This is a genomic window from Kocuria sp. (assembly GCF_030530945.1).
Lineage (GTDB): Bacteria > Actinomycetota > Actinomycetes > Actinomycetales > Micrococcaceae > Kocuria.
The window spans coordinates 414,341-470,998 of record NZ_JAUMTZ010000001.1; the positions used below are offsets into that span (position 1 = coordinate 414,341).

The window sequence follows — 56,658 nt, forward strand, 5'->3', positions numbered from 1 at the left end:
GAACAGAGCCGCAGTGACCGGAGCCGCAGCGCCCGGGGTGCTGCTCGCACCACGGGGTGACGCCGGGGAAGCCGCCCCGGTGGGCGGCCACCCAGCGGTAGATCCCCTCCTGGACGCGTCCCACCAGCGGAAGGTCGTAGAGGGCGCCGAAGCATCGGGTGCCCAGGGCGGTGTCCAGGATCGCGGCGACCGCGCGGGCGCCGCTGTGAGCGGACCCACGTGCGGGAGCCTCCGCGCCACACCTGGCGGGGATGGCCCACACGGAGGTGTCGCCCTGCTCCGGGGTCAGCCCGAAGCGCTCCAGGACACCCGGTTCCTGCCACGCGTGCAGCTCGATCCGCCCGTGCCGGTCCAGGCGCCGGACCCACCCCACCGAGCGGGTGCAGAACCCGCAGCGGCCGTCGAAGACCACGTGCAGCCGGGGGCTCACAGGGTCACCTCGCCGAGGATGCACACGGTGCACCGCCCGCCCACGCGCACACCGTCCGTGTCCGAGTCCACGCGGACGACGCCGCACCGGCCCTTCCGCGTCCCCTGCCGGGCCTCGTAGCGGGCCGGGGCCCGGCCCGTGCGGATGAGCCACTGGGCCAGGCTCGCGTTGAGGCTGCCGGTCACGGGATCCTCGTACCCCTCCGGCCCGGGAACGAACGCGCGCACCTCGAACCGGTGGTCGCAGTCCTCGGCGGTGGGGCCCACCACGCCCACCTTGTGCTCACCGAGGGCGGTGTAGTCGGGCTCCAGCGCCAGCACGTCCTGCGCCGAGGGCAGCAGGACGGCCACCCACCCCGGGCCGTTGTCCACCCACTGGTGCGCCACCACCTGCTCGTCGCGCAGGCCCAGCCCGGTGGCCACGGCCCGCAGCACCTCCGGCTCCAGGTCCCCCGAGCGGACGGTGGGCGGGGCCTCGAAGGCGAGCTCGGCGGCGTCGTCCGAGACGTGGACACGGACCAGGCCCGCCGCGCACTCCTGGACCAGGCGGCCCGGGGTGCGCGGGGCGTTGCCGGCGGCGAGCCAGGCCCGGGCGGAGCCCAGCGTGGGGTGCCCCGCGAAGGGGAGCTCTCGGTCGGGTGTGAAGATGCGGAGCCGGTAGTCGGCCTCGGAAGAGGTGGCGGGCAGGACGAACGTGGTCTCGGACAGGTTGGTCCAGCGGGCGAAGCGGGCCATCTGCTCGTCCGTCAGGCCGGCGCCGTCCAGCACCACGGCCACGGGGTTGCCCAGGCAGGGCTCGGCGGAGAACACGTCCACCTGCGCGAAGGGGCGGGAACGGGGTGCGGGTGTCGTCATGCCCCGATTCCACCACGCGCGGCGGCGCGTGTGGTGGATCAGCCCCGCCGCAGCAGCACCCCGCGGTGCGGCGGGACCACCACGTGCCTGCCCACCGGGGCGCCCTGGGCGTCCACCATGCCGCGGGGCACGGGGAACCGCCGACGGCGCCGCCCGTCCGAGTGGAAGTTCACGGCCGCCCAGCCGTTCTCGAACTCCCGCGACCACGCCTGACCGCGGCGCCGGGGCTCCCCGCGTGCCGCCCCGAGGTCCCAGTCGAGCTGCGGGACGTGCTGGGTGCGGCTGTAGTCGTCGTGCGCCGTGGCCGTGTAGGCGCCGCGGCCCCCGCCGAAGATCCAGAACGCCGCGAGCCCGTAGAGCATGTTGGGGTGGTGGTCGTCCCCGTCCGTGGGAACCCGCACGATGGTGATCCCGGGGCCGTCCAGCTGGGGCAGCTGCGCCTGCGCGGTGACGGGGTCGAAGAGGTTCTGCGGGCCGTAGCCCAGCCAGACCTCCTCGAAACCTCCGCCGTACGCCGCGTGCGCCCGCCACCGCCCCGGCTCCCGGCGGGACTCCGCGATGTTCGGCACCAGCAGCTTGCCCTGCGCGTTCAGCGCCGCGCCCGCAGCCGCCACGAGCTCCCCGGCGGCCGCGCGGATCTCCGCCATCTCGGCGATTCCCTGCAGGGGCAGGTCCAGGCCGTAGTAGTCGTCGAAGACGTCGTTGTCCGCCATCACGCCGTCGAACGGCGAGTCCGCGAGCTCCGCCGTGACGTTCGCGACCCAGCGCTCGCGGTACGCGGGCTCCCACAGGGCCATCTGCCAGTGGCCGCCGTAGCCCCGCCACTGGATCCGCCCACCGTCCAGCCGGTGGGCGAACCACTGCTCGGGAGCCTCCGCGTGGGAGACCCCGGAGCTGTAGACCGGGCCCGGTTCGTAGCTGCGTGTGGAGGACAGGCACTTGTAGCACAGCACCGTCATCCCGGGGCTGCGGGCCTTCAGCTCCGCGGCCACCGCGGTCTCCCACGGCTGCAGGATCGCGGCGCGGTAGTGCTCCACCGCGAAGTCCACCTGGGACGGGGTGACCGGATCGCCGTAGCGGATCCAGGCGCCCACCCCGCTCACCGGCGGGACTCCGCCGAACTGGTGGACCCCGCGTACTCGTAGTTGCGCCCGTCCATCCCGCCCAGCATGCGGTAGATCCTGTTGTAGGACGCCATGACCTCGTGCAGCTGGAAGAAGTCCTCCACCCGGCCCCGCGCGTTCAGCGCGTAGGAGCGGTAGGTGTCCAGGTTCCCGATCACGGCCTGCACCTTGCGGGCCATGGCCTCCACGTCCCCGGGAGCCAGCAGCTCACCGCACGGGCCCCACTCCCGGCCGTCAGCGGTGCGCAGCTCGTCCCGGACCAGCTGGCCCATGCCGCCCACCTCGGAGCCCACCGTGGGGATGCCCGCGGCCATGGCCTCGAGCACCACGATCGGCTGGCCCTCGTTGTAGCTGGGCAGCACCAGCAGGTCGAAGCGCTCCAGGATGTCCCGCACGTTGACCGTGCCGTGGATGGTGACCATGTCCTGCAGCCCCAGGGACTCGATCTTCTCCAGGCACGCCTCGTAGTACTCCGGCACGTGCTCGGTGGGGCCCAGCACGTCCAGGTGCACGTTCGGGAAGCCCCACTGGCGCAGCAGGTCCAGGCTGGAGAGCAGGTCCATGAGGCCCTTGATGGGCACCACGCGGGCGATGTACACCAGCCGCCACGTGTGCGCGGCCGGGTCCCGGACGATCTCCTCCAGCACCGCCTGACGGGCGTGGTACTTCTGCTCGAACTCCTCGATGACCATGCCGTTGGGCAGCACCACCGAACGGTCGATGTCCGTGCCCAGGGAGGCCGCCTCCGTGATGGCGGTGGGGTACAGGTACGTGATGACCTCGGCGCTGGGGTAGCAGAAGTGGCCCATCTCGATCCACCACGCCATCCACGCCCGCTGCTCGGGAGGGACGTCGAAGGTGCGGTAGTCCTCGGAGGTGATGGACAGCGCCATGTTGCGCTCCAGCAGGGTGTTCACGGTGTCCCGCACGTACAGGTTGTGCTCCGTGAGCAGGAAGGACGTGCCGTGGTCGCGGGCGGCCGCCGCGCCCAGCAGGGACGCGTAGCCGGTGGTGTGCGCGTGGTAGACCTTCGCCCGCGGCATGGTCTCGGAGAGGATGGCGAAGGCCAGGGAGAAGAAGCCCCGCAGCAGCCAGAAGGAGTCGGACAGGGACAGGTTCAGCTGCGGCATGCGCTGGGTGAGGGCGGCCATGAACTCCTGCGAGCCCAGCACGGCCCACAGCGGGTACTCGCGCGTGCGCTCGTTGAACCCCTCGTCCACGAGGTCCCACAGGGGGGCGACCTCCCGCTCCTCCGACAGCGCGTACAGGGCGTCGAAGATCCGGTGGGACAGCTGCGTTCGCTCCTGGGAGGTCATGCCCAGGTCCGCGGGCCGTGCGGCCATGAAGTCGTGGCGGTGCTCCTGCATGCTCAGGAAGACCACCCGCACCCACTTCACGTTCTCGGGCATCCCGTAGAGGTCTTCGCGCGGCTGCTCGGAGTCCCACGCGATGTGGATGATTCCGTAGCTGAGGTCGGGGTTGCCGGTGACGATGTCGTGGACCACCGCGGAGACACCGCCCTTGAGGTACGGGTAGGTGGACTCCATGATGATGGCCACGTCCACGTCCTCGAACTGCCGGGAGTGCTCCACCTCGGCGGCCGGGACGGTGGGGGCGTCGCCGGCGGTCGTGAGCCGGTGCCGGGGGTCGTGGCGCAGGGGACGCTGGGAGAAAAGACGCATGACGAGGGACTCCTCGGGTGGGTGGAGGAAGGGCTGGGAAGAGGTGCGGCCCGGGCAGGAGCGGGGCGCTGCGGGACGACGCCCCTGGGGCGGCGTCGTGAGGGGCGGGCGTGCCGCCGAGGGATCACCAGGAGATGGCGTGACGCCAGAACAGGGTGTACTCGGGCTGGGTCCAGGTGCGCCGGTAGCGGCTCCAGGCCACGACGATCAGCACCACGTCCGCCAGCAGCAGCAGGCCGTACGCGGCGGCGGTGCCCGCGAGGGTGAAGGCGAGCACCGCCACGACCAGGTGGGCGGCACCCAGGACCTGGGCCGTGACGCGCTCGCCGATGTAGTCCAGCTCGTAGCTGAGCAGGGTCAGCACCATGAAGGCCCAGGAGCCCACCGAGACGGCCACGGCCAGCACGGCGTTCTGGGGCTGCAGACCGCCCAGCAGCAGCGTGGCGCCGAGGGTCAGGACCATGCCCACCGCGGCGGTGAGCAGCACGGAGCGGTCCACCACCCGGGTCAGGGAGGAGGAGCTGCGTGAGAGGGAGGTCAGGGGCTCGTGCTCGATGGCGCGGTGGAGCCCGGAAACGGCCCGGTCCACCCGGGGTGCGAGGTTCACGAAGTAGAAGTTGTACGCGAGCACGGCGGGGAGCATGGCCATGAACACCACGACCACCTCGAACACGCCGTCCGTGGCCAGGAAGAGCACGAACTTGTCCGCCCACAGCACCGCGCCGAGGAGCAGGCCGCGGACCATGTCCGCGGTGAAGTCGCGGGTGGCCAGGCGCTCGTAGTGGCGCAGATGGCCCAGCTGCCGGCCCAGGGCCGCGAGCTGGGTGGCCGCGGCGACGAGCGGGGGCAGGATCCAGAGGGTCGGTGCGACGGCCAGGGCCAGGGCGTAGGCACCCCATGCCGCAGCCCACAGGCCGCGCCGTTCACCGATGTTCGCCAGCACCAGGGACTGCACGAACAGCACGTGGGCGGCACACAGGGCGATGTACGCGCCCATGGCGCCCGCGGACCACCCGGTGGCGAGCCACAGGGCGGCGGCGAACACGAGGATCAAGGGCAGCGCCTGCACGAACATGGCGGGCCACACCTGGCAGAACCGGCGGGTGATCGCGGCCATGTTGCGCTCGGCCATGAGGGATCCCACGGCGCGGTAGGCGGGCATGCACGCCGCCTGCGCCAGCCAGGGCACGGTGATGGAAGAGGCGAGCACCACGTGGGTCATCTGCACCCCGCCCACCGTGGAACGGGCCATCGCCGGGCTGACCAGCGGGAACACGATGTTCAGGAAGATCACCGGGGACAGGTAGAGGAGCAGCTGCATCCCGCCGCGCTCGGTGGTCCCGGGCTGTGTGTCCGCTTCCCGCACGGGGTTCCGACGCCGCTGGAGCATGTAGGCGAGGGCCAGCAGGACCACCACTGCGCCCAGGATGCTGAGGAGGAGGTCTCCGCGGTCGGAGAGACCTCGCAGTACCGCCGGCACCAGGGCCGCGAGCACCGCCGCCACCGCCGTGGTGAGGGTGGCTACCCTGCTGAAGGTGTCGTGCACCAAGGACTGGACAGAGCTCATGTGTTCCCCCGTGGAAATCGGGCGCGTCCCTGACCCCCGTGGTGGGGAGGCGTCCGATGTGTGTGAAGGCGATCAAATGGTCACCTGACCACCTACGTTAGCAGTCGTAAATGGGGAGCGGTAATGCATGGAGGCGGATGTTGCCCACTGTTGCGCTTCCGACCGCGTGATGTTCATCGCACGTGCACGGTGGGCTCCGGGCACGAAAAAATCCCCTTGCTCCGGTTGCGGAGGAGCAAGGGGATTCGAGTCGGGATGACAGGATTTGAACCTGCGACCTCGTCGTCCCGAACGACGCGCGCTACCAAGCTGCGCCACATCCCGGCGTCGTGCGGGCAGGGCCCGCGAACAACTGCTCCAGCATAGCGGGCGGGCTCGGAGAATGTGAAATCCCCGGGTTTCGCAGTCAGGTGTCCCGCAACCCGGGCCCGTGCTCCCGGTGTCATGGTCTCCGCGGCGGGGCCGTCAGCGGCTGACCCGCTCCAGCACCTGCAGGACGTGCTCGTAGGGCTTCCCCGTGGCCTCCGTGAGGGCCTGCTCGCACGTGCGGTTCAGGGAGGCGTGGGCGGCGAAGTCGCGGGAGCGGACCTCGGCGGCCTCGGGCGCGGTGGCGGCCGCCGTGAGCTCCGGGTGCAGCATCCCCCGGTCCCCGGCGTAGCCGCAGCAGCCCCAGGACGTGGGCACCGTGACCTCCCGCGCGCACGCGTCCGCCACGCGCAGCAGGTCCTTGGTGATGCCCAGGTGCACCGCGGAGCACGTGGGGTGCAGCACCAGGGTCTCCAGCGGGGACGCCGGCTCCAGGCCGGGGAGCACGTGCTCGGCGGTGAACGTCACCGCGTCCACGAACGTGAGTGCCCCGTACCGGGGGTGGCCCTCGGCGAGGCCCCGCATGGTCTCCAGTCCCTCCGTGCAGGAGGAGGCGTCGCACACCACCGGCAGCCGTCCGCGCTCGGTGGCCTCCCACAGCAGCCCGAGGGTCCGCTCGGACATGGTGGCGTATCCGGTGGGCAGGCCCTTGGACTTCCACGGTGTGCCGCAGCACGCGCCGTCGATGCCCTCGGGGACGCGCACGGCCACGCCCGCGCGCCCGCACAGCCGCAGGAACGCCTCGGAGGTGCTCGGGCCGGACCCGGTGGCGGTTCCGAACATGGCGCCGATGCACGCGGGGAAGAACACGGCGCGCGGCGCTCTCGCCGCGTCCGTGCCCCGCGAGGGGTCCGCGGCGGACGACGCCGCCCGCTCGCCTCCCGCGCGCCCCGCCCCTTCCCTGACGGGAGGCGCGGCAGGGGAGGCTCCGTGCGGCGTCGTCAGCCGGGAGCGGGGGTGGCCGCCGGGCGGCAGGGCGGGGTTGTAGCGCGGGGCGGTGTCCGCCCCGAGCACGGCGCGGGCGGCACCCGTGGCGGACACGGGCAGCGCGGCGGGCATGCGCGAGGCCAGCGTGAGCGCGAAGGCCGCGCCCGCGGAGGTCGCGGCCCACGAGCGTGCCGCGGCTCCCCACACGAGGTCCGCGACCCGCGAGTGGTTCTCCGCGCGCAGCCGGCGCACCAGGTCACCGGTGTTGATGTGCACGGGGCACGCCGTGACGCACATGCCGTCCACGGCGCAGGTCTGCAGCCCGGCGTAGTCGAACTCGCGGCGCATCCGGGCGGCCAGCCCGGCCTCCCCGCGCTCCTCGGCCCGGGCGATCTCCCGGCGGCCCACGATGCGCTGGCGCGGTGTGAGCGTGAGGTCCTGGGAGGGGCACACCGGTTCGCAGTACCCGCACTCCACGCAGCGGTCCACCTCGGACTCCACGGGCGGGGCGGTCTTCAGGTCCCGCAGGTAGGCCCGAGGGTCCTCGGTGAGGATCACGCCCGGGTTGAAGCGGTGCTCGGGGTCGATGAGCGCCTTGAGCTCCACCATGACCGCGTGCAGCTCGTCCCCGTACTGCCGCCGCACGAACGGCGCCATGATCCGCCCCGTGCCGTGCTCGGCCTTCAGGGACCCGCCGCGGCCCAGGACCAGGTCCACCATCTCCTCGGTGAACCGCTCGTAGCGGGCGAGCTGGGCGGGGTCGTCGAACTGCTCGTTGAGCATGAAGTGGACGTTGCCGTCCTTGGCGTGGCCGAAGATCACGGAGTCCCGGTAGCCGTGCGCGGCGAAGAGCCCGGTGAGCTCCTGGCACGTGGCGCCCAGCTGCGCCACCGGCACCACCACGTCCTCGAGGAGCGCGTTCGTGCCCTGCGGCCGGTTGCCCGCCACGGTGGTGTAGAGCCCCTTGCGCACGGTCCACAGGCCGGCGCGCTCGCGGGGATCGGTGGTCAGGGAGACGGGACCCGTCAGGTCCAGGGACGCGAAGGTGCGCGACGCCGCGTCCGCCAGTTCCCGCGCGCCCTCCTGCGTGTCGTGCTGGTACTCCACGAGCAGTGCGGCCTGCTGGTCCACGGGGATGTCCATGATGGCGGGCGGGGCCAGTCCGGTGCGCTGGGAGACTGCCAGGGACGTGGCGTCCAGCAGCTCCAGGGTGGCGCACCGGGAGTCCACCAGCTCCGGCACGGCGTTCGTGGCGGCCACCACGGTGGGGAACACGAGCAGCCCCGTGGCCACGTGGGGGTGCACCGGCACGGTGCGCAGGGTGGCCGCGGCCACGAACCCCAGGGTGCCCTCCGAGCCGATCATCAGGTGCTCCAGGATCCGCACCGGGTCCTCGTGGTCCAGGAACGAGTTGAGGCCGTAGCCCATGGTGTTCTTCATGGCGAACAGCCGCCGGACGGTGCGCACCGAGTCAGGATTGCCCCGCACTCGGTCCCGCAGCCGGAGCAGACCCGCCACCAGGGCGGGTTCCCGTGCCCGCAGCAGCTCGGCGGCGTCAGGGGCGGCGGTGTCCAGCACCGTGCCCGAGGGCAGCACGAGCACCATGGACTCCAGGGTGCGGTAGGTGTTGAACTCGGTGCCGCACGCCATCCCGGAGGAGTTGTTCGCGATCACACCGCCCAGGGTGCACGCGGTCTCGCTCGCGGGGTCCGGGCCCAGTGCGCGCCCGTGCGGCGCCAGGCGGGCGTTGACGTGGCGGACGGTGACGCCGGGCTGCACGCGCACCCGGGTGCCGCCGTCCAGGACCTCCACGTCCTTGAAGTGCCGCCGCACGTCCACGAGGAGCTGGCCCGTGACCGACTGCCCCGACAGGGACGTGCCGCCCGAGCGCAGGGTGAGCCCCGCGCCGCTCGCCGCCGCGGCGGCGAAGACCGCCCCCACCTCGGCCTCGTTCCGCGGGCGCAGCACCGCGTGGGGCTGCAGGAGGTAGTGCGAGGCGTCGTGGGCCACCGCCCGCCGCTCCAGTTCCCCGCGGACCACGACGCCGCTGCCGCACCTCCGCTCGACCTCCCGCACCGCGCGCTCCAGGGGCGTCCCGGTGCCCTGCCCCGCGGGGTCGGGTGCGGCGTCGTCCGTGGTCTGCCGACCGAGTACGGACGACCCACCGGGTCCGCGCGGCGCACGGGGACGGGGGAACGGAAGGCGCGGCGGTGTCATGCGGAACCTCAGTCCGTGAGGGTGACCAGGACGGCCTGGGGCGGGCAGAACAGGCGCACAGGCGCGAAGCGGGACTCGCCCAGCCCCTGGGAGATGTTCACGGGCATGCCGTGGTGGTCGATGAGACCCTTGCAGATCGCGGGGTCCAGGTCGCAGTTGCTCACCAGGGCACGTCCACCCGGCAGGCAGACCTGGCCGCCGTGGGTGTGCCCCGCGAAGACCACGTCCGCGCGGTCCTCAGCGAAGCGGTCCAGGGTGCGCAGGTAGGGCGCGTGGGCCACACCGATCCGCACGTCCGCGGGGGAGCCCTGGCCCGCGGGGAAGCCGGGGTGGCGGTCGTAGTGCAGGTGCGGGTCGTCCACGCCCGAGAAGTCGACGACCGTGTCCCCCACCCGCAGCCGCGCGGAGCGGTTGATCAGCCCCGTCCAGCCGCGCGCGTCGAAGGCGCGGTGCATGTCCTCCGTGGGCAGGCGCGGGGCCTCGGCCCGGGTCTCGCCCGCCGTGCTGCGCCACAGGTAGCGCAGGGGGTTCTTGGGCTGCGGGGCGAAGTAGCAGTTGGAGCCCGGAACGTACACGCCGGGGAAGCGGAACAGGGGCTCCAGGATCTCCAGCAGGTACGGCAGGGCACGCAGGTGGGAGAGGTTGTCGCCGGTGTCCACCACCAGGTCCGGCTCGAGCGCCGCGAGGGAGTGGACGAAGCGCTTCTTCGCCTCCTGGCCCGGGACGGTGTGCAGGTCCGAGATGTGCAGGATCCGCAGCGGCCGTGAACCCGGAGGCAGCACGCGCACGGTCTCGCGGCGCAGCTGGAACCGCCGCCGCTCCACCAGGACGGCCCACCCGAGGGTGCCCGCACCGAGCGCGAAAAGGCCCGCCCCGGCCCCCGCGATGACGCGGGCGACCGGGGCTGGGGCAGGTGCAGTGGAGGAGTGCATCACTTGTTCGTGGACAGGACGCTGGCCGGCGGGGCCGAGAACGCGGAGGTGTCGTAGTTCGGGGCGACAGCCTTCATGTAGTTCTGCCACTGGCCACCGGCGTAGGTGGCGCCGTCCACCCACTCGGTGCCCGACCCGCCGGTCTTGCCGCCGATGCTGAGCCCGTTGAGCGAGCGTGAGCCGGACTGGTAGTTGCCCACCCACGAGGCGGTGGCGAGACCCTTGGTGTAGCCGAGCATCCAGGTCTGGGTGGAGTTGTCCGTGGTACCGGTCTTGGCCGCGGACGCGCCGGGCAGGCCGATGGAGCGCTGGTACCCGGAGCCCCGCACCAGCACCTGCTGCAGGACGTAGTTCACGCCCTGCGCCACTTCCTTCTTGATCACACGCTGGCACTTGTCACCGGGCACGTCGTAGGTCTTGCCGCTGAAGTCCTTCACGCCCGTGATCGCGCGGGGCTCGCACATCACGCCGTCGTTCGCGAAGGCGGAGAAGGCCCGGGCCATGGTCATGGGCGAGATGTCCACGGAACCACCCAGCAGCGAGGAGAGGACGGTGGTGTCCACGGGGTCCCCGGTCTTTCCGTCGTGGATGCCCAGTGCCTTGGTCATGTCCCCGATCTGGCACAGGTCCAGATCCGCTGCCATGGCGTACAGCGCCGAGTTGATGGAGTTGTAGATGCCGTAGTCCACGTCCATGACCTTGTTGTACCCCTCCTCGGCGTTCTGGAAGGTCAGGCCGCTGCCGTTCGTGCCGGGCTCGATCTTGTACCCGTTGGGCAGACAGGACGCCTTCCAGTGGTAGTCCGCCGGGTAGCTCAGCCGAGTGGCGTCGATGCTGGCCTTCACACCCTTGCCCGAGTTGATCCACTGGGCCAGGGTGAACGGCTTGAACGTGGAGCCCACCTGGAAGCCGCCGGCGCCGCCCGCGGAGCTGTCCACGTTGAAGTTGTAGGTGGTGTTCGCGTCACCCTCCGCGGCGGAGTAGTTGGTGTTCTGCGCCATAGAGACCACGTGGCCGTTGCTGGGCTCCAGGGAGATCAGAGCCGTGGAGACGCTGTCCGGGTTGTTGTCCTTGGGCTGGGTGGTGTTGACCTGGGTCTCCGCGGCCTCCTGGGCCTTGGGGTCCAGGGAGGTCCGGATGGTCAGCCCGCCGCGCTGCAGCGTGGCCAGGCGCTCCTCCGGCGTGGTGCCGAAGGCATCCGACTGCATCACCTGGTTCTCCACGTAGTCGCAGAAGTACGGCGCCGTCTTGGCCGCCGTGCACCCGGAACTGGTGGTGTGGATGCTCAGGTTCATGGGCTCCTTGGCCGCCGCGTCCGCCTGCTGCTGCGTGATGGCACCGGTCTGGACCATGGTGCCCAGCACCACGTTGCGCCGCTGCGTGGAGGCCTCGGGGTTCACCTGGGGGTTGTAGTAGTTGGGGGACTGCACCATCCCCGCCAGGGTGGCGGCCTGCGCCACGCTCAGCTGAGAGGCGTGGATGCCCCAGAAGTACTGGGAGGCGGCCTCCACGCCGTAGTTGGACCCGCCGAAGAGCACCACGTTGAGGTAGCCCTCCAGGATCTCGTCCTTGGACTTCTCCTGCTCCATGGACAGGGCGAGCTTCATCTCCTTGATCTTGTCCACCACGCCCTTGTCCGCACCGATGGTGCTGGCCTGCTCACCGTTGCGGACCTGCTGGTCGATGATCAGGTTGTTGACGTACTGCTGCGTGATGGTGGAAGCGCCCTGCCGGTTGCCGGGGCGCAGGAGGTTGTTGCCGATCGCGCGGACGATGCCCCACGGGTCCACGCCGCCGTGCTCGTAGAAGTCACGGTCCTCGATGGACAGCAGGGCCTTGCGCATGTTGGGGGAGATCTGGTCCAGCGGCACGGGGTCCCGGTTCTGCGCGAAGAACGTGGCGATCTCCGAGCCGTCCTTGGCCACCACGGTGGAGCTGCGGGAGAGCGGTCCCGCCTCCATGTCCGCGGGGAGGGACTTGAACCAGCCGATGGACGCGTTGGCGGCCGCACCTGCGGCCGCGGCGGGGGGAACCAGGAGCCCGGCCGCCACCACCCCGGCAACCACTGCCACGGCGATGAATGCCACGACGTTGCCCAGTACCGAGGTGGGCTGGGAGCCCGAATTGTTGCGAGATGCCATTGCGCCAGTGTACAAGCCGGGCCCGGCTGGGCCCGGCCGGGAGAGGGTGCGGTCACACTGTGTTCCCGGGGGATCCGCAGGGGGACCACGGCGTGGCGGAGCCAGTACTGTGGGGGCCATGACCACTTGGGAGTACGCAACCGTTCCGCTGATGATCCACGCCACCAAGCAGATCCTGGACAACTGGGGGGAGGACGGCTGGGAGCTCGTGACCGTCCTGCCCGGCACGCAGGCCGCGGACACCCCGGCGGGCAACATGACCGCCCCCACCCAGACCAACCCGATCGCCTACTTCAAGCGCCCCAAGAACTGACGGCGGGGAAGGAGAGCGGAATCGTGGGTGAGACGTACGAGGAGCGCCTGGCGCAGCTGGGACTCGAGCTGCCGGAGGTGGCCAAGCCGCTGGCGGCATACGCCCCCGCTGTGGTGAGCGGGTGCCACGTGTACACCGCCGGGCAGCTGCCGCTGGTGTCCGGTGCGCTGCCGGAGACCGGAGTGGTCAGTGACTCGGGTGCCGCGGGGACCGTGTCCCCGAAGCGGGCGGCTGAGCTCGCGCGGCAGTGCGCGCTGAACGGACTCGCCGCGGTGAAGTCGCAGATCGAGGACCTCCAGCGGATCCGCCGCGTGGTGAAGGTGACCGGCTTCGTGGCCTCGGCCCCGGACTTCCACGGCCAGCCCGCCGTGGTGGACGGCGCCTCCTCGCTGCTGGGGCAGGTCTTCGGGCCCGCCGGGGTGCACGCCCGCTCCGCCGTGGGTGTGAGCGTGCTGCCGCTGAACTCCCCGGTGGAGGTCGAGCTGCTCGTCGAGTTCCACTGAGCATGACGCCGCACGAACCGGGGGAGCGCATCTTCACGGTGCCCCGGGAGTACTCCAAGGCCGCCCGGGCGTGGCTCGAGCGCGGCCTGGGCCTGCACGGTTCCGCGCCGCGCCACGGAGCGGCCACGGTGTTCGTGCGCGACGGCGAGAACGGGGTGGAGACCCTCATGCTGCACCGCCCGCGGCACCGGTCCATGGGCACGCTGTCCTTCCCCGGAGGGATCACAGAGGTCTCCGACGACGAGCCTCTGGACTGGTGCGGCCCCTCCTCCGCGCAGTGGGCGCACCGGCTGCTGTCCGAGGACATCGGCCTGGCTCGGCGCAGCGTGGTGACGGCCGCCCGGAAGACCTTCGTGGAGTCCGGTGTCCTCTTCGCCGGGGCGCACGCGCACGGTGTGGCGGAGAGCGTGGAGGGCGCGGACTGGATGCGTTCGCGCGAGCAGCTGGCCGCGCAGGACGTCTCCTTCGCCGGGTTGCTGGCCCGGCGCCGCATGGTGTTCCACAGCGAGTGCCTGCGGCCGCTGTCCCACTGGGTGACCTCGGACTTCGTGCACCAGCGTGTGGACCTGCACTTCTTCGCCGCGGCGGTCCCCGTGGGGCAGCGCGTCTGCCCGCTGGCCACCCAGCGCAACCGGGCGTGGCTCGGCTGGGTGGACGCGCGGGCCCTGCTCACGGACCCGTGGTCCACGCCGGTCCCCGAGCTGTTCCGCCGCCAGGCCGAGGACTCGGCGGAGACCGACGACCCCCGGCACTTCGAGCTCAACGAGCTGACCACCCCGGGTGTGCAGTGCGCCGTGGAGGCCGTGGCGCAGGCGGGCTCCGCCGTGTCCTTCCTGGCCGCCCGCCGGGACCTGCGGGTGAGGAGCCCCCGGCTCGACCTGCGCGACGGCGAACCCGTCCTGGTGCTCGACGCCTGAGCCCCCGCGGATCGCCCGCACCTGCAGCCGCCCCGCACCGCCCGTCCTGTTCCGTCCGTCCCGGACATCCTGGGAGGCCACGCCTGGGACGCCACCCCTGGGAGGCCGCGCCTGGGGCGCCTCGCCTAAGACGATGCGCCGTGACCACGGCGCACGCACGACGACGCCCGCGGCACCTGCCGCGGGCGTCGTCGTGAGCGGGGGGATCAGCGGGAGCGCTGCTTGAGGCGCTGCAGGTCCAGGATGACCACGGCGCGGGCCTCCAGGCGGATCCAGCCGCGCTGCACGAACTCGGCGAGGGCCTTGTTCACGGTCTCGCGGGAGGCGCCCACCAGCTGGGCGAGCTCCTCCTGGGTGAGCTCGTGGGCCACCAGGATGCCGTCCGTGGCGGGACGCCCGAAGCGGTCCGCGAGGTCCAGCAGCGCCTTGGCCACGCGCCCGGGGACGTCCGAGAACACGAGGTCCGCGAGGTTCTCGTTGGTGCGGCGCAGGCGGCGGGCCAGTGCCTGCAGCAGCTGCGCGGAGACCTCCGGGGAGCGCTGGATGACCTTGCGCAGGTTCTCGTGCTTGAGCCCGGCCAGGCGGGTCTCGGAGACCGCGGTGGCGGAGGTGGATCGGGGGCTGGGGTCGAACAGGGCCATCTCGCCGAAGATCTCGCCCGGGCCCATGACGGCCACCAGGTTCTCGCGGCCGTCGCTGGCGGTGCGTCCGAGCTTCATCTTGCCGGAGACGATGAAGTAGAGCTGGTCGCCGGGATCGCCCTCGTAGAACAGGGTGGCGCCGCGGGAGAGGTCCACCTCGGTGATCTCCTCGGTCAGCGCGGCAAACGCCTCGTCATCCAGGGAAGCGAAGAGCGGAGCGCGGCGGAGGACGTCTGTATCCAAGGTGAAACTCCTCAGTAGATAGGGGTGGGCCCGAGACCGGGCCGCACGGGGTGATCACCACCCATCGTAACGAGTTTCACACCCGCCGTGGCTACTCCCGAGTTGTGCTATGTGAGAAAACCCGTCGGGCGGGGCGGATGGGGCCGGCCGAAGTGGACGCGGCGGGGATCGCGGACCTGGCGAGCGCGTGGGGACGCGCGGGGCACTGAGGCGGGCGGGCGGCGTCGTGGGCGGCATCGTGTGCGGACCCGGCCCACCGTTCGTCCAGGCGGCCCCCGTATGCTCGGTCGGACGCGCTCCCGATCCCCGTGCGACCCCCCCCACCCCTGAGGACCGTGATGACCCTGGCCCTGAACCTGCTCGACGTGCTGCTGATCCTGGCGCTGCTGGCGTACCTGGTGGCGGGTTTCCACCGGGGCTTCTTCCGCTCCTTCGCGGGGCTCCTGGGCCTGGTGCTGGGGGCGGTGCTGGCGTTCTGGGCGGGACCCGTGGTGGCCGCGTACGTCTCCGACGACTGGCGGGTCCCCACCGTGCTGCTCACGGTGCTGCTGGCGCTGGCGCTGGGCGAGTTCCTCGGCTCACGGCTGGGGGGCGTGCTGTCCCGGGCGCTGGAGCGCACCGGTGCGGGGATGCTGGACCGGCTGGGGGGTGCTGTGCTCAACGTGGTGGTGGCCGCCCTGATCATGTCCCTGCTGGGTTCCCTGGTGGGGCAGATGGGCATTCCCTCGCTCTCGCAGCAGGTGGCCTCCTCGCAGGTGCTGCGCGGCATCGAACGCCTCACGCCGGACCCGGTGCGCCACGCCATGACGGAGACCCGCAACGCCGTCAGCGGCGCCCAGGGCATCCGGCAGCTGGACGAGCTGCTCTTCCCGTCCCAGGCGGCTCCGGATCCGCAGCAGACCCCGGACTCGCAGACCGTGGCGGACGCCGGGCAGTCCGTGGTCCAGGTGTACGGCACGGCCGCGCAGTGCGCGCAGAACCAGACGGGCTCCGGGTTCGTGGCCCAGCCCGGCACGGTGGTGACCAACGCGCACGTGGTGGCGGGGGTGGACCAGCCCGTGGTCCAGACCCGTGACGGCCGCGTCTACTCCGCCCAGACCGTGCACTACGACGCCGCCTCCGACCTCGCTGTGCTGCGCGTCCCCGGTCTGTCGGAGGCGGCGCTGCCCCTGCGCAGCTCCGTGACACCGGGGGAGACCGTGTCCTTCGCGGGCTACCCACTGGGCGGGCCCTACACCCTGCGCCCGGCCACGGTGCAGGGTGAGGCGGTGGCACCCGTGCAGAACGTGACCACGGGGGAGACCCAGACCCGCAGCATCATCCAGATCGCCGGCAACGTGGAGCAGGGCAACTCCGGCGGCCCGCTGCTGGACGACTCCGGGCGGGTGCTCGGGGTGGTGTTCGCCAAGGCCGTGCAGGGCGAGGCGGGGTACGTGATCCCGGCGGACCGGGTGCAGGAGGCGCTCACCGCCACGGGGGAGGCCACCGCGGCCGCGAGCACCGGCCAGTGCGTGGCCTCCTGAGCCCTCCCGGGGCTCTCACGGGTCCCGCCCGGGCGGCACCCGGCCTCGGGCCCCCCTCGGAGCTGGCGGGCCAGCCCGCGGGACCGGGTCAGCGCAGCCCCAGGTGCCGGGCCACCACGTCCACGCCCAGCTCGTAGCCCAGCACACCGGCTCCCGCGATCACCGCGGTGGCCTGCGGGGACACGAACGAGGTGTGCCGGAAGGCCTCCCGTCGGTGCACGTTGGAGATGTGCACCTCCACCACGGGCATTTCGCACATCTCCAGCGCGTCGTGGACCGCCACGGAGTAGTGGGTCAGGGCGGCGGGGTTGATCACGATCCCGCAGGCCTCCGTCCGGGCCTGCTGGATCCAGTCCACGATCTGGCCCTCCCAGTTGGACTGCTCGAACACGACCTCCAGGCCGTAGGTCTGCGCGCGGGCGCGCACGTTCGCCTCCACGTCCGCGAGGGTGGTGTGCCCGTAGACCTCGGGCCTGCGGGTGCCCAGGGTGTTCAGGTTGGGGCCGTTGAGGACGAACAGCGGTGACTCGGTCATGCCCTCATTCAACACGAGTGCGCGCACGACGCCGCCGCGGTGCCCCTCGGGGGAGAGGCGCCGCGGCGGCGTCGTGACAGGGGTGGTGCGGGCGCGGCTACTTGCCGCCCAGGGAGTCCACGATCTGCTGCATGACCGTCTGGTCCGCCAGCGTGGAGACGTCCCCCACGGGGCGGTCCTCTGCGACGTCCTTGAGCAGGCGGCGCATGATCTTCCCGGAGCGGGTCTTGGGCAGCTCGGGGACGATCAGGACCTTCTTGGGCTTGGCGATCGGAGAGATCTCGGTGCCCACGTGCGCGCGGATCTCCTCCGCGAGCTCCGCGGCGTCCCGGCCCTCGGCGGTGGCCTGGTCCGAGAGGATCACGAACGCGAAGACGGCCTGGCCGGTGGTCTCGTCCTTGGCGCCCACCACGGCGGCCTCCGCCACGGAGGGGTGGGAGACCAGCGCGGACTCGATCTCCGGGGTGGAGAGCCGGTGGCCGGAGACGTTCATGACGTCGTCCACGCGGCCCAGGATCCACACGTCCCCGTCCGCGTCCCGCCGGGCGCCGTCCCCGGCGAAGTACTTGTCACCGAACTGGCCCCAGTAGGTGTTCACGAAGCGCTCGTCGTCACCCCAGATGGTGCGCAGCATGGAGGGCCACGGCTTGCGGACCACCAGGAAGCCGTCCGTCTCGTTCGGGAGTGAAGTGCCGGCGTCGTCCACCACGTCCACGGCGATGCCCGGCAGCGGAACCTGCGCGGAGCCCGGCTTGGTGGCTGTGACACCGGGCAGCGGGGAGATCATCATGGCGCCGGTCTCGGTCTGCCACCACGTGTCCACGATGGGGCACCGGCCGCCGCCGATCACCCGGTGGAACCAGGTCCAGGCCTCGGGGTTGATGGCCTCGCCCACGGTGCCCAGCAGGCGCAGGGAGCTGAGGTCCCACTCGGCGGGGATGTCCTCGCCCCACTTCATCATGGTGCGGATGGCGGTGGGGGAGGTGTAGAGGATGCTCACGCCGTACTTCTGCACGATCTCCCAGAACCGCCCGCGGTGCGGGGAGTCCGGGGTGCCCTCGTAGATCACCTGGGTGGCACCGTTCACCAGCGGGCCGTAGGTGATGTACGTGTGCCCGGTGACCCACCCGACGTCCGCGGTGCACCAGTAGACGTCCGTCTCGGGCTTGAGGTCGAACACGTTCTTGTGCGTGAACGCCGCCTGCGTGAGGTAGCCGCCGGTGGTGTGCAGGATGCCCTTGGGCTTCCCGGTGGTGCCGGAGGTGTACAGGATGAACAGGGGGTCCTCGGCGTTCTGCTCGGAGGGGGTGTGCTCGGTGGAGGCGTCCCCCACGACCTCGTGCCACCACACGTCCCGGCCGTCCTGGAAGGCCACGTCCTCGCCGTTGCGCTTCACGACCACCACGTGCTGGACGGACTCCCCGCCCTTGGCCAGCGCGGCGTCCACGGCGGGCTTCAGGGTGGTGGGCTTGCCGCGGCGGTAGGAACCGTCCGCGGTGACCACGAGCTTGGCCTGGCCGTCCTCGATGCGGGAGCGCAGGGCGTCCGCGGAGAAGCCGCCGAAGACCACGGAGTGGATCGCGCCGATGCGCGCGCACGCGAGCATGGTGATCACGGCCTCCGCGATCATGGGCAGGTACACCGCCACGCGGTCCCCCTTGGTGACGCCCAGGGACTCGAACGCGTTGGCCGCCTTCGAGACCTCGTCCTTCAGCTGCGCGTACGTGTAGGAGGCGCTGTCCCCGGGCTCACCCTCGAAGTGCAGGGCCACGCGGTCCCCGTGGCCTGCCGCCACGTGGCGGTCCACGGCGTTGTAGGCGGCGTTCAGCGTGCCGTCCTGGAACCACTTTGCGAACGGCGGGTTGGACCAGTCCAGCGTCTCCGTGAAGGGCGTGGACCACGTGAGCAGCTCGCGGGCCTGGTCCGCCCAGAACTCCTCGCCCTGCTCCTCCGCCCGCGCGTACAGCTCCGCGGTGGCGTTCGCCTGGGCGGCGAACTCCTCACTGGGGGCGAAGGTCTTCGGCTGGGATCCGGTGGGTTCGGGGGTCATGGTGCTCCTTCGCTGGGACCGCCGCGCTCCACTTCCGGTGGGTGCGTGGCGCAGTTCACATTCGCCCGCCAGCTTAGACGAGACCGGCCGGTGTGCTCCATCGCCGGGGCGCGTTCTCCGGCGGGCTCCCAGCGGTTCCGGGGTGGGCGCCACCGCACCCGCTCCCGGGTTTGACCCCCGCTCGGGCGGCCAGGATGATCGAGGGCATGAACTCCCCCGCTGCCGCCGCCCACGTGCGCTTCGTCCCGGCGCGGCACGCGGAGCAGGCGGCCGCGCGGCGTCGTCGTGCCAGGGCGGAGACGCCCCTGGCGCGGACCCGGCGGGCGCGGAAGATCCAGCGCATCCTCGCGCAGACGTACCCGTACGCCGTGGCGGAGCTGGACTTCGACGACGCCTGGCAGCTTCTCGTGGCCACCGTCCTGTCCGCGCAGACCACGGACGTCCGCGTCAACGCCGTGACCCCCGGGCTCTTCGCCGCGTACCCCGGGCCGCGTGAACTCGCCGAGGCGCCGGCCGACGACGTCCAGGAGATGGTGCGCCCCCTCGGCTTCTACCGTTCCAAGGCGCGCTCCGTCCAGGCGCTCGCCGCGCGCGTCGTGGACGAGTACGACGGCGCCGTGCCCGGCTCCCTCGCGGAGCTCGTGACCCTGCCCGGCGTGGGCCGCAAGACGGCGAACGTGGTGCTCGGCAACGCGTTCGGGGTGCCCGGGATCACCGTGGACACGCACTTCGGCAGGCTCGCCCGGCGGCTCGGCTGGACCGCGCAGGAGGACCCCGTGAAGGTGGAGGCGGACGTGGCCGCGCTGTTCCCGCCCGCGCTGTGGACCGAGTTGTCCCACGAGCTGATCTACCACGGGCGCCGAATCTGCCACGCCCGCAAACCCGCGTGCGGGGTGTGCCCCGTGGCGGACCTGTGCCCCTCGTACGGGGAGGGTCCCACGGATCCGGCGGCGGCGCGGGCGCTGCTCGGCTACGAACTGAAACCCGGCCGCGAGGAGTTGCTCGCCGGCTTCCTGGCGGGACGCACCCGGCGGCAGCTGCGCGCCGAGGGACACGCGCTCAGTGCGTGAGAGGACGGACGATGACCACTCCCCAGCCCCACACGGGCGGACCGCGCGAGCAGCTCGTGGAGCTCGCCCGCCACGGCGACACCGTGCTGGTGCAGGACCGCGAGCCGTGGCGGATCGGGCAGCTGGGCGAGAACTTCCGGCACTCCGCGGTGCTCATCCTCTTCGGCGCGCTGGACCGCGTGCCCTCCGCGTACGCCGAGCACTCCGAGGGGCCGGGGCGGGACCTGGACGTGCTGCTCGTGCAGCGCGCCTCCACCCTGCGGGCGCACCCCGGCCAGGTGGCGTTCCCGGGCGGACGCCTGGACCCGCCGGACGGGGAGCTGGGCACCACGCTGGAGTTTCCCGGTGGGACCGTCAGTGCACCGCACGTGCGCGCCGCCCTGCGGGAGGCCCACGAGGAGACCGGCCTGGACCCGAGCGGCGTGGAGGTGCTCGGCGCGCTGCACGAGGTGCCGCTGCCCGTGAGCAACCACATGGTCACCCCGGTGATCGGCTGGTGGTGCAGTCCCTCGCCCGTGGACGTGGTGGACCACGCGGAGTCCTCCCTGGTGTTCCGCGTGCCGGTGCTGGACCTCATCAACCCCGCCCACCGCTACTACGCCACGGTGACCCGGGGGAACCAGACCTACAAGTCCCCGGCGTTCGACCTCTCCGTGGCCGGGGTGGACGGGACCGTGACCGTGTGGGGCTTCACGGGAGTGGTCCTGGACCGCGTGCTCGACCGGCTGGGGTGGGCCGTGGAGTGGGACCGGTCCGTGAAGCGGCCGGCGCCGGGGATGGGTGGCGCGAAGTAGCATCCTGCGGGTTCGTCCGGTGCGCGCAGTGCTGGACTAGGGAGCCGGGTCACGGGCTCCCTTCGAGGCGCATGGTGCGCACGGCTCGGGAGGTCGCCAGCAGCAGGACGCCCAGGAGTCCCACGAGGCACACGCCAAGCCCCAGCACGGTGCTCAGTCCGGCGGACACGGCGGCCCCGGAGAGCACCGGGGCCACCACGGAGGCCAGCCCGCCCACGAGTCCGAAGGTGGCGAGCACGCGACCCTGCATGCCGGACGCGGTGCGGGCGAAGACGTAGCCGAACAGTCCGCCGTTGAGAGCGGGGGAGGGCAGCATGCACACCACCGCGATCACGAACATGAGCACAGGGCGGTGTGGCAGGGCGAAGAACGCCCCGAACGCCAGCACCATGAACCCCAGCCCCAGGATGGCGGTCCAGCCGGCGGGAAGATGGTCGGTGATGACCGGGGTGACGGTGCTGCCGAGGATCCCTCCTCCCGCGAACCCGGCCGTGACCAGGCCGATCTGGAACGCGGGCACCCCTTCGGCGCGCAGGGAGAACACGGTCCACGTGGTGGCGGTGAACACCATGAGGTTCACCAGCGGAGCGCTGATCAGCACCCGGAGCAGCGCGGCTTCACTGGCGAGGTGGCGCAGACTCTCGCGGTACCCGCTGAGAATCTGGCGGGGCAGTGCACGTCTCCGGGCGTCCGTACCGGGCGTCGACGGAGGGCCCAGGTCCGCAGTGATGGCACGCAGGGATACCAGGAATCCGGCATCGCACACGCAGCGCAGCACGAACGGCAGCGCCGGGAGAACGCCGTAGAGGGCTCCCGAGGCGGGGGACCCGATGATCGAGAGTGTCGCGCTTCGCGCGTGAGCCGCGCTCATGGCGCGCGGGTACTCCACGGGCGCGATCAGCGTCTTGAGGGATCCGTCCAGCGCAGGATCCGCCAGTCCAGAGGCCCCCGAGGCCACCGCGGTGAGAGTGACGAGCGTCACCGCGAGGCCCCAGGAAGGCCCTGCGCCCGCCAGGGTGACGGCCACGAGCAGGGCGGCCAGGGCGACGTCGGCGGCGCACAGCACCAGGACGGCCCGGTTCAGCAACGAACGACGCGATCTCAGGTCCGCGAGCCCGCCGCCCACGATCCCGGCCACGAGTTCGAGTGCCGTGAGGCACCCCGCTGCCACGCCGGCAACGGCCACGTCTCCGGTGGCGTCGATGACGGCCAGGGAGACCGCGAGGTTGGTGCTGGAGGAGACCGTCAGGAACGTGGTGGCCCCGAACCACCGTCGGTAGGACGGATGGCGGAACGGGCTGCGGGCGTTGACCACTGTGCGCTGCGGGTCCTTCACGCTGGGGGGCGGAACGCCTCATCCTAACCGCAGTGCTGTGGCCGATGTCACTTCGCGTCCGCGTAGGACGTCACCACGGTCGCGGCCACCGGGACCTCCACCGGCACCGCCCCGAACACCGTGCGCACCGCCTGCTCCGCGGCATCCGTGACCACCTGCCGCACCTGCTCCGCGTGCTCCTGCGCGCAGTGCACCATGACCTCGTCGTGCAGGAAGAACACGAGCTCCGCGTCCACCTCGGCCACGTGCAGGCCCTGGCGGATGTGCCCGAGCCATGCCAGCGCCCACTCCGCGGCCGAGCCCTGCACCACGAAGTTCCGGGAGAACCGGCCGTGGCTGCGGGACGCCTGCGCCGCGCGGCGCTCGCCGGCCTGCGTGTCCGTGGCGCGCTGCACCTCGAACCACTCCGGGCCCGGCGCGGGGGACCAGCGGCCCAGGTACGTGCACACCTGCTGCCCGAGCTCGCCCACCCGCGCGGCGTGCTCCACGTATCCCACCGCGCGCGGGAACATGCGGGTCAGCTGCGGCATGAACCGCCCGCCGGACCCGGACGTGGCGCCGTACATGGCCCCGAGCAGCGCCAGCTTCGCATGGGAGCGCTCCGTGAGCTCCGAGCCGCGGGCCTGGCCCTGCTGCGCAATGGACTCGTAGAGGTCACGGCCGCGCGAGGCCTCGGCCAGGGCGTCGTCGCGCGCCAGGATGGCCAGCACCCGCGGTTCCAGCTGGGCGGCGTCCGCCACGACGAGCGCGTGGCCGGGCTCCGCGCGCACGGCGTCCCGGATGTACTTGGGAATCTGCAGGGCGCCTCCGCCGCGTGCGGCCCACCGGCCGGTGACGACGCCGCCCACCACGTACTCGGCGTGGAACCGCCCGTCCTGCACCCAGGTGTCCAGCCAGTGCCAGCCGGTGTTCGAGAAGACGCGGGAGAGCTTCTTGTACTCCAGCACGGGCGCGACCGTGGCCACACGCTGCTCCTGCGGCCGGCCGTTGACAAGGGTCCACTCCTGGAGCTTGAACGCGCGGGTGGTGTCCACGTCCACCCCGGCGTTGCGCAGCGCCTTGAGCAGCTCCACTGGGGAGTCCGGGTTCAGCGTGGGCGCGGACAGGGCTGCGCGGACCTCCTCCGCCAGCTCCTGCATGCGCCGCGGGCGCTCCTCACCCGCCGGGCGGGGGCCGAGCAGCTCCTCCAGGATCTCCTGGTGGACCACTGGGTTCCAGGGGATGCCGCGGTGGCGCATGTCCGCGGCGACGAGTGCGCCCTGGGACTCCAGGCCCAGCAGCCGTTCCAGGCGGTGCGGGTTCCGGGCGGTGGCGCACGCGCTGGTCTGGGCCGCGAGTTCGGCACTCAGCTCCGCGACGCCCGGGCCGCGTTCCTCCGCCACGGCGAACAGCGAGCCCTGGTTACTCGCGGCTGCCAGAGACCGAGGTCCAGGAACGTGGCGTGGGTCTGACGGTTCGAGCACGGGGTGGTAGTCGAGCAGGCGTGGTTCGCCGGCGTCGTCGGGCACGCCCGAGCCCGGTGCGGTGGAGGCGGTCGCCAGGATGGTGGCGCACAGCCCCAGGTCCCGGCACCGCGTGACCCACACCCCGGCGGCGCACAGCAGCGCGGCGGGCACGGACGTGTCCTGCCAGGTCCACACGGGCGGCTGCGTCCCGGCGCGGGCGGCGGCCTCCTCCCGCTGGGCGACGACGCCGGGCAGCTCCGCGTCCGTGACGGTCACCTCCCGCCCGGCGCGCTCGCCGCGGGCGGAGACCCCCTGCAGGACCCAGGTCCCGGGCTCGGCGGCGGCCACCACGATGTGCATGGGCCTCATTATGCGGCGGGGCTCCGACAGCGGCCGCGGCGAGCTCCGCGGGTGGGATTCCCGGCTCCCGGGCGGGGTCGACCCCGATCCCGGTGCCTGTCCCGCCCACGGACCCGGTGCTGCGTGGGGTCGGGACGTGGGCACGCAGCTGCGCCCGTGGGTGCCCACCGCGGTGCCAGCGGGGTCACCCCGCGGCGAGCACCTCCCGGGCGTGGGCGTACTTCCGCTCCAGCCGGGCACGGGTGTCCGCGTCCAGGAGCGCGGTGCGGGCGGGATCGGTGTTGTCGTCAAGGTCCGCCTGCTTCACCACCCGCGCCAGGGGATCGGCGAGCACCCTGCGGTAGTAGGCGTCCTGGTCCTCGTCCGCCTGCCTGGTCATGGCGTCCACCCCGGAGACCACCTCTGCGGGAAACTCCGCTCGGAGGTCGTCGAGGGTGACGGGGGTGTCCTCCACGACGTCGTGCAGCCACGCCACCGTCTGGGCGGCCTCCAAGTGGTCCGCGGGAGCATGGTGGCGCACCCGGTCCGCAACGCGGCGGGGGTGGTCGATGTAGTCGGCACCGGTCTTGTCCGTCTGTCCGTGGTGCGCGCGGGTGGCGATCTCCCGGGCGCGGTCCGTGAGCGTGCTCATGGGTTCTCCTCGACGGTGGCGGGCCGGTGATCCCGGAAACGCGGACGGGGAACCGCCCGCGCAAGGTGTCCGGGTGCCGGGCTCCGTGCGTGCCTCCAGATCTACCCGGGTGCGGTGACACGCACAAGCGACTGGTGGCGTCGGAAACCGGTGCGCCTCCGGGCGCGGGAAGCGGCAGTTCCCCACCCGCCGATCATCGGGGCGGGGGCAACGCCCGCTGCGCCCAGCCGGTGTGGGGCCCGCGGCGGCGGTGGGAGACTCGGGTCCATGACGAACGAGGCGGAGACCGAGCAGGACGTCCCCTGGGCCATGCAGCTCGCGGTGCACCGGGACCGGGGCAACCCCGCGCGGGAGGTGGACGTGGCGGAGGTGGCGGCGAGCGCCGTCGTGACGCTGCTGGACGACCCGCGCAGCGCCCCCGGCGGCCCGTGGCACGACGCCGTGCGGACGTGGCGATCCGCAAGCTCGTGCGGCGGGCGGACGGCAAACGGTGGGAGGACGTCCAGGAGCTGCCCGGCGTGACGGTGAGCCGTGAGGGCACGGAGGGCAACGGTGTGGCGGCCGTGCGCGCGTTCGTGCCCGCGCCCGTGCGGCCGTTGCCCAAGGCACTGCACAAGCTGCAGGTCTCCGGAACGCAGTTCCCAGAGGGCGGGACCTCGGGAACCACCGACGCGGTGGTGACCGTGGAGGTCGCCCCCGGCCTCGGGATCTCTAGCGGCAAGCTCGCCGCCCAGTGCGGGCACGCGGCGCAGCTCGCGTATGAGGAGATGCCCGCTGACGTGCGCGAACGTTGGCGCGCGGACGGGTTCCGGGTGCGGGTGGTGTTCCCCTCGGCGAGTGAGTGGGAGGAAGCACAGCGGCCGGTGACCGTGACCGACGCGGGTCTCACCGAGCTGGACGGGCCCACGGAGACCACGCGGGCGTGGTGGGGGTGAGGTCGGGTCAGCGCGGGGACGCGGGGTCGTCCACGGCGGTCTCGGCCGCCACGCGCTGGATCTCCCCGAAGAACTCGCGCATGGTCCGGTCAGCGCGCCCCCAGTCGGTCACTGCGAGGACGAACACGGGCCGACACGTCGCGGTGATGGTCGCCCCACCGTGTGGTCCCGGCGCGATGGCGAATCGGATGCGTTGACCCCACGAGCCGAACGAGGGACCGGTGGAGATTTTTCCTCCCGCCGGTGACCGCTGGGTGAGATCCAGTTCCGCGGTGCGCTGACACGCCGTTTCCAGGAGCCTCGCAGCCTCCCTGACCGACCGGTCAACGGTCGTCGACCCCTGACTGCGAGCCCCGTACGTGGTGATCTTGGTGTGCGCGTCGTGGTGGATCCGTGGATGGAACGCCCTGAGCTCCGCAGCGATGGCCAGAAGCAGCATGGCTGTGAGCGACCACAGCAGCGTGCGGACCAAAGTTGCGGAGATCCACCAGATGTAGCCCATCACGGCGGCACAGTATGCGGCCAACAGCAACAGGGCCCACGCGACGGATCTCCGGGTGACGGGCCTGATGTCCATCACCTCACGCTGGCATGCACGCGGTGGCGGTGCAATGGCCCTCCGGCCAGACGTGCGGGCGGCTGCCGGGTCATGGGCTCGGTCCTCTGTGGCCTCTTCGGCGCTTTCAGTTTCTCGGGCACCCTGAGTCCGCACGGCGTGCGCACTGCACAGTCCCGTGACCACCGCGGCGAGGACCGCGACCCTGCACAGTTCACCGGAAGATCGGGGCGAGGGCCTCCGCCTCCGGGGACCGTGGGGCCATGACAACCGCGCCTCCCGCCGCTGAGATCCTCACCACGGACCACCCCCGCCGCACTCTGCGGGCAGCCGTCCGCGCCGGCGCGGCCCCGGACCCGTCCGCTGAGGCGCCGCCCGCAAGCCCCTCGGGGTCATCGTCCCTGCCGGTCCCGTCCCCGGTGGCCCCGCGCCAGCCCCCGCCGCACCTGCCGGATCCGTTCCATGCGGGGGCCCCGGCCACATCATCCGGTCCGTTCACCGGCGGCTCCCGCGCCCACGGGGTGCGGCTGCTCACCACCTCCCCCGAACTGGCCGAGGCGGTGGAGGCCGTGTGCATCGGGGCCGGGGCGCAGCTCACGGTGACGGGCGAGAGCGCGGGTGCGGCGGCGTCGTCGGCCGTGGTGCTCGTGGACGCCGGATGGCCCGGGGACGGGGTGCCGCCGGGGTGCGTGGTCGTGGCGCTCGCCGGAGCCGGAGACGCCTGGGAGGTGGCCGCCCGCTTCCGGGCCGCCGCGGTGGTGGTCCTTCCACACGCGGCCGCGTGGCTGGCGGAGCTGATCTCCCACTCCGGCGAGGCCCGCACGGCGGGTGCCACGGGGCGGGTGTACGGCGTGGTGGGAGCCACCGGGGGAGTGGGCGCGTCCACCGTGGCGTGCTGGCTGGCCGGGCATCTCGCGGCCGGCGGCGCGGACACCGCCCTGGTGGACGGGGACCCCCTAGGCGCGGGGCTGGACCTGGCCCTCGGCGAGGAGACGGAGGACGGCCTGCGCTGGCCCGAGCTCAACCAGTTCTCCGGCGCGGTGGCCGCGGACCAGCTCTGGGCCGCCATGCCCCGGGTGGACGCGCTGCGGTACCTGTCCTGGGACCGGCGCGCCACCCACGCGGACACCGTTCCCGCCGCCGCCGTGATCTCCGCGCTGCGCTCCGCCGCCGCGGTGCAGGTGGTGGACCTCTCCCGCTGGGGGCTTGCGCGGCAGGCACGCTGGTGCGACGCCGTGGTGGTCCTCGCGCCCCGCACGGTGCGCGGTGTCCTCGCCGCCGAGCGGGCCGTGACGGCGTGCGGTCCCGTCCCGGCCGTCACCGCGCTCGCGGGGCTCAACGTGGCGGACGTGGAACCGCACGTCCTCGCCGAGGCCACGGGGGTTCCGTGCGCGGCCGCGGTGGCGTTCGACCCGCGGGTGCCGCAGCACCTCGACGACGGCTCCGTGCTGCGCCGCGGCCGGATCCCCCGTCACGCCAAGGCCGTCGCGCGCATCGCGGAAGCCTTGGAGACCGTCTCATGAGCGCCGCGACCGGTACCCGGGAGCCCGCCACCGACAGCCCGCTCGACGACGCCTTCGTGGAGCAGGTGCGCGAGCGCCTGCTCGCCGAGGGCGGGGCGATCACCGACACCCGCATCGCCCGCGCCGTGCGGGAGACCGGGCGGGTGCTGGGAGCGGTGGGCGCCGTCCGGGCGGCCCAGCACGTGAAGGCGCAGCTGACCGGACTGGGCCCGCTGGAACCTCTGCTGCCCGCCACCGGCCTCAGCGACGTGTACGTCAACGGGCACGAGAACGTGTTCGTGGAGACCGCCGAGGGCATTCGACGCGTGGACTCCCCGTTCAGCACCGAGGCCCAGGTGCGGGCGCTCGCGGTGCGTCTGGTCACCGCCGCCGGACGGCGCCTGGACGGCGGCCACCCGTGCGTGGACGTGCAGACCGCCTCCGGGCTGCGGGTGCACGCCGTGATCCCTCCCGTCTCCACGGGCGGGACCCTGCTCTCCATCCGGTTCCGCGCACCCCGGCGGCTGTCGCTCTCGGACCTGGTGGACTCCGGCACGGTGCACCCGTTCGTCGCGGACGTCCTGCGGGACGCCGTCGCGGCGCGGGTGAACCTCATGATCAGCGGTGCCACGGGCTCCGGGAAGACCACCGTGCTCTCCGCGCTGCTCTCCGAGTGCCCGCCGCGGCAGCGTCTCGTGCTGGTGGAGGACGCCGCCGAGCTGGACCCGCGGCACCCGCACGTGGTGGGGCTGCAGTCCCGCCAGGAGAACGTGGAGGGTGCCGGGTCCGTGGACCTCGCGGACCTCGTGCGCCAGGCCCTGCGCATGCGTCCCGACTGGCTCGTGGTGGGGGAGTGCCGCGGCGCGGAGGTGCGGGAGCTGCTCACCGCGCTGAACACCGGCCACTCGGGCGCGGGCACCGTGCACGCCAACTCGGCCCGGGCGGTGCCGGCGCGCCTGGCGGCCCTGGGCTCGCTCGCGGGACTCGACCGCGCGGCCGTGGATCTGCAGGCCGCCAGCGCCCTGGACGTGGTGGCCCACGTGAGCCGCACGCCCGCCGGACGCAGGCTTGAGTCGGTGTGCACCCTGCACCTGGACGACGGTGTGCTCACCACCCTGCCCGCCCTCACCACCACCTCCGGGCACCCCGAGCGGGGACCCGGCTGGCCGCGCCTGGCGGCTCTGCTCGCGCGGGGTCGTGATGTCCCGTGCTGAGCGCGGTGCTCACGGGTGCGCTCGTGCTGACCGCGCTGCTGGTGTGGAGCGGCGCCGCCGGCTCCGGGTCCCGCACGCGGGCGCTCTTCGCCACCGGATCCGACGGGGACCGCTCCGAACGTGAGCCGCACAAGGTCCCGTCGGTGCTGTCCCGATGGCGCCGCGACCGCGCCGCCGAGGCCATGCAGTGGGTCACCGTGGTGCGCCGACTGGCCGCGCTGCTGCACGCCGGGCGCGCTCCGGCCACCGTGTTCGGGGAGGCGGCCGCGAGCACCGGCAGCTCGGACCCCACCGGTCGCTGGCTGGCCCGCGTGTGCCGCGAGGTCCACGCCGCCGCCCAGGTGGGGATTCCCGTCTCCGTGGCCCTCGCCCAGTTCGCGCGCCACCCCGCCGCCGTGGGGGACCGCATGCTCTCGGACACCGCCCGCTCCGTGTGCGCCCAGCTCGCGGCGTGCTGGGAGATCTCCGAGCGCTCCGGCGCCTCCCTCGCCCAGACGCTGACCGGCGTGGCCCGCTCCGTGGAGTCCCAGCTGGACGCCCAGGCCGCCCGGGACAGCGCCCTGGCCGGGCCGCGCGTCACCGTCCGGACCCTCTCCTGGCTGCCCGTCCTGGCTCTCGGTCTCGGGATGCTCATGGGCACCGACCCCGTGACCACGCTGCTCACCACCGCGTGGGGCCGTGTGGCGCTCGCCGCGGGTGCCGCACTCAGCATCGCCGGGCGGCTCTGGACGCGCACCCTGATGCACCGGGCCGAGGCGGTGACCGGGTCGTGACCGCAGCACTCCTCACAGGGCTCCTCACCGCCGGTGGCCTCGCGCTCTGGCTCTCCCCGGGCTCCCGCCTGCCTGCCCGACGCCGACGCCGCCGCGCCTCCGGTCCCGCCCGTTCCCTTCCCCGCGGGGCGGCGCTGTCCCCGGCGGGAGGGTCCTCGGTGGTCCCTCACCCGGGTTGGGGGCGTCCGGTGTCTTCGGCCCCGGCATCCCTGCACCTGAGGTGTCCGGACCCGGGGGCGAGCGCGGACCCGCGGGTGGGGGCGCGCTGGGCGGCGTCGTCCGAGGGGTTCCCGCCGCTGCCCGCGGCCGCGCTCGTGGAACTGGTCGCGTGCCAGCTGGACGCGGGACTGCCGCTCTCCGAGGCCGTGGGGGTGCTCGCCGCGAGCTGTGCGGGTGCCGCCCACCCGGAACTGGAACGGGTTGCGGGAGCGCTGCGGCTCGGACTGCCATGGGAATCTGCGTGGCCCGGGGAGCAGGAGCTGACCCGGGAGCTGCGCGACGTGCGGGACGCCCTGGACTTCACGGCCACATCCGCGACGGCCTCGGCCTCCGTGCTGCGGGGTCAGGCGGAGCTGGTGCGGCGAGCCCAGTACCGACGCGCGGAACGGGCGGCCGAGGCGCTGGCCGTGAAACTCGTGCTGCCCCTGGGGCTGTGCTTCCTGCCCGCGTTCATGTGCTGGGGCGTGGTCCCCGTGCTCATGAGCCTCCTGCCCCGGGTGTTCGGCTCGTGAGCCGCCGCCCGATCCCGCGGGGGAGGCGCACGAGAGGTCCGCCGGGTCCCGCGCTACCCCGGTCCCGCCCGACGCCCCGTGCGGGACGGAGCGGCCCGGCTCCGACGACACCGAGACGCCCACCCCAACACCATCCACGCACCACGCAGTTCCCACCGAACAGGAGAACCACCATGTCCACCACCACCCTCACCGCCGCTCCCGACGAGACCCCCTCGCACCGCGATCCCGCGATCGACGCCGCCGCCACGGACGAGCTGGCACCCCTGTCCTGGGAGGACCCGGACCTGGGGGCCTCCACCGCGGAGTACGCGGTCATCGTCCTGGCCGCCGCCGCGTTCGGTGGCGTGATGGCCGCGGTGCTGTCCTCGGACTCCGTCTCCGGGATGCTGCTCGGGATCATCCAGAAGGCGCTGTCCATCTGAGTGGCTCGGCCGGCCACGGGCTCCAGGGCCGAGGGCCACAGGACCGCGAGGCGCGCCGGCCGGGAACACGACGAACCGGGGGCGCGGGGTGCACGGCTGCGTGCCGAGCACCCCGCACCCTGCGCCTGGCCCGGAGCTCCGCCCGGTGTTTCAGCCCTGCGCCCGGTCCCAGCACCCCGTCGGGCCCCGGCCTAGGCGCCCGGCTCGGCGTCCCGCCGAGTGCCTCGACCCCGCGCGCAGCCGATGCGCTGTGCGATGTACCGGTTTCGCGCCCGCTCTGGTGTCCCGTGGGGCGCCCCGAATCCGAGCCCAGAACTCACGAAAGGTGCCTGCCATGAGAGGACCAGGACCCACCCGGCCGGTAGAAACCGCCCGGCCGCACACTCCCGGGCGGCCGCACGGACCCACCTGGCCACCGGACCCGGACAGCGGCGCCGTGACCGTGGAGACCGCCGTGATCATGCCCGCACTCGTGCTGCTGCTTGCGGTGCTGCTGGCCGCTGCCGCGGCCGGGATGACCACCGTGCGCTTCGAGGAGGCGGCGCGCGCCTCGGCCCGCGCCGCCGCCCGGGGTGAGGACACCGCCGTGGTGGAGCAGACCGCCCGTGGCGTGGCCGGGACCAGTGCGGCCGTGCAGGTCGCGGCGGACGCGAACCGGGTGACGGTGACCGTCAGCGGACCCGCCCCCGGTGTCCTGGGGCAGTGGAGCTCGTGGCGCCTCGACGCCCACGCGAGCGCTGCGGTGGAGAGCGCCTCGGGGTCCGCCGTGGGCGGCGGCCAGGCCACCGCAGGCGGCGGGGACGTCGGACCACCCAGCACCCGTGTCGGAGCGGGCACCGGGTCGGCGGGGAAGGGGACCGACGGTGCAGGACCGTGACGAGGGCTCGGGGACGGTGCACGGGCTCATCCTCGCCGCGGTCCTGTGCACGCTGCTGATCGCGCTGCTCCTCGTGGTGCAGGCCGCGATCACCACCCACCGCGCGGCCAAGGCGGCGGATCTCGCGGCGCTGGCGGCCGCGGACGTCGCCCGCGGCCTGCAGCCGGGCGTCCCGTGCGAGGTGGCCGCCCGCGTGGCCTCTGAGAACGGTGCGGAGCTGGGCCGGTGCGCGGTGGTGGAGCCGCAGAACACCGCGGTGGACGTCACCGCGGCCATCGAGTTGCCGCCCCCGCTGACCCCCCTGGGCCCCGCCCGCGGGGTCTCCCGGGCCGGTCCGCCGCCGGGGGAGCCGTGATGCCCGCGCGTGGCCGGTCGCACGGCGCCGCGCGGCTCACGGTCCGTCCCCGTGCGATCCGCAGGTTGGACCCCGTGGCGTCCCCCGAGAGCGCGCCCACGGCACAGTGCGAGTACCGCCTACCGGGCTCAGGGCGCGAAGCGCAGCACCCCGTTGAGCAGCTTCAGTGCACCGGCCTTGTCCAGGGGGTTGTTGCGGTTGCCGCACTTGGGCGACTGCACGCACGAGGGGCAGCCGGACTCGCACTCGCACTGGGCGATGGCGTCACGGGTGGCCGTGATCCAGCGCCGGAACATCTCGTAGCCCCGCTCGGCGAAGCCGGCACCGCCGGGATGGCCGTCGTGCACGAAGATGGTGGGCAGCTCGGTGTCCACGTGCAGGGCGGTGGACAGCCCGCCCACGTCCCACCGGTCACAGGAGGCCAGCAGAGGCAGCAGCCCGATCATCGCGTGCTCCGCGGCGTGCAGGGCTCCGGGGATGTCCGGCTCCTCGATGCCCATGGCGGCCAGCTGCGGCCCGGACACCGTGAACCACGTGGCCGCGGTGGACAGCTGCCGCGGCGGCAGCTCCAGCGGTTCCTCCCCGGCCACCTCGTTGGAGGCCACGAGCTTGCGCTGGTAGCTGACCACCTGCGTGGTCACGTCCACGGCCCCGCGGTGGATGCTCACCGGGCCCCACTGCGCGGACTCGGCCTCAGAGACCACCCGCACCTCGGTGACGTCCCGGGCCACGGTGTAGAAGTCCGGGAACGCCCGGTGCACCGCGGCCACGTGCAGCTCCTCGTCCAGCTCGTCCACCAGGTAGGTCCTGCCCTGGTGGACGTACACCGCTCCGGGGTGCGCCTGGTGGTGGGACTGCGGGGCACCCATGGTGCCCAGCACCGTCCCGGTCTCGGAGTCGATGATTTGTACCGGACCCCCGTCCCCGGAACGGATGGACACCATGGCCGCGGGCTGCTCGGCGCGGGTCCAGAACCACCCGGTGGGGCGGCGGCGCAGGTGGCCGGCGGCGGTGAGGGAGTCCACCACGTCGCGCGCGGTGGGCCCGAACAGCTCCAGCTCCTCCGGGCGCAGTGGCAGCTCGGCGGCCGCCGCGCACAGGTGGGGTGCCAGCACGTACGGGTTGGAGGCCTCGAAGACCGTGGCCTCCACGGGGACGTCAAAGATCGCCTCGGGGTGGTTCACCAGGTAGCCGTCCAGGGGGTCGTCCCCGGCGATCAGCGCGGCCAGCGCGTGCTGACCCGCGCGGCCGGCCCGTCCGATCTGCTGCAGGAAGGAGGCACGGGTCCCGGGCCACCCGGCGACCAGCACGGCGTCCAGCCCGGCGATGTCGATGCCCAGCTCCAGCGCGGACGTGCTCGCGACCCCCAGCAGGCGACCGTCCCGCAGCTGCTGCTCCAGCTCGCGCCGCTCCTCCGGCAGGAACCCCGAGCGGTAGGCCGCCACCCTGTGCCCCAGCGCCGGATCAACCTCCTCCAGCTGCCGGTGGGCGTTCTGGGCAATGGTCTCCGCACCGCGGCGGGAGCGGATGAACGCGATGGTGCGGATCTGGCGCAGCACCAGGTCCGTGAGCATGTCGGAGGCCTCTGCGGTGACCGTGCGGCGTCGCGGGGCGCCGTTGTCGGAACCGCCGGGGGACTGCTCCGGCTCCCAGAGCACCACCGTGCGGGAGCCGTGGGGGGAGGTGTCCCGCGTGATGGCTGTTACGTCCTCGGGGTCGGCACCGATGAGCTTGGCGAAGGATTCCTGCGGTGCCGCGCTCGTGGCGGACGCGCCGATGAACCGCGGGCTCGCCCCGTAGTGCGCGGCGATTCGCGAGAGCCGCCGCAGCAGCACCGCCACGTGGGAGCCGAAGACCCCGCGGTAGGAGTGCGCCTCGTCCACGATCACGTGCCGCAGCCGCCGGAAGAACCGGGACCAGCCCGCGTGGTGGGGCAGGATCGCGTGGTGGAGCATGTCCGGGTTGCACAGGATCACGTCCGCGTGCTCGCGGATCCAGCGCCGCTCGGAGGGGTCCGTGTCCCCGTCGTAGGTGGCGGCCCGGACGTCGTCGAAGCCCAGGGAGCGCAGGGAGGAGAGCTGGTCCGCCGCGAGCGCCTTGGTGGGGGAGATGTAGAGGGCGGTGGCCTCGTCCGGGTGGTGCAGCATCCCGGGGCGCTGCGCCACCGCGAGCTTGCCCCGGTGCACCGCGTCCAGCACGAGGGACTGGTACACGAGCGACTTGCCCGAGGCGGTGCCCGTGGCCACGATCGTGTGCCGCGGGGCGGTGAGCGCGGCCACCTGGTGGGCGTAGGGCTCGTGGATGCCCAGCCGCTCGTACGCCGCGGTGACGTCCGGGTGCAGCCACTGTGGCCACGGGGCGTGCTCGGGGGCGCGTTCCGGGATCTCGCGCACGTGGCGCACCTGCTCGGGGCGGGGGCCGCGGCCGAGCAGGTCCACCATCTCCTGGGACGTCGTCACCCCGACATTGTCCTCCACCGTGCGCTCCCACCCCTCACCCGTCCGGCCCGTGCGTGGAATCATGGAGGGCATGAGCAACGACGCCGAGCACCCACACCCCATGAACATCGCCCGCGGGCACCAGGACGCCGCACAGAACCCGCCCGTGACCGAGCTGAGCGAGGAGCAGAGCTGGGAGCTGCTGAAGCAGGCCCGGTTCGCCCGCCTGGCCACCCGCGACGGGGACGAGATCGACATCACCCCGCTGAACATCGTGGCCGACGGCGAGCGCATCTACTTCCGCTCCGCCAAGGGCACCAAGGTGCTGCACCTGCAGCTGAACCCGCACGTGGCGGTGGAGATCGACCGCACCTCCGGTGCCGAGGCGCACTCGGTGGTGGTCCGCGGCACGGCGGCCATGGTCACGGACCCGGACCTGATCGCGCACGTGGAGGAGCTGGGGCTGCGGCCGTGGCTGGACACGGAGAAGATCGAGGTCGTGGAGATCACCCCCACCCGCATCACCGGCCGCGCGTTCCGACTGGGTCGCTGAGCCGTGGTCTCCCCGCACGCCCAGGACACCGCAGACCGCCCGGCGCCGTTCAGCGCGGTGCCGGACGCACCCCGCTCGGACGATTCCGCCCTGCTCGCCGCCCTGCACGCGGACCTCACCGCCGCTGGCTTCACGGTGGACCGCGTGAGCGGGCTTCTGGGGGCGGAGGCCATGTCCGCGTGGTCCCGGGACCAGGCCGTCCCGGCGCGCCGCGCCCTGGCACGCCACGGTGACCAGGACCCCGCCCTCGCCGCCCTCGTCGCGTTCTTCCTGCTGGGGGACCCGGTGCAGACCGCGGCTCTCGACGCCGCCGTGCCCGCCGTGGGTGCCCGGGGTCTCGCGCGCCTCGGCCTGGTGGAGACGGCCGCGGCCGGTGCGGACGACGGACGGGAGCAGGACGGACCGGAGCAGCGGGACGGGTGGCTGCGCGCCGCCATGGACCTGCGCCCGTACGCCACGGACTCCTCCGCGGAGCTGTACGTCGCGAGCGACCTGGGCGCGTTCCAGCGCCCGGGGGTGCTGCGTCGGGACCACGTGCTGGGCATCGGGGGAGCCTCCACCACACTCGTGCAGTCCACGCCGCGGCGGCCGGTGGAGCGCGCCCTGGACCTGGGCACCGGGTGCGGCATCCAGACCTTCCACCTGCTGGCCCACGCCGACCACGTCACCGCCACGGACATCTCCGACCGGGCGCTGGCCACCACCCGCTTCAACCTGGTCCTCAACGCCGCCGCGCTCGCGGTGGACCCGCGGCACCTGGAGCGGCGCGTGCGCCTGGTGAAAGGGAGCCTGCTGGAGCCCGTGGCGGGGGAGCGCTTCGACATGGTGGTCTCGAACCCGCCGTTCGTCATCACGCCGCGCTCCGCCGCCGAGCGGGAGGAGGAACGCTTCACGTACCGGGACGGCGGGCTGCCCGGGGACCGGATCGTCCGTGACCTGCTGGGCGGACTGCCCGCCGTGCTGAACCCCGGTGGCACCGCGCACCTGCTGGCCAACTGGGAGATCCCCCGCGACCCGGAGGCGGAGCCCTCCGCCACGTGGTCCCGCGGACCCGACTCCTGGATCCCGCGCGGCACCGGCGCCTGGATCGTCCAGCGCGAGCTGCAGGACCCGTGCGAGTACGCGGAGACCTGGCTGCAGGACGCCTCCCAGCAGCGCGACCCGCAGGCCTTCGACCGCGCCTACGCCGCGTACCTGGACGACTTCGCCTCCCGCGACGTCGCCGCCGTGGGCTTCGGCATGGTGTGGCTCCAGCGCCCCGCGGACGACGCCCCGGCCGAGACCTCGGCGGGCGACGCCGCCGTGTCACCGCTCCGCCCGGAAGCCACGGGCGGGGCGCACGCACCCACCCCCGGAACCGGAGAGGAGGCAGGGACGGGTGCCGCGGCGTCGTCGTCCGTGCCGCGGATCTTCGAGACGGTCCCGCACCCGATCCAGCAGCCGATCGCCCCGGCGCTGGCCGCGGAGTGGGAGCGGACCGTGCGGATGGCCCGGGAGACGGCCGCCACGCAGCTCGGCGAGAACGCGGGGACGACGGCCGCCGGGCACCCGTGGCTGGGGCGGACCTACACCGTGGCGCCGGACGTGACGGAGGAGCGCCACGGCGCACCGGGTGCCGAGGACCCTTCGCTGATCCTGCTGCGCCAGGGTGCCGGGCTGCGGCGCTCCGTGATCCTCTCCAGTGAGGCCGCGGGGTTCGTGGGCGTGTGCGACGGCGAGCTCGCCGCCGGGCAGATCCTCACCGCGCTGGGGGCCCTGCTGGGCTGGGAGGACGGCCCCGCGGAGCAGCTGCTGCGGGAGGTCGAGGGGCTGATCGTCCACGGCTTCCTGCTGGAGGTGCAAGACTGAAGCAGAGGGCGGAGCCGGGGACCGTGATCCTGGTCCCCGTGTCCCGCCCCGGACCGCGGTGCACGGTCGGGTCCACCAGGCAGGACCTACCGTGCCGTGATCCCCGTACCGTACGCTGACGTCCCGGAAGCGGGCGCAGCACCTGGATCCACGAGCACCACACCGGTCGCCGCTCCCGCAAGGTACGGCGACCACCAGCAACAGACCCGCCCCGAACCACGGGTCACGACGAGGAGCACCTTTGGCACCGAAGGCCACCAAGAACGCCGGCACGGGCAAGAGCCTGCTGATCGTGGAGTCACCGTCCAAGGTGAAGACGATCGCGGGCTACCTGGGGGACGCCTACGAGGTGGAGTCCTCCATGGGCCACATCCGGGACCTGCCCCAGCCCTCCGAGCTGCCCACGGACATGAAGAAGGGCCCGTACGGCAAGTTCGCGGTGGACGTGGAGCACGACTTCGACCCGTACTACGTGGTGAACCCGGACAAGAAGAAGAAGGTCACCGAGCTCAAGCGCAAGCTCAAGGACGCCGACGCCCTCTACCTCGCCACGGACGGGGACCGCGAGGGAGAGGCCATCGCGTGGCACCTGATGCAGGTGCTCAAGCCCAAGGTGCCGGTGTACCGGCTCACGTTCCCGGAGATCACCCGGGAGGCCATCGAGCGCGGCTTCGGCCAGCTGCGGGACATCGACCAGGACCTCGTGGACGCCCAGGAGACCCGCCGGATCCTGGACCGCCTCTACGGCTACGAGATCTCCCCGGTGCTGTGGCGCAAGGTCTCCTCGGGGCTGTCCGCCGGCCGCGTGCAGTCCGTGGCCACCCGCCTGGTGGTCCAGCGGGAGCGCGAGCGGATCGCGTTCGTGCCCGCCGACTACTGGGACCTCACGGGTCAGTTCTCCCGCCCCGAGGGCCAGGACGCCGGGCGCCCGTTCAGTGCGCGGCTCAGCTCGGTGGACGGCCGCCGCGTGGCCACGGGCAAGGACTTCACGGACCGCGGCGAGCTGAAGGCCTCCGGGCAGAACGCCCCCGCCGCCCTGGACGAGACCGTGGCCACCGCGCTCGCGGCCGGGCTGCAGGACGCCGAGTTCTCCGTGCGCTCCCTGGAGACCAAGCCCTACACGCGCCGCCCCGCCGCCCCGTTCACCACCTCCACGCTGCAGCAGGAGGCCGCGCGCAAGCTGCGCTTCACCTCCCGCACCACCATGCGCGTGGCCCAGCGGCTCTACGAGAACGGCTACATCACCTACATGCGCACGGACTCCGTGGCGCTGTCCGACCAGGCGGTCAACGCCGCGCGCTCGCAGGCCAAGGAGCTCTACGGCCCGGAGTTCGTGCCCGCCTCCAAGCGCGTGTACGCCTCCAAGTCCAAGAACGCCCAGGAGGCCCACGAGGCCGTGCGCCCCGCCGGGGACACCTTCCGCACACCCTCCCAGGTGCGCTCGCAGCTGTCCGTGGACGAGTACAAGCTCTACGAGCTGATCTGGAAGCGCACCGTGGCCTCCCAGATGCAGGACGCCAAGGGGGACACCGCCACCGTCCGCCTGGGCGCCACGGCCACCTCCGCCGCCGGTGAGCACGCCGGGGCCGACGCCGAGTTCTCCGCCTCCGGAACGGTCATCACCTTCCGGGGGTTCCTGGCCGCGTACGAGGAGGGCCGGGACGTGAACCCCGAGCTGTCCCAGGACACGGGGAAGAAGGCTCCGAAGGACGAGGACAAGCGGCTGCCGGTGATGTCCGAGGGGGACGCCCTGGACGCCGCGGAGGTCACCGCGGACGGGCACACCACCACGCCCCCGGCCCGCTACACCGAGGCCTCGCTGGTGAAGACCCTGGACGAGCTGGGCATCGGGCGCCCCTCCACGTACGCCGCCACGATCTCCACGATCATGGACCGCGGCTACGTGCAGGTGCGCGGCTCCGCGCTGATCCCCTCGTGGCTCGCGTTCTCCGTGGTGCGTCTGCTGGAGGAGCACTTCTCCGACTACGTGGACTACGACTTCACGGCGGAGCTCGAGGAGGACCTGGACCGGATCTCCCGCGGCGAGGCCGAGCGGGTCAAGTGGCTGGAGGGCTTCTACTTCGGGGAGAACCCCTCGGAGCCCGGGCTGAAGCCGCTCGTGGACGACCTCGGGGAGATCGACGCCCGCGCCGTGAACTCCATCCCCATCACGGACGAGATCACGCTGCGCGTGGGCAAGTTCGGCCCCTACCTGGAGTCCGGCGGCACCGTGGACCCGGAGACCGGTGAGATCACGGACCCGGTGCGCGCGAACGTACCCCTGGACCTCGCACCGGACGAGCTCACCCCTGACAAGGCGCGGGAGCTCATGGAGATCGGCAAGGCGGACGGCCGGGAGCTGGGCGTGAACCCCCAGACCGGTCGGACGGTCGTGGCCAAGGACGGCCGCTACGGGCCCTACGTGACCGAGATCGTTCCGGAGCCCACCCAGGAGGAGCTGGACGCGATCCCCACCGAGTACTACAAGAACGGCAAGCCCAAGCCCAAGAAGGTGGAGAAGCCCAAGCCGAGCACGGCCTCCCTGTTCTCCTCCATGAACCTGCAGGACATCACCCTGGAGGACGCCCTCAAGCTGCTCTCGCTGCCGCGGGAGCTGGGCGAGGACACGGACGGGGAGACCATCACGGTGCAGAACGGCCGCTACGGCCCGTACCTGAAGAAGGGCTCGGACTCCCGCTCCATCTCCTCCGAGGAGCAGATCTTCACCATCACCCTGGAGGAGGCGAAGACCATCTACGCCCAGCCCAAGCAGCGCGGGCGCGCCGCGGCCAAGCCCCCGCTCGCGGACCTGGGTGCGGATCCCCTCACGGAGAAGCGGATGGTCATCAAGGAGGGCCGCTTCGGCGCGTACATCACGGACGGCGAGACCAACGTGACCGTGCCGCGGGCCGAGGCGATCGAGCAGATCACCGCCGCGCGCGCCTCCCAGCTGCTCGCGGAGAAGCGCGCCAAGGGCCCCGCGCCGGCCAAGTCCCCGGCACGCGGCAAGGCCCGCAGCACCTCCAAGGCCTCGACGTCCAAGGCGTCCGCGTCCAAGACCTCCACGAGCACCACCAAGAGCGCGGGCACGAAGGGCAGGACCACGACGGCGAAGCGCACCGCCACGGCCAAGGGCACCTCCTCCTCGGGCACCTCCCGGACGGGCACCCGGAAGGCCCCCGCGAAGAAGACGAGCTGAACGCGGACGGCGCGAGCGGCGTCGTCCGCCCCGGCAATCCCCGGGGCGGTCCGTGGGGGACCGCTCCGCCCGCGAGCGAAGGAACACACATGCGCCTCTCCGTCCTGGACGTCGGGTCCAACACGGTGCACCTGCTCCTGCTGGACGTCTACCCCGGGTCCCGCCCCGAGCCGTACGCGTCCCACAAGGTGGGGCTGCGGCTGGTGGACCACCAGGACGACGCGGGGCGGATCACGGACGAGGGCCGGGACCTGCTCACGGCGTTCGTGGTGGAGGCCCGGGACTTCGCGGTGGAGCACCGCGCGGAGGACCTGCTGGCGTTCGCCACCTCCGCGATCCGCGAGGCGGCGAACGGTGCGCAGGTGCTGGAGCACGTGCAGTCCGTCTCCGGGGTCACGCTCACCGAGCTGTCCGGGGACCAGGAGGCGGCCATCACGTTCTCCGCGGTGCGCCGCTGGTTCGGGTGGAGCGCAGGGCGGATCCTGGACCTGGACATCGGCGGCGGGTCCTTCGAGATGGCGATCGGCACCGACGCCCTGCCCGCGGTGGCCACCTCCGTGCCGCTGGGCGCAGGAAGGCTGTACCGCGGGTACCTGGCGGGCTCGGAGGTCGCCTCCCCTGCGGGGGTCAAGGCCCTGCGCAAGCACGTGCGCACCACGCTGCGCCCCGCGGTGGACCGGATCGTGGCGGGCGGGCACCCGCACCTCGTGGTGGGTACCTCCAAGACGTTCCGCTCGCTCGCCCGGATCTGCGGCGCCGCACCCTCCGCCCAAGGACCGTACGTGCCGCGGGTGATGCACCTGGAGGACCTGCGGCTGTGGACCCGGCGCATGGAGGCCATGAGCGTGGCCGAGCGCGCGGACCTGCCCGGTGTCTCCGCCCAGCGCGCCGCGCAGGTGGTGGCCGGTGCGGTCGTGGCGCAGACCGCCATGGACATGCTCGGCGTGGACACCCTCCAGATCTCCCCGTGGGCCCTGCGCGAGGGCCTCATCCTGCGCCGCATGGACCGGCTGGTGCGCGATGCCACGAGTTCCACCGTCAACCCGAAGGACCTGGTGAGCACCCCGTGACGGAGTCACCCGAGACCTACCGACCCCACGTGGCCCTGTCCACGAGCTCCCTGTACCCGCAGGGCGTGCCGGAGACGTTCGAGACCGCCCGGCGCCTGGGCTACGACAGTGTGGAGGTGCTGGTCACCCACGAGCGGATGAGCCAGCTGACCCACCAGCTGCTGGACAACGTGCAGAAGCACCAGATCCCCATCTCCGCGATCCACGCGCCCACCCTGCTGTTCACCCAGCAGGTGTGGGGCAAGTCCTGGACCAAGATCCAGATGGCCGCCAAGCTCACCCACCAGCTGGGCGCGGAGGTGGTGGTGGCGCACCCGCCGTTCCGGTGGCAGCGCAAGTACGCCCGCAACTTCGTGGCCGGGGTCCGGGAGATCTCCCGGATGACCGGCACCAAGATCTCCGTGGAGAACATGTACCCGTGGCGCGTGGCCGGGCGGGAGGCCGTGGTCTACTCCCCGCACTACAGCCCGCTGGGCCAGGACTACGAGTGGGTCACGTGGGACTTCTCCCACGCCGCCACCGCCAGGATGGACTCGCTCGCCGCGGTGAAGGAGCTCGGCACGCGGCTGGGCCACGTGCACCTCACGGATGGCTCGGGGGAGACCCTCGCGGACGAGCACCTGCTCCCGGGCCAGGGTGTCCAGCCCGTCGCGGAGACCCTCGAGTACCTGCGCGACCAGCGCTGGCAGGGCGTGGTGGGCGTGGAGGTCTCCACCCGCAAGTCCGAGAGCCCGGAGCAGCGCGACGAGTGGCTCGCGCAGTCCCTGGAGTTCGCGCGCCGGCACATGACCGTCTGAACGGCGGGTCCCGGACGACGCCGCCCGCGCCCCCTCCGGTGCGCGGGTGCCCGAACCGCCGCCCGTGCCTTCCGCCCGCGGTCCCCGGCTGCGCGGCAACGGGCCTGCACCGGTGCCCGCCGTGCTCGCGGCGGGTGGTCGGGGCACGGTACCGTCGGAGAGGGCCGCGCCCGGCACCCGTCCGGACCGCCCTCGGCCAGGCGCACCAGCGAGTGGCGGTACCACGTTCCTCCGGCGTCCACCCGGCGCCGGGCCGCCCCGTCATCCCAGTTCCCCACCCCGGTCCCGCAACGCGCGGGTGCTGCGGGCCCGAAAGGACCGATCCGATGAGCGACTCCACCCTCACCTTCCTGGGTGCCGGTTCCATGAACGGCTCCATCCTGCGCGGTGTCCTGGAGAGCGGCAGGGAACCGGGGACCATGCGCGCGACGACCCGTTCGGCGTCGTCCGCGCAGCGCCTGCGCGAGTCCACCGGCGTGACGGTGCTCTCCGGCGAGGAGTCCCAGGACGCGAACCGCGAGGCCGTGGACGGCGCTGGGATCGTGCTGCTGGGCGTGAAGCCGTACGCGGTCCTGGACCTGGCACGGGAGGTCGCCCCGGCACTCGACCCCGCCACGGTGGTGGTCTCCGTGGCCGCCGGTGTCACCCTGGAGGCACTGCAGCGGGCGCTGCCGGAGGGGCAGCCGGTGGTGCGGTGCATGCCGAACACCCCCTCGAGCGTGGGCCGCGGAGTGCTGTCCGTGACCCCTGGAGAGCACACCACGGCCGAGCAGCTGGAGGCCGTGAAGGCCGTGCTGTCCGCCGTGGGCACCGTGGTGGAGGTGCCCGAGCACCTGATCCGCGCCGTCACGGGCGTCTCCGGCTCCGGTCCCGCCTACGTGTTCTACCTGGCCGAGGCCATGCAGCACGCGGGCGAGCAGCTGGGTCTGGACGCGGAGACCGCGCGCGTGCTCGCCAAGGAGACGGTCTCCGGGGCGGGCGTGCTGCTCAGTCCCGAGGACGCCGATCCCGCGGCACTGCGCAAGGCGGTCACCAGCCCCGGCGGGACCACGGAGCAGGCCATCGCCACGTTCGACGAGAAGGGCCTGCGGGAGATCGTCGCCGCGGGCGCCGAGGCCTCCGCACGCAAGGGGGACCAGATGGAGCAGGAGCACGGCGGAGCGTGAGCCCGCCACCCCACGATCACCCCACAGGACCAGGCAAGGCGGCAGCACCATGAGCACATTCGGCATCGAGGAAGAGTTCCTCCTGATCGACCGCGGGGACAGGCTCCCGGCGCGTCCCACCGCGGAGCAGTCCGCCCAGCTGGTTTCCCTGGAGGCGGGCGGCGGGGCCGCCACCCCGGAGTGGCTCGCGTGCCAGGTCGAGGAGACCTCCCCGGTCTTCCACGACGCCGCCGGGGCCGTGGACTCGCTCGTGGGCTTCCGCACCGCACTGCACGAGGCCACGGACGCCCTGGGCATGGACGTGGTGGGCCTCGCGGCCGCGCCGGACATCCGCCCCGAACCCGCGGACGTGACCGCGAACGAGCGCTACCAGCGCCTCGCCGGGTACACCCCGGCGGTCGCCGCGGACCAGTACATCAGCGGCATGCACGTGCACCTGGGCTTCCCGGACATGGAGGACGCCGTGCGCGCGCTCAACGGGCTGCGCGCCTGGCTGCCCGCCCTCGTGGCGCTGGGCGCCAACTCGCCCCTGTGGCGGGGTGCCGAGTCCGGGTACGAGAGCTGGCGCTCCATCCACTACCGCCGGTGGATCGCCAACGACATCCCGCCGCACTTCCGGGACCTCGCGGACCACGACGCGCGCGTGGCCGTGCTCAGCGCGTTCGACATCATGGAGAGCGCCTCCACCCTCAGCTGGCTGGCCCGGCTGTCCCACAAGCACGGGACCCTGGAGATCCGCGCGTGCGACGTGCAGCTCGAGGCGCAGGACTCCGTGGCCATCGCGGTGCTGATCAGGGCGCTCGCGGACCACGTGATGGACGCCCCGCCCGCGGAGGCCCTCAGCCAGGAGTACCTGGACATCGCCCTGTGGCAGGCCGCGCGCTGGGGGCTGAGCGGCCGGGTCCTGGACCCGGCGACCACCGAGCTGGTCCCCGGCGAGAGGCTCGTGGACTCGCTGCTGCACCGCGTGCGGGACTACTACCCGTCGGCCGCGGACCGGGACTTCGCGGAGGCCGGGGTGCGGCGCATCGTCCGCAACGGCAACGGGGCCCTGCGCCAGCGCCGCGCCTTCGCCCGGGCCGGGCTGCCCGGAGTCATGGCCATGGCCACGCGGGCCATGACCGCGGACCCCCGCCGCTGAGGCACGCGGGACGCGCGGTCGGGGGTGGCCCGGCGGCGTCGTCCCCGGGGGCGGAGGCGTGGTCCCCCGCTACGGCCGGGCCGCGAAGCGCTCGATGAGGTCCACGTGGCCGGAGACGATCAGCAGGTCCCGGGAGCTCACGGTGGTGTCCGGGCGGGCATAGGTGAAGTCCTCGCCGGGGGACTTCACGCCCACCACTGTCACCCCGTACTTGGAGCGGATGTCGGACTCCCCGAGCGTGAAGCCCTGGGTCTCGCGGGGAGGGTACATCTTGACGATCGCGAAGTCGTCGTCGAACTCGATGTAGTCCAGCAGCCGGCCCGAGACCAGGTGCGCGGTGCGGCGCCCGGCGTCCGCCTCCGGGAAGATCACGTGGTGCGCGCCGATGCGCGAGAGGATCTTGCCGTGCGCGGGGGAGATGGCCTTCGCCCAGATCCGGTCGATCCCCAGGTCCACCAGGTTCGCGGTGATCAGCACCGAGGACTCGATGGACGTGCCCACCCCCACCACGGCGGAGGAGAACTCGGCGGCGCCGATCTGCCGCAGGGCGTCCATGTCCGTGGCCTCGGCCTCCACCACGTGGGTGAGCTGGCCGGACATCTTCTGCACGAGACTCGCGTCCCGCTCCACGCCCAGCACCTCGCGGCCCTGCTGGATGAGCTGCAGCGCGGTGGCCGCGCCGAACCGGCCCAGGCCCACCACCAGGACGGGGGCGGCGTGTGAGGAGTTCTTAGCCAATGATCGGTCTCTCTTCCGGGTAGGAGTACAGGCGCCGCCTGGAGCGCAGCGCGAGCGCGGTGGCCACGGTGTTGGTGCCGATGCGGCCCACGAGCATGATCACGGACAGCGCGAGCTTGCCGGCGTCCGGGGAGGCCGCGGAGACACCCGTGCTCAGTCCGCACGTGGCGTAGGCGGAGATGACCTCGAACAGCACGTGGTCCAGCGGCAGGTGCGTCACGGCCACCATCACGCTCGAGCCCAGCAGCACCACGGACGCGCCCATCATGATCACCGAGATGGCGATGCGCAGCACGGAGTCCGGAATGGTGCGGAAGAACGCGATCACGGACTGGTCGCCCCGTGCCTCGGCGAGAATCGCCAGGAAGACGACGGCGAGCGTGGTCACCTTGATGCCCCCGGCGGTGGACGCGGAGCCACCTCCGGCAAACATCATGGCGTCCGTGAGCAGGAGGGTGACCTGGGAGGTGTCCGGCATCTCCACCAGGTTGAACCCGCCGGAGCGCATCATCACGGATGCGAAGAAGCCCTGGAAGATCCGCTCCGGCACGGACTTGGTGCCCAGCGTGGCCGGGTTGGTCCACTCCAGGGCCAGGAACAGCACCCACGCGAGCAGCAGCAGGGCGGCGGTGGTGACCACGGTGAGCTTGGCGTTGAGGTTCCAGCGGTTGAAGTGGAACCCCACCTGGCGCAGCACCAGCACCACGGGGAAGCCCAGGGATCCCACGATCACGCCCACGCACACGGGCAGCAGGATGAGCCAGGCGGTGGGCCCGGCGTGGTCGTACGGCACCAGACCGTCCGTGTGCGGGGTGAAGCCGGCGTTGTTGAAGCTCGAGACCGCGTAGAACACCCCGTGCCACAGGGCGGTTCCGAGTGGTTCCCCCTCCGCGAGGAAGCCCACGGAGAGCACCACGGCCAGGGCCACCTCGATGCTCACGGAGGTGATCACGATGATCTGCAGCAGCGAGCCGACCTCGCCCAGCCGCCCGATGTTCAGGGCGTCCTGCGTGATCAGCCGGGACTTCAGCCCCAGCTTCCGCCCGATCGCGAGCGCCAGGATGGAGGTGAGGGTCAGGGTGCCCAGACCGCCCACCTGGATGGCCACCAGGATGACCACCTGCCCGAACACGGACCACTGGGCGGCGGTGGAGACGGTGGTGAGACCGGTGACGGTCACCGCGGAGGTGGCCGTGAACACGGCGTCCACGAAGTGCGTGCTCTGCCCGGGCTTGGCGGCCACGGGCAGCCACAGCAGCAGGGCGAAGCCCAGGTCCACGATCACGAAGACGATCACGGCCAGGCGGGCGGGGGAGGAGCTCGCGATCCTGTCCACGAAGTCCCGGACCCCACGGACGGCCCGGGTGGCCAGGGGTTCCCTGCTGGCCGCCTCCGGGGAGTGCTCCTCCGCGGCGTCCGGCATCTCCAGTTCGCTCACTGCACCTCCTCGCAGGCTCCCACGGCTGGTGGTCGGCGTCCGGCCGGTCCCGGGACCCGGGGTGCGGCACGACGAGCACCAGTATCCCCCGCCGCGGTGCGCTGCCACCACAGCTCCCCCACCGAGTGGTCTAATGGTCGTGTGACCTCTGCAACAGCGGGCGACGGCGCTCCGTACCCCACCAGCGTCTACTGGGATCCCCAGCTGCTCCGGTACGACTTCGGGGACTACCACCCCATGAGCCCCACACGTCTGGACGCCACCATGCGCCTGGTGCGGGAGCTGGAGCTGGACACCGCGGAGAACGTGCGGGTCACGGTGCCGGAGGTCCCGGAGGACGGCGTGCTGGAGCTCGTGCACACCCCGGAGTACGTGGCTTCCGTGCGAGCCGTCTCGGAGGATCCCGCGCGGGAGATCCCGGAGTGCGGCCTGGGCACGGAGGACACCCCCGGCTACGTGGGCATCCACGAGTCCAGTGCCCGCCTGGTGGGCGGCAGCTACCAGGGGGCCGCGGACCTGCTCGCCGGCAGGGCGGTCCACGCGGTGAACTTCAGCGGGGGCATGCACCACGCGGCCGCGGACAGGGCCTCGGGCTTCTGCGTCTACAACGACTGCGCCGTGGCCGTGCAGCACCTGCTGGACAACGGCGTCCAGCGGGTGCTCTACCTGGACGTGGACGGCCACCACGGGGACGGCACCCAGTCGATCTTCTACGACGAGCCGCGCGTGATGACCATCTCCCTGCACGAGACCGGCCTGTCCCTGTTCCCGGGCACGGGCTTCGCGAACGAGATCGGCGAGGGGGAGGCCGCGGGCACCTCCATCAACGTGGCCATGCCCACGCGCGCGGACGACTCCCAGTGGCTGCGCGCGTTCGACGCCGTGGTGCCCCCGATCGCGCGCGAGTTCCGCCCCGAGGTGATCGTCTCCCAGCACGGCTGCGACTCGCACTTCCGGGACGAGCTCACCCACCTGCGCGTCAGCGTGGACGGCCAGCGCCAGATCGCCCTGGCCGTGGCGGACCTCGCGGCTGAGCTGTGCGAGGGCCGCTGGCTCGCCACGGGAGGCGGCGGCTACGACTGCCACGACGCGGTGCCCCGCTCCTGGGCCCACCTGGTGGGGGTGGCCTCCGGGCACCCCGTGGAGCTGAGCACGCCCGTGCCACAGCCGTGGCGTGCGTACATGAGCGAGACCTACGGCGGCCACCCCCCGGAGTTCATGGGCGACGACATCGACCTGTGGTGGCGCTCGTGGGAGATCGGCTACGACCCGAACGACGAGACCGACCGCAGCATCATGGCCACCCGCAAGGAGGTCTTCCCCCACTGGGGGCTGGATCCCTGGTACGACTGAGCTGCCGCGCGGTGCTGGGCGGGCCTGGCGATTGGGGCGGGCGCGGCCCGTCCGTCTAAGGTGTTTCCCATGTCCCACGATGCATATTCCGCGCTGTCCGACCCCACACGTCGCCGCATCCTGGCGGTCCTGCACGGCGGTGCCAGGCCTGTGGGGGACCTGGTCACGGAGCTCGGGGTCTCCCAGCCCACGGTGTCCAAGCACCTGAAGGTGCTGCGCGACGCCGGGATGGTCACCACCCGCGCGGAGGGGCAGAAGCGTTTCTACAGCATCGTGGCGGAGCCGTTCATCCCCGTGGTGCAGTGGCTCACCGACCTCGTGGCCACCGCGCAGGCGCAGGACGGGACGACGACGGCGGACGCGCCCGTCTCCGAGCGGGAGCCGGGTGCCGAGACCCCGGACCTCTCCCGCCCGCCCGAGGCGCAGGAGCCGAACCCGAGCCGTGTGCCCGCGGCGGATCCCGAGGGCCTCGGGGAAGCCACGCCGCTCGACACCGGGGCGGACCCGGATCCGGAGACCGTGCCCGAGGGCACCACCGGGCCGGAAGCGACCCCCGAGCCGCAGCCCCGGTCCGTGCCGTGGTTCACGGCCGAGACGGCCGAGGTCGTGGACGCGGCAACCCCGGCGGGGGAGCAGGACACGGGGGAGGCGGACGCCGGAGGGGCGGCCGCCGGCGAGGCCGGCGCCGTGGAGGTGGAGCTCACGGAGATCGAGATCACCGAGACCTCCGGGGCCGAGCTCGACGACGACACCGGCGCCGCGGACCTGGACCTCACCGACGCATCGGCCTCCGACGCCCCCGCCGCAGAGGCGCCCACGGCCGAGGCCTCCACCGCGGAGGTGGGCGGCGCGGACGAGGTGCGCGGCGGCGTCGTCGAACCGGCCGCGGCGGGCGGGGCCGAAACCGGCCCCGAGAGCGCAGCCGCTAGTGTGGGTGACGATGTCCACGCCGAATCGGCCGCGCAGCGCCCCGCTGAGCGGCAGGACGAGCCCCGCGACATCCACACCCGTGACGCCCTCGAGGAGATCGAGGCGCCCGGGAACGAGGAGATGATGCGCCCCCGCGGTGGGGCGCACCGCCGTCAGAGCGGTCTGCTGTCCACTCTGACGGGATTCCGGCGCAGGGGTCGCGGTTCGCGCCGCGACTGAGGGCCATCCACCGACACCCGAAGACGGCAGGAGAGACATGCACGAGAAACTGATCCCCATCCGGCAGGCAGTCACGGCACGGAACCCGGGGGAGTCCGAGTTCCACCAGGCCGTGGACGAGGTCTTCGAGTCGCTGGGCCCCGTGGTGGCCCGCTACCCGGAGCTGCTGGACTCCGCGATCGTGGAGCGCATCTGCGAGCCGGAGCGTCAGATCATCTTCCGGGTCCCCTGGACGGACGACCACGGCACGGTGCACATCAACCGCGGCTTCCGGGTGGAGTTCAACTCCGCGCTCGGGCCCTACAAGGGCGGTCTGCGCTTCCACCCCTCGGTGTACCTGGGGATCGTGAAGTTCCTGGGCTTCGAGCAGATCTTCAAGAACGCCCTGACCGGCATGCCGATCGGCGGCGGCAAGGGTGGATCGGACTTCGATCCCAGCGGGCGCAGCGACGCGGAGATCATGCGGTTCTGCCAGTCCTTCATGACCGAGCTGTACCGCCACATCGGGGAGTACACGGACGTTCCCGCCGGTGATATCGGCGTGGGCGGGCGCGAGATCGGCTACCTGTTCGGCCAGTACAAGCGCATCACCAACCGCTACGAGTCCGGTGTGCTCACCGGCAAGGGCCTGTCCTGGGGCGGGTCCCTGGTGCGCACCGAGGCCACCGGCTACGGCGCGGTGATGTTCGCGGAGGAGATGCTCAGGACCAGGGGCCTGGACTTCGAGGGCCGGGACGTGGTCGTCTCCGGCTCCGGCAACGTGGCGATCTACGCGATCGAGCGCGCCCAGTCGCTGGGCGCCAGGGCGCTGACCGCCTCGGACTCCAGCGGCTACGTGGTGGACACCGACGGCATCGACCTGGAGCTGCTCAAGCAGATCAAGGAGGTGGAGCGCGGCCGGATCGGCGAGTACGCCGAGCGCCGCGGCGCCAGTGCCCGCTTCGTGGCGGACGGCTCCGTGTGGGACGTCCCCGGTTCCGTGGCCCTGCCGTGCGCCACCCAGAACGAGCTCAACGGACGCCAGGCCAAGACCCTGCTGGAGAACGGCGTGGTGGCGGTGGCCGAGGGTGCGAACATGCCCTGCACCGCGGACGCCGTGCACCTGTTCCAGGAGTCCGAGGTGCTGTTCGCGCCGGGCAAGGCGGCGAACGCCGGCGGTGTGGCCACCTCCGCGCTGGAGATGCAGCAGAACGCCTCCCGCGACTCGTGGGGTTTCGACTACACCCAGGACCGGCTGCAGGAGATCATGCGCGGCATCCACGAGAGCTGCGCGGCCACCGCGGACGAGTTCGGGATGCCCGGCAACTACGTGGCCGGGGCGAACATCTCCGGGTTCATCAAGGTGGCCCGGGCCATGGTGGCGCAGGGAATCATCTGAGGGATCGCGGTCCCGTGACTCGACCCGGAGGGTGTGCCGAGCGCCACATGTGCGCCTCGGCCACCCTTCGAGTCTAGGGTGGTGTTCATGGCAACGCATCGAGAGGTTCTGCAGTGGCTCGAGAACGAGCTGTTCGACGGAAACCTGGTGCTGGGACAGCGGCTCCCGTCCGACAAGGACCTCGCCGCGATCTTTCGCGTGTCCCGGAACTCCATGCGCGAGGCCCTGAAGATCCTCGAGGCGCAGGGCATCGTGAAGCTCTTCGAGGGGCAGCACCGCGGCATCCTGCCCATCCTGGTGCGTGAGCCCGCGGCCTCCGCCGGACCGGCGCTGCAGCTGCACATGGCCACGTCCGAGCACCCGCTGCGGGACATCGTGGACTCCCGGGTGCAGCTGGAGACCACGGCCCTGCGGCGGGCGGAGCAGCGCCTGGTTCCGCGCGCGGAGCTGCAGGCCGTGATGGCGGAGATGGACCGGGAGGACCTGGGCCTCAAGCGCTTCCACGACCTCTACGTGAGCTTCCACATCGCCCTGGTGAAGTCCGGTGGCAACGCCGTGGACACCGCGCTGTTCACCGCGCTGCGGGACTCGATCTACGAGTACACCATGGCCCTGGTGGGCCACGTGCCCCTGTGGAGCAGCACCTCCAGTCGCATCCGCGCGGAGCACCGCGCGATCGTGGGCGCTCTGGAGGCCGGGGACCGCACGCTGGCCGCCCGCCTCGTGCGGGAGCACATCGAGTACCAGTACGAGGAGGCCGGGGTGGACCCGGACCGGGTCCGCGCCACCCCGCACGAGCCCCGGGGAGCCGGCACCGCGGCGTCGTCGCCCCACGGTGCGCAGGAGCCCGCGCGGAGCGCTGGGACGGACCAGGCTGCGGGAGCAGGACGGGACGAGCTGGAGGACGCGCGCCGGGCCAGCGCCTGAGCCACCCGCGGTGCCCCCCGTTTTCGGGCCGAACGGGGTCAGGCGGTATGGTAGGGCGTGGTTTGCCGTTAATCGGATGTTGCCCCTGAATTCCCGGGGGCGGGGTGGTGCTGAGCCGCGGCCCCAGCAAACACACTGTCCAGAGAACTGTGAGGGATCCCATGGGTTCGGTCATCAAGAAGCGCCGCAAGCGCATGTCCAAGAAGAAGCACCGCAAGCTGCTTCGCAAGACGCGTCACCAGCGCCGCAACAAGAAGTAGGCGCCGCACCGAAGGCCCCGTTCCCCTCCCGGGAACGGGGCCTTCGCCGTGTGCGTAGCATGGGCGCCATGACCCACCGGACCGACCCCCACGCCTCCGCCGCGCCCCAGGGCCAGGCCCGGGACGCCGCCGCCCCGGGGATGACGGGTGCCGCACCGGCCCGCCGCACGGGCGGGCTGCTCTCCGGCGTGGACTGGACGCGCCCCCGCCCGCGGCACGAGGTCACCCTGCTCACGAAGCCCGGGTGCCACCTGTGCGACGACGCCCGCGGCGTGGTCGCGGCGGTCTGCCAGGAGACGGGCAGCGCGATGCGGGAGCGGGACATCACCGGGGACCCCGCGCTCACCAGGGACTACGCGGAGTTCGTGCCCGTGGTCTTCGTGGACGGAGCGCCCTGGGACCGCTGGCGGATCGACGCCGCCCGGTTGCGCTCCGTGCTCGACTGAACCGGGCGGGCGCCGGACCCCGACAAGCCGGGGCGTGGGGCGGGGCACCCCGACCGGGCGCGGCAGAACCTGCGCGGGCAGGGTGGCCCGGCGCCTCCCGAATTGGGGGCTCCCGCCGGGTTTGAGACACTGGGGTCATGGTCTCAGCAACCGTTCACCTCCTGCGCCACGGCGAGGTCCACAATCCCGAGCACGTGGTCTACGGCCGCCTGCCGGACTACCACCTCTCCGAGAAGGGCGCCCGCATGGCGGAGGCCGCCGCGGCGGACCTCGCACGGCGGGTGCAGGGCGGGGACCGCATCGTGGCCCTGGCATCCTCCCCCCTGACCCGCACCCGGGAGACCGCCGCACCCGTGGCCCGTGAGCTGGGCCTGGAGGTCCGCACCGACGAGCGGCTGATCGAGCCGGCCAACCACTTCGAGGGCCTGCACGTCACCGGGCGGGAGCTCGCCAGGCCGAAGCACTGGCCGTACATGCTCAACCCGCTGCGCCCGTCCTGGGGAGAACCGTACGAGCGGCAGGTGGAGCGCATGGTGGCGGCCGTGCGGGAGCTCGCGCGCGAGGCCGCGCGCATCGGGGGCGACGGTGCCCAGGCCGTGGCCGTGTCCCACCAGCTGCCCATCTGGCTCACCCGGCTCTCGGCCGAGGGCCGCCCCCTGCCGCACGACCCGCGGCGGCGGCAGTGCAACCTCGCGTCCCTGACGTCCTTCACATTCCGGGACGTCGCCGCGGCGGAGGTTCCCGAGGTGTCCTACCGGGAGCCGGCGGCGCACCTCTACCCAGGTGTCAACCAGCTTCCCGGCTCATAATCGATGTCCCGCTCCACTCACCCCGCCCACGACGTCTCAGGTGCTGCCCCCGTGAAACCACTGTCCCGCTCCTCCCGGTCCGCCGCCCGCACCCGCGTGCGCACGGGCGTGGTCGCCGTGGTGGCGGCACTGGGTCTCGCGCTCACGGGCTGCTCCTCGGGCAGCGACAACCTGGCCCAGCAGGCCAACGCAGGCGGGGACAAGGGGTACGTGGCCGGTGACGGCTCCGTGAGCGAGTACGCACCGGACCAGCGCAAGGCCCCGGTGTCCTTCGACGCCGCCATGTACGACGGCAGCACCGTCAGCGCCCAGAGTCTGCGCGGCAAGCCCGCGGTGCTGAACTTCTGGTACGCGGGGTGCGCGCCCTGCCGTGCCGAGGCCCCGGACCTCAAGGCCCTGCACCAGGAGTACGGTTCCAAGGTCCAGTTCATGGGGGTGAACCTGCGGGACCAGGAGGCCACCGCGGAGGCGTTCGAGCGCAACTTCTCCATCGACTACCCCTCCGCCACGGACCTCGACGGCGCCGTGCTGCTGGCCCTCAGCGACTACGTCCCCCCGCAGGCCGTGCCCACCACCCTGGTGCTGGACTCCCAGGGCCGGGTGGCCGCGCGCGTGCTCGGCAAGGCGGACAAGTCCACCCTGGACGCCCTCATCAAGGACACGGTGGCCGAGTCCGCATGAACGGCAATCCCTTCGCCGAGGTCATCCTCGACGGCTCCCTGATTGCCGCACTTCCCGTGGCGCTGCTCGCGGGTTTCGTCTCCTTCGCGTCCCCGTGCGTGCTCCCCCTGGTCCCCGGCTACCTGGGCTACATCACCGGGCTGACCGGCGCGGACCTGCGGGAGCAGAAGCGGGGGCGGATCTTCTGGGGTGTGCTGCTGTTCGTCCTGGGCTTCTCCCTGGTGTTCGTGGTGATGTCCGTGGTGCTCGCCCAGCTGGGCGCCTTCGCGTGGTTCCTGGGCCAGCGGTGGATCACCGTGGTGCTCGGGCTTCTCGTGGTGCTCATGGGCGTGGTGTTCCTGGGCGGGTTCTCGTGGTTCCAGCGGGACCGCAAGATCGAGCGCCGGCCACCCCCCGGGCTGTGGGGGGCTCCGGTGCTCGGGATGACCTTCGGGCTGGGCTGGGCGCCGTGCATCGGTCCCACGTTCGCCGCCGTGCAGGCGCTCGCCTACGTGGACGGGGCCTCCACCGGCAGGGCCGCGCTGCTCACGGTCGCCTACTGCCTGGGGCTGGGCGTCCCGTTCATCCTCATCGCCCTGGCGCTGCGCCGGGGCGTGGGTGCCATGTCCTTCTTCCGCCGCCACCGCCTCTCGCTGCAGCGGGTGGGCGGCGCGGTGCTCGTGCTCATCGGCCTGGCCATGGCCACCGGTGTGTGGTCCGCGCTAGTGTCCTGGATCCAGTCCGAATTCGTTACCGATTGGGTGATGCCGATATGACCAAGGCGCGCACACCGCGCAAGCGGGCGTCACAGCGCTCCGACGTGGAGGTCCCGGCCCTCGGGCCCGTGGGCATGCTGCGCTGGGCGTGGCGGCAGCTGACCAAGATGTCCACGGCGCTCGTGCTGCTGCTGCTGCTCGCGATCGCCGCGGTTCCCGGCTCGCTCTTCCCGCAGCGCGTGCAGGACCCGGACGCCGTGACCAGCTACATCAAGGCCAACCCCGCCATGGGCCCCTGGCTGGACCGGCTGCAGCTCTTCGACGTCTACTCCTCCTACTGGTTCTCGGCGATCTACATCCTGCTGTTCGTCTCGCTCGTGGGCTGCGTGATCCCGCGTGCCTTCCAGCACTACCGGGCGTGGCGCTCCAAGCCGCCGCGCACGCCCCAGCGGATCTCCCGCCTGCCCCAGTACCGCAAGGTCATGCTGGGCGGGCGCGACGGCGCCGCGGGGCCCACTCCCGCGGAGGCCGTCCAGCAGGCGGCCGCCGCGCTGAAGAAGCGCGGCTACCGGGTGCAGGTCCAGGACCTGGACACCCCGCAGCCCTCCGTGGCCGCCGAGCGCGGGATGCTGAAGGAAGTGGGCAACATCCTCTTCCACGTGGCCCTGCTGGCGGTGCTGATCTCCGTGGCCGTGGGCTCCCTGTTCGGGTACAAGGGCCAGAAGGTGGTGGTGGAGGGGGAGTCCTTCGTGAACACCCTGGTGGACTACGACTCCTTCACCCCGGGCACCAACTTCAACGCCGACTGGCTCAACCCGTTCTCGGTGCAGCTGAAGTCCTTCCAGGCCACGTTCAACCGTGACACCTCGGACCCGGAGCACTACGGCCAGCCCACGGACTTCAACGCGGACCTCACCGTGCGGGACTCCCCGGGGGCGGACCCCCAGGACGTGCACCTGGCGGTGAACAAGCCCCTGAACGTGGACGGCACCAAGGTGTACCTGGTGGGCAACGGCTACGCCCCCGTGATCCGCGTGAAGGACGGCAACGGCAAGGTGGCCTACGAGGGCCCCGTGGTCACGGTGCCCTCGGACTCCGTCTACACGTCCTCGCTGACCCTCAAGGTCCCGGACGCGAGTCCGGACCAGCTGGGCTTCGTGGGCATGCTCCTGCCCACGGCAGTGTCCCAGGACGGGCAGGTGCCCAAGTCCGCGGACCCCGGTCTGAACAACCCCGCGCTGGTGCTCTCCGCGTTCTCCGGGAACCTGGGACTGGACGACGGCACTCCGCAGAACGTGTACGTGCTGGACACCCAGCACCTCACCGAGCTCAACTCCATGACCTCCGCGGCGGGTCCCCTGGTGCTCGACGGTCAGCACCGCACGGCGCAGCTGCCGGGCGGCAAGGGCAGCGTGGAGTTCCTGGACGTGAAGCGCTACGTGGGTCTGGACATCCACAGCGACCCCGGTCGGATCCCCGCGTTCGTCTCCTTCCTGGTGGCGTTCGCCGGGCTGATCATGAGCCTTTTCATCGCCCGGCGCCGGGCGTGGGTGCGGGCCGTGGAGGCCGAGGACGCCCACGGGGTCCGGTGTACTGTTCTGGAGTACGGACTGCTGGCGCGTGGCGAGGACCACCGCCTGGGCGCGGAGGCGGAGAAACTGACCGGTCTGTGGACGTCGTTGTGGGAGGACCGCGGTGTGCGGGAGTACCACCTGAATTCGTCGGATGAGGCGTGAGGCAATGGGCAGCGAAATCAATGTGACCTTGGGCAACTGGAGCGAGTGGTTCATGCTCCTGGCCGCCATGACCTACCTGGTGGTGTTCGTGGCGTTCGTGTGGGACATGGCCTCGCACTCCAAGACCCTGGGCCAGGCCGAGCGGGCGCGTGCGCAGCGCGAGGCCACCCGGAAGGACTCGGACAGGGAACTGGTGGGAGCGGGTGCCGCGGCGGCGCGCACCTCGGGCTCCGCCACCGCGTCCTCCGTCCCGGCGGCTCCGGTTTCCTCCCAGGGGGCCACCGCCGCCGGCCGCGGCAGTGCCCCCGCCGACGCCGTCCCCGGCGAGTTCCGCACCTCCGCGGACAACACCACCAGGGGTGCGGGCGAGTTCGAGGCCCTGAACTACCGGCGCAACAGCCGCCGCCCCGCGGCCCGTGTGGCCGTGACCCTCATGGTCATCGCGTTCCTGCTGCACGCCTTCGCCGTGGTCTCCCGCGGCATCGCCGCGGACCGTGTGCCGTGGGCCAACATGTACGAGTTCTGCAGCACGGGTGCGCTCGTGGTGGCGGGTGTCTACCTGGTCACCCTGGTCTTCAAGGACCTGCGCTTCGTGGGCCCCATGGTCTCCGGCCTGGTGCTCATCATGCTGTGCCTGGCCACCATCGCGTTCCCCACCCCGGTGTCCCCGCTGCAGCCCGCCCTGCAGTCCTACTGGCTGCTCATCCACGTGTCCATCGCCGTGGCGGCCTCCGGGGTCTTCACCATCACCTTCGCCATGGCCGTCCTGCAGCTGCTGCAGTCCCGCCGGGAGAAGAAGCTCGCCGCGGGTGAGGAGTCCCGGATGGGCTTCCTGCGCGCCGTCCCCACCTCCGTGACCCTCGAGAA

At 72.5% G+C, this 56,658-nt stretch carries 51 protein-coding genes and 1 tRNA gene (1 of these 52 running past the window's edge); 33 read left to right on the forward strand and 19 right to left on the reverse strand.

The genetic code is table 11. The annotated features are described in order from the left end of the window. The 9 genes from Q4A22_RS01895 to Q4A22_RS01935 all read right to left on the reverse strand — a co-directional run. The coding region (locus Q4A22_RS01895; protein ID WP_303176825.1) for a thiol-disulfide oxidoreductase DCC family protein at positions 1-430 on the reverse strand (430 nt) is incomplete at its 3' end. Beyond that, positions 427-1,284: a PhzF family phenazine biosynthesis protein gene (locus Q4A22_RS01900; RefSeq protein WP_303176826.1), complete on the reverse strand. Its 858-nt coding sequence runs from the start codon at positions 1,282-1,284 to the stop codon at positions 427-429. The genes Q4A22_RS01895 and Q4A22_RS01900, both read right to left, overlap by 4 nt. Before the next feature lie 38 nt (positions 1,285-1,322). Beyond that, positions 1,323-2,387: a putative glycoside hydrolase gene (locus Q4A22_RS01905; protein ID WP_303176827.1), complete on the reverse strand. Its 1,065-nt coding sequence runs from the start codon at positions 2,385-2,387 to the stop codon at positions 1,323-1,325. Then, a complete protein-coding gene (pelF, locus tag Q4A22_RS01910) occupies positions 2,384-4,090 on the reverse strand; it encodes a GT4 family glycosyltransferase PelF (RefSeq protein ID WP_303176828.1) in 1,707 nt (568 codons plus the stop codon). The genes Q4A22_RS01905 and pelF overlap by 4 nt, the downstream gene beginning before the upstream one ends. A gap of 124 nt (positions 4,091-4,214) precedes the next feature. Then, positions 4,215-5,657: a hypothetical protein gene (locus Q4A22_RS01915; RefSeq protein ID WP_303176829.1), complete on the reverse strand. Its 1,443-nt coding sequence runs from the start codon at positions 5,655-5,657 to the stop codon at positions 4,215-4,217. 250 nt (positions 5,658-5,907) lie between these two features. Continuing rightward, a tRNA-Pro gene (locus tag Q4A22_RS01920) sits at positions 5,908-5,981 on the reverse strand. Between the two features lie 141 nt (positions 5,982-6,122). After that, positions 6,123-9,167 (reverse strand): FAD-binding and (Fe-S)-binding domain-containing protein, encoded by a 3,045-nt coding sequence (locus tag Q4A22_RS01925; protein ID WP_303176830.1) that lies wholly within the window; start codon positions 9,165-9,167, stop codon positions 6,123-6,125. 8 nt (positions 9,168-9,175) lie between these two features. Continuing rightward, positions 9,176-10,099 carry a metallophosphoesterase gene (locus tag Q4A22_RS01930; RefSeq protein WP_303176831.1) on the reverse strand — a complete coding sequence of 308 codons (924 nt, stop codon included), beginning with the start codon at positions 10,097-10,099 and terminating at the stop codon, positions 9,176-9,178. Further along, complete coding sequence (locus Q4A22_RS01935; RefSeq protein ID WP_303176832.1) at positions 10,099-12,240, reverse strand: transglycosylase domain-containing protein; 2,142 nt, start codon at positions 12,238-12,240, stop codon at positions 10,099-10,101. The genes Q4A22_RS01930 and Q4A22_RS01935 overlap by 1 nt, the downstream gene beginning before the upstream one ends. A gap of 118 nt (positions 12,241-12,358) precedes the next feature. Between Q4A22_RS01935 and Q4A22_RS01940 the strand changes: the two genes are divergently transcribed. Genes Q4A22_RS01940 through Q4A22_RS01950 form a run of 3 tightly spaced genes read left to right on the forward strand, consistent with a single transcriptional unit; the run spans position 12,359 to position 13,973 of the window. Then, positions 12,359-12,553, forward strand: coding sequence for a DUF4177 domain-containing protein (locus Q4A22_RS01940; RefSeq protein WP_303176833.1), 195 nt, complete (start codon positions 12,359-12,361; stop codon positions 12,551-12,553). 23 nt (positions 12,554-12,576) lie between these two features. Next, the gene (locus Q4A22_RS01945; protein WP_303176834.1) at positions 12,577-13,056 is read left to right on the forward strand and encodes a RidA family protein; all 480 of its coding nucleotides are present in this window, start codon (positions 12,577-12,579) and stop codon (positions 13,054-13,056) included. A 2-nt stretch (positions 13,057-13,058) separates the two neighbouring features. Further along, positions 13,059-13,973, forward strand: a complete 915-nt coding sequence (locus Q4A22_RS01950; protein WP_303176835.1) for a hypothetical protein — start codon at positions 13,059-13,061, stop codon at positions 13,971-13,973. Between the two features lie 206 nt (positions 13,974-14,179). Here the strand turns inward: Q4A22_RS01950 and Q4A22_RS01955 are convergent, their stop codons facing one another. Further along, positions 14,180-14,857: a Crp/Fnr family transcriptional regulator gene (locus Q4A22_RS01955; RefSeq protein ID WP_055082317.1), complete on the reverse strand. Its 678-nt coding sequence runs from the start codon at positions 14,855-14,857 to the stop codon at positions 14,180-14,182. 338 nt (positions 14,858-15,195) lie between these two features. Between Q4A22_RS01955 and Q4A22_RS01960 the strand changes: the two genes are divergently transcribed. Next, positions 15,196-16,380 (forward strand): MarP family serine protease, encoded by a 1,185-nt coding sequence (locus Q4A22_RS01960; protein ID WP_303176836.1) that lies wholly within the window; start codon positions 15,196-15,198, stop codon positions 16,378-16,380. Positions 16,381-16,468: 88 nt separating this feature from the next. Here Q4A22_RS01960 and aroQ read toward each other — a convergent pair whose 3' ends face one another. Next, on the reverse strand, positions 16,469-16,915 hold the full coding sequence (gene aroQ, locus Q4A22_RS01965) for a type II 3-dehydroquinate dehydratase (RefSeq protein ID WP_303176837.1): 447 nt from the start codon (positions 16,913-16,915) through the stop codon (positions 16,469-16,471). 97 nt (positions 16,916-17,012) lie between these two features. Next, entirely contained in the window at positions 17,013-18,965 is a 1,953-nt protein-coding gene (gene acs / locus Q4A22_RS01970) for an acetate--CoA ligase (RefSeq protein WP_303176838.1), read from the reverse strand. A 206-nt stretch (positions 18,966-19,171) separates the two neighbouring features. Between acs and nth the strand changes: the two genes are divergently transcribed. Together nth and Q4A22_RS01980 are read left to right on the forward strand one after the other, a co-directional pair. Beyond that, positions 19,172-20,035, forward strand: coding sequence for an endonuclease III (nth, locus tag Q4A22_RS01975; protein WP_303176839.1), 864 nt, complete (start codon positions 19,172-19,174; stop codon positions 20,033-20,035). A gap of 11 nt (positions 20,036-20,046) precedes the next feature. After that, on the forward strand, positions 20,047-20,829 hold the full coding sequence (locus Q4A22_RS01980; protein ID WP_303176840.1) for a CoA pyrophosphatase: 783 nt from the start codon (positions 20,047-20,049) through the stop codon (positions 20,827-20,829). Between the two features lie 49 nt (positions 20,830-20,878). Here the strand turns inward: Q4A22_RS01980 and Q4A22_RS01985 are convergent, their stop codons facing one another. The 3 genes from Q4A22_RS01985 to Q4A22_RS01995 form a co-directional block, all read right to left on the reverse strand. Next, entirely contained in the window at positions 20,879-22,165 is a 1,287-nt protein-coding gene (locus tag Q4A22_RS01985) for a hypothetical protein (protein ID WP_303176841.1), read from the reverse strand. 47 nt (positions 22,166-22,212) lie between these two features. Next, positions 22,213-23,970, reverse strand: coding sequence for a bifunctional 3'-5' exonuclease/DNA polymerase (locus Q4A22_RS01990; RefSeq protein WP_303176842.1), 1,758 nt, complete (start codon positions 23,968-23,970; stop codon positions 22,213-22,215). A gap of 184 nt (positions 23,971-24,154) precedes the next feature. Continuing rightward, the gene (locus Q4A22_RS01995; RefSeq protein WP_303176843.1) at positions 24,155-24,601 is read right to left on the reverse strand and encodes an HD domain-containing protein; all 447 of its coding nucleotides are present in this window, start codon (positions 24,599-24,601) and stop codon (positions 24,155-24,157) included. A 267-nt stretch (positions 24,602-24,868) separates the two neighbouring features. Here Q4A22_RS01995 and Q4A22_RS02000 point away from each other — a divergent pair, with 267 nt between their 5' ends. Both Q4A22_RS02000 and Q4A22_RS02005 read left to right on the forward strand, forming a co-directional pair. Then, a complete protein-coding gene (locus tag Q4A22_RS02000; protein WP_303176844.1) occupies positions 24,869-25,123 on the forward strand; it encodes a hypothetical protein in 255 nt (84 codons plus the stop codon). Further along, a complete protein-coding gene (locus Q4A22_RS02005; RefSeq protein ID WP_303176845.1) occupies positions 25,051-25,536 on the forward strand; it encodes a peptidyl-tRNA hydrolase in 486 nt (161 codons plus the stop codon). The genes Q4A22_RS02000 and Q4A22_RS02005 overlap by 73 nt, the downstream gene beginning before the upstream one ends. A 7-nt stretch (positions 25,537-25,543) precedes the next feature. On the opposite strand, the gene Q4A22_RS02010 is transcribed toward Q4A22_RS02005, so the two are convergent. Beyond that, positions 25,544-26,113, reverse strand: coding sequence for a hypothetical protein (locus Q4A22_RS02010; RefSeq protein WP_303176846.1), 570 nt, complete (start codon positions 26,111-26,113; stop codon positions 25,544-25,546). A 242-nt stretch (positions 26,114-26,355) separates the two neighbouring features. Here Q4A22_RS02010 and ssd point away from each other — a divergent pair, with 242 nt between their 5' ends. The 7 genes from ssd (at position 26,356) to Q4A22_RS02045 (ending at position 31,969) form a co-directional block, all read left to right on the forward strand. Beyond that, positions 26,356-27,615: a septum site-determining protein Ssd gene (ssd, locus tag Q4A22_RS02015; protein ID WP_303176847.1), complete on the forward strand. Its 1,260-nt coding sequence runs from the start codon at positions 26,356-26,358 to the stop codon at positions 27,613-27,615. Continuing rightward, entirely contained in the window at positions 27,612-28,808 is a 1,197-nt protein-coding gene (locus Q4A22_RS02020; RefSeq protein WP_303176848.1) for a TadA family conjugal transfer-associated ATPase, read from the forward strand. Before ssd ends, Q4A22_RS02020 begins: the two co-directional genes overlap by 4 nt. Further along, positions 28,802-29,581 (forward strand): type II secretion system F family protein, encoded by a 780-nt coding sequence (locus tag Q4A22_RS02025; RefSeq protein WP_303176849.1) that lies wholly within the window; start codon positions 28,802-28,804, stop codon positions 29,579-29,581. Before Q4A22_RS02020 ends, Q4A22_RS02025 begins: the two co-directional genes overlap by 7 nt. Before the next feature lie 254 nt (positions 29,582-29,835). Then, positions 29,836-30,312 carry a type II secretion system F family protein gene (locus Q4A22_RS02030; protein ID WP_303176850.1) on the forward strand — a complete coding sequence of 159 codons (477 nt, stop codon included), beginning with the start codon at positions 29,836-29,838 and terminating at the stop codon, positions 30,310-30,312. Positions 30,313-30,485: 173 nt separating this feature from the next. After that, positions 30,486-30,737, forward strand: a complete 252-nt coding sequence (locus Q4A22_RS02035; RefSeq protein WP_303176851.1) for a DUF4244 domain-containing protein — start codon at positions 30,486-30,488, stop codon at positions 30,735-30,737. 436 nt (positions 30,738-31,173) lie between these two features. Beyond that, positions 31,174-31,614: a TadE family type IV pilus minor pilin gene (locus Q4A22_RS02040; protein WP_303176852.1), complete on the forward strand. Its 441-nt coding sequence runs from the start codon at positions 31,174-31,176 to the stop codon at positions 31,612-31,614. Further along, positions 31,601-31,969, forward strand: coding sequence for an Rv3654c family TadE-like protein (locus Q4A22_RS02045; protein ID WP_303176853.1), 369 nt, complete (start codon positions 31,601-31,603; stop codon positions 31,967-31,969). The genes Q4A22_RS02040 and Q4A22_RS02045 overlap by 14 nt, the downstream gene beginning before the upstream one ends. 128 nt (positions 31,970-32,097) lie before the next feature. Here the strand turns inward: Q4A22_RS02045 and Q4A22_RS02050 are convergent, their stop codons facing one another. Beyond that, positions 32,098-34,428, reverse strand: a complete 2,331-nt coding sequence (locus Q4A22_RS02050) for a DEAD/DEAH box helicase (protein ID WP_303176854.1) — start codon at positions 34,426-34,428, stop codon at positions 32,098-32,100. Between the two features lie 70 nt (positions 34,429-34,498). On the opposite strand from Q4A22_RS02050, the gene Q4A22_RS02055 reads away from it, so the two are divergent. The 7 genes from Q4A22_RS02055 to Q4A22_RS02085 all read left to right on the forward strand — a co-directional run bounded on the left by Q4A22_RS02055 (position 34,499) and on the right by Q4A22_RS02085 (position 44,181). Beyond that, positions 34,499-34,960, forward strand: a complete 462-nt coding sequence (locus Q4A22_RS02055; protein ID WP_303176855.1) for a pyridoxamine 5'-phosphate oxidase family protein — start codon at positions 34,499-34,501, stop codon at positions 34,958-34,960. 3 nt (positions 34,961-34,963) lie between these two features. Beyond that, positions 34,964-36,808, forward strand: coding sequence for a methyltransferase (locus Q4A22_RS02060; protein ID WP_303176856.1), 1,845 nt, complete (start codon positions 34,964-34,966; stop codon positions 36,806-36,808). Positions 36,809-37,049: 241 nt separating this feature from the next. Then, positions 37,050-40,007, forward strand: a complete 2,958-nt coding sequence (gene topA, locus Q4A22_RS02065) for a type I DNA topoisomerase (protein ID WP_303176857.1) — start codon at positions 37,050-37,052, stop codon at positions 40,005-40,007. A gap of 89 nt (positions 40,008-40,096) precedes the next feature. After that, on the forward strand, positions 40,097-41,077 hold the full coding sequence (locus tag Q4A22_RS02070) for a Ppx/GppA family phosphatase (protein ID WP_303176858.1): 981 nt from the start codon (positions 40,097-40,099) through the stop codon (positions 41,075-41,077). Then, positions 41,074-41,874, forward strand: coding sequence for a sugar phosphate isomerase/epimerase (locus tag Q4A22_RS02075; RefSeq protein ID WP_303176859.1), 801 nt, complete (start codon positions 41,074-41,076; stop codon positions 41,872-41,874). Before Q4A22_RS02070 ends, Q4A22_RS02075 begins: the two co-directional genes overlap by 4 nt. Before the next feature lie 326 nt (positions 41,875-42,200). Further along, positions 42,201-43,040: a pyrroline-5-carboxylate reductase gene (gene proC / locus Q4A22_RS02080; RefSeq protein ID WP_303176860.1), complete on the forward strand. Its 840-nt coding sequence runs from the start codon at positions 42,201-42,203 to the stop codon at positions 43,038-43,040. Positions 43,041-43,089: 49 nt separating this feature from the next. Continuing rightward, on the forward strand, positions 43,090-44,181 hold the full coding sequence (locus Q4A22_RS02085) for a YbdK family carboxylate-amine ligase (protein ID WP_303176861.1): 1,092 nt from the start codon (positions 43,090-43,092) through the stop codon (positions 44,179-44,181). Positions 44,182-44,250: 69 nt separating this feature from the next. Here Q4A22_RS02085 and Q4A22_RS02090 read toward each other — a convergent pair whose 3' ends face one another. Both Q4A22_RS02090 and Q4A22_RS02095 read right to left on the reverse strand, forming a co-directional pair. Beyond that, positions 44,251-44,919: a TrkA family potassium uptake protein gene (locus Q4A22_RS02090; RefSeq protein ID WP_303176862.1), complete on the reverse strand. Its 669-nt coding sequence runs from the start codon at positions 44,917-44,919 to the stop codon at positions 44,251-44,253. After that, on the reverse strand, positions 44,912-46,357 hold the full coding sequence (locus Q4A22_RS02095) for a TrkH family potassium uptake protein (RefSeq protein ID WP_303176863.1): 1,446 nt from the start codon (positions 46,355-46,357) through the stop codon (positions 44,912-44,914). The genes Q4A22_RS02090 and Q4A22_RS02095 overlap by 8 nt, the downstream gene beginning before the upstream one ends. A gap of 141 nt (positions 46,358-46,498) precedes the next feature. Here Q4A22_RS02095 and Q4A22_RS02100 point away from each other — a divergent pair, with 141 nt between their 5' ends. From Q4A22_RS02100 to ccsB, 11 genes are all read left to right on the forward strand, one after another. Next, positions 46,499-47,710: an acetoin utilization protein AcuC gene (locus Q4A22_RS02100; protein ID WP_303176864.1), complete on the forward strand. Its 1,212-nt coding sequence runs from the start codon at positions 46,499-46,501 to the stop codon at positions 47,708-47,710. 69 nt (positions 47,711-47,779) lie between these two features. Then, positions 47,780-48,859, forward strand: coding sequence for a helix-turn-helix transcriptional regulator (locus Q4A22_RS02105; RefSeq protein ID WP_303176865.1), 1,080 nt, complete (start codon positions 47,780-47,782; stop codon positions 48,857-48,859). 37 nt (positions 48,860-48,896) lie between these two features. Next, complete coding sequence (gdhA, locus tag Q4A22_RS02110) at positions 48,897-50,237, forward strand: NADP-specific glutamate dehydrogenase (RefSeq protein ID WP_303176866.1); 1,341 nt, start codon at positions 48,897-48,899, stop codon at positions 50,235-50,237. Positions 50,238-50,324: 87 nt separating this feature from the next. Next, the gene (locus Q4A22_RS02115) at positions 50,325-51,164 is read left to right on the forward strand and encodes a FadR/GntR family transcriptional regulator (RefSeq protein WP_303176867.1); all 840 of its coding nucleotides are present in this window, start codon (positions 50,325-50,327) and stop codon (positions 51,162-51,164) included. A 161-nt stretch (positions 51,165-51,325) separates the two neighbouring features. Further along, on the forward strand, positions 51,326-51,424 hold the full coding sequence (locus Q4A22_RS02120; RefSeq protein WP_005504750.1) for an AURKAIP1/COX24 domain-containing protein: 99 nt from the start codon (positions 51,326-51,328) through the stop codon (positions 51,422-51,424). Between the two features lie 68 nt (positions 51,425-51,492). Then, the gene (locus Q4A22_RS02125) at positions 51,493-51,870 is read left to right on the forward strand and encodes a glutaredoxin family protein (protein ID WP_303176868.1); all 378 of its coding nucleotides are present in this window, start codon (positions 51,493-51,495) and stop codon (positions 51,868-51,870) included. Between the two features lie 137 nt (positions 51,871-52,007). Further along, positions 52,008-52,679 (forward strand): histidine phosphatase family protein, encoded by a 672-nt coding sequence (locus tag Q4A22_RS02130; protein ID WP_303176869.1) that lies wholly within the window; start codon positions 52,008-52,010, stop codon positions 52,677-52,679. A 51-nt stretch (positions 52,680-52,730) separates the two neighbouring features. Beyond that, complete coding sequence (locus tag Q4A22_RS02135) at positions 52,731-53,360, forward strand: TlpA disulfide reductase family protein (RefSeq protein ID WP_303176870.1); 630 nt, start codon at positions 52,731-52,733, stop codon at positions 53,358-53,360. Continuing rightward, the gene (locus tag Q4A22_RS02140) at positions 53,357-54,115 is read left to right on the forward strand and encodes a cytochrome c biogenesis CcdA family protein (protein ID WP_303176871.1); all 759 of its coding nucleotides are present in this window, start codon (positions 53,357-53,359) and stop codon (positions 54,113-54,115) included. Before Q4A22_RS02135 ends, Q4A22_RS02140 begins: the two co-directional genes overlap by 4 nt. Beyond that, positions 54,112-55,791 (forward strand): cytochrome c biogenesis protein ResB, encoded by a 1,680-nt coding sequence (locus Q4A22_RS02145; RefSeq protein WP_303176872.1) that lies wholly within the window; start codon positions 54,112-54,114, stop codon positions 55,789-55,791. The genes Q4A22_RS02140 and Q4A22_RS02145 overlap by 4 nt, the downstream gene beginning before the upstream one ends. A 4-nt stretch (positions 55,792-55,795) precedes the next feature. Beyond that, a protein-coding gene (gene ccsB, locus Q4A22_RS02150) for a c-type cytochrome biogenesis protein CcsB (protein ID WP_303176873.1) crosses the window boundary here: on the forward strand, positions 55,796-56,658 show its 5' portion. Its footprint extends 292 nt past the window's final position; the window shows 863 of its 1,155 coding nt (coding positions 1-863); its start codon is at positions 55,796-55,798; its stop codon lies beyond the right edge, outside the window.

Bases quoted from the DNA above. Each gene is read 5' to 3' on its own strand.
- Q4A22_RS01900 (WP_303176826.1), bottom strand. From the start codon at position 1,284: ATGACGACACCCGCACCCCGTTCCCGCCCCTTCGCGCAGGTGGACGTG.
- pelF (WP_303176828.1), bottom strand. From the start codon at position 4,090: ATGCGTCTTTTCTCCCAGCGTCCCCTGCGCCACGACCCCCGGCACCGG.
- Q4A22_RS01915 (WP_303176829.1), bottom strand. From the start codon at position 5,657: ATGAGCTCTGTCCAGTCCTTGGTGCACGACACCTTCAGCAGGGTAGCC.
- Q4A22_RS01925 (WP_303176830.1), bottom strand. From the start codon at position 9,167: ATGACACCGCCGCGCCTTCCGTTCCCCCGTCCCCGTGCGCCGCGCGGA.
- Q4A22_RS01930 (WP_303176831.1), bottom strand. From the start codon at position 10,099: ATGCACTCCTCCACTGCACCTGCCCCAGCCCCGGTCGCCCGCGTCATC.
- Q4A22_RS01935 (WP_303176832.1), bottom strand. From the start codon at position 12,240: ATGGCATCTCGCAACAATTCGGGCTCCCAGCCCACCTCGGTACTGGGC.
- Q4A22_RS01940 (WP_303176833.1), top strand. From the start codon at position 12,359: ATGACCACTTGGGAGTACGCAACCGTTCCGCTGATGATCCACGCCACC.
- Q4A22_RS01950 (WP_303176835.1), top strand. From the start codon at position 13,059: ATGACGCCGCACGAACCGGGGGAGCGCATCTTCACGGTGCCCCGGGAG.
- Q4A22_RS01960 (WP_303176836.1), top strand. From the start codon at position 15,196: ATGACCCTGGCCCTGAACCTGCTCGACGTGCTGCTGATCCTGGCGCTG.
- aroQ (WP_303176837.1), bottom strand. From the start codon at position 16,915: ATGACCGAGTCACCGCTGTTCGTCCTCAACGGCCCCAACCTGAACACC.
- acs (WP_303176838.1), bottom strand. From the start codon at position 18,965: ATGACCCCCGAACCCACCGGATCCCAGCCGAAGACCTTCGCCCCCAGT.
- nth (WP_303176839.1), top strand. From the start codon at position 19,172: ATGAACTCCCCCGCTGCCGCCGCCCACGTGCGCTTCGTCCCGGCGCGG.
- Q4A22_RS01980 (WP_303176840.1), top strand. From the start codon at position 20,047: ATGACCACTCCCCAGCCCCACACGGGCGGACCGCGCGAGCAGCTCGTG.
- Q4A22_RS01990 (WP_303176842.1), bottom strand. From the start codon at position 23,970: ATGCACATCGTGGTGGCCGCCGCCGAGCCCGGGACCTGGGTCCTGCAG.
- Q4A22_RS01995 (WP_303176843.1), bottom strand. From the start codon at position 24,601: ATGAGCACGCTCACGGACCGCGCCCGGGAGATCGCCACCCGCGCGCAC.
- Q4A22_RS02000 (WP_303176844.1), top strand. From the start codon at position 24,869: ATGACGAACGAGGCGGAGACCGAGCAGGACGTCCCCTGGGCCATGCAG.
- Q4A22_RS02010 (WP_303176846.1), bottom strand. From the start codon at position 26,113: ATGGACATCAGGCCCGTCACCCGGAGATCCGTCGCGTGGGCCCTGTTG.
- ssd (WP_303176847.1), top strand. From the start codon at position 26,356: ATGACAACCGCGCCTCCCGCCGCTGAGATCCTCACCACGGACCACCCC.
- Q4A22_RS02020 (WP_303176848.1), top strand. From the start codon at position 27,612: ATGAGCGCCGCGACCGGTACCCGGGAGCCCGCCACCGACAGCCCGCTC.
- Q4A22_RS02035 (WP_303176851.1), top strand. From the start codon at position 30,486: ATGTCCACCACCACCCTCACCGCCGCTCCCGACGAGACCCCCTCGCAC.
- Q4A22_RS02055 (WP_303176855.1), top strand. From the start codon at position 34,499: ATGAGCAACGACGCCGAGCACCCACACCCCATGAACATCGCCCGCGGG.
- Q4A22_RS02070 (WP_303176858.1), top strand. From the start codon at position 40,097: ATGCGCCTCTCCGTCCTGGACGTCGGGTCCAACACGGTGCACCTGCTC.
- proC (WP_303176860.1), top strand. From the start codon at position 42,201: ATGAGCGACTCCACCCTCACCTTCCTGGGTGCCGGTTCCATGAACGGC.
- Q4A22_RS02085 (WP_303176861.1), top strand. From the start codon at position 43,090: ATGAGCACATTCGGCATCGAGGAAGAGTTCCTCCTGATCGACCGCGGG.
- Q4A22_RS02105 (WP_303176865.1), top strand. From the start codon at position 47,780: ATGTCCCACGATGCATATTCCGCGCTGTCCGACCCCACACGTCGCCGC.
- gdhA (WP_303176866.1), top strand. From the start codon at position 48,897: ATGCACGAGAAACTGATCCCCATCCGGCAGGCAGTCACGGCACGGAAC.
- Q4A22_RS02115 (WP_303176867.1), top strand. From the start codon at position 50,325: ATGGCAACGCATCGAGAGGTTCTGCAGTGGCTCGAGAACGAGCTGTTC.
- Q4A22_RS02120 (WP_005504750.1), top strand. From the start codon at position 51,326: ATGGGTTCGGTCATCAAGAAGCGCCGCAAGCGCATGTCCAAGAAGAAG.
- Q4A22_RS02125 (WP_303176868.1), top strand. From the start codon at position 51,493: ATGACCCACCGGACCGACCCCCACGCCTCCGCCGCGCCCCAGGGCCAG.
- Q4A22_RS02130 (WP_303176869.1), top strand. From the start codon at position 52,008: ATGGTCTCAGCAACCGTTCACCTCCTGCGCCACGGCGAGGTCCACAAT.
- Q4A22_RS02140 (WP_303176871.1), top strand. From the start codon at position 53,357: ATGAACGGCAATCCCTTCGCCGAGGTCATCCTCGACGGCTCCCTGATT.
- Q4A22_RS02145 (WP_303176872.1), top strand. From the start codon at position 54,112: ATGACCAAGGCGCGCACACCGCGCAAGCGGGCGTCACAGCGCTCCGAC.